Raw genomic sequence first — 57,069 nt, 5'->3', positions numbered from 1 at the left:
GCTGAGCCTCCGGGTCCTTGTTGGCCAGGCTTGCGGAGGTGTCTGGACTTCGCAAACGCGCCTGTGAGTCCCGGCCCTTGGCCTGTCTTCTCGTGGATGGTATGAGCATTCCGTCCGTCTGGCCTTGAGTCCAGGGCCCGCGCGGTTCGCGCATTGCCTTCGCCTCGTCGCTGTCAGGAATCACTTCCGCTCGGGGGAGGCGGTGGGGCGTGTCCCTGCGTGCTGCTCCCGGGTTCGTCCTTGGAGTCTGCCTGGATGTTGCCCCCGCGTGTTTCCCTCCCTTCCTCCTGGCGGCCCCGTGCCGCCGTCATGGCCCTGGCGCTGCTGCTGAGCGCGTGCGCCACGCTGCCGCAGCGTGGGCAAATCGTCATGCGCGACGTGGCCTTCCCGCTGCGCGACTTCCGCTTCCCCTCGGGGCTCCGTGTGGTGGTGGAGCAGGATGCTCGCTCCCCCGTGGTGGCGGTGGTCGCGGTGGTGGGCGCGGGGGGCTCCAGTGACCCGGGTGGCAAGGAGGGCCTGGCGCACGTCGTGGAGCACCTGGCCTTCCGTTCCCGTCACGCGGGTGGGCCCTCGGTGTGGCGGCGCCTGGAGGCGTCGGGCGCGGGCTTCTACAACGCCTCCACCAGCCTGGACTACACGTCCTACGAGACGCTGGGCCCCAAGGAGGCCCTGCCCATCCTCCTGAAGCTGGAGGGCCAGCGTCTGGCCGCGCCGCTCGCGGGCGTGAGCCCGGAGGTGTTCGCGGTGGAGCGCGAGGTGGTCCGCAACGAGCTCCGCCAGCGCAACGAGACGGGCTACGTCGGGCAGGTCTTCAGTTGGATGAACGCCGCGGCCTTCCCCGGTGACCACGCCTACGCGCGTCCGCTCGCCGGGACGCACGAGTCGCTGTCCGCGCTCAGCCTGTCGGACGCGCAGCGCTTCGCCCGGGCGCACTACCGGCCCGACAACGTCACGCTGGTCATCGCCGGTGACGTGGACCTGGCGGCCGTGGAGGCCACGCTCCGCACCCACCTGCCCGAGGCCTGGGTGGGCACGGGCGCGCCCCTGGCGCTGGAGGCGCGGCTGCCCGCGCAGCCCGCGGCCCCGGCCACCACGCCCGCCCAGAAGTCGGTGCCCGTCTTCACCGCCGCCGTGCCCACCCCGGAGGTGTATCTGTCCTGGGTGCTGCCGCGCGGCTTCGATGAGGCCAGCGCGGTCCAGGACTTCGTTCGCGCCAGCTTCAGCCAGAACCTCTGGGGCGCGGTGCGCAATGACGCCGACATCGCGGACATCTCCACCAACCTGATTCCGGGGACGCGCGCCTCGCTGCTGGTGGTGCGGGTGCGGCTCAGCCGGGGGGACAATCCGGCGCGCTCGGCGGGGAAGGTGTTGGACCAGGTGCAGAACGCGTGGGTGCAGGAGATTCAGCCCGGCTCCGTGCTGGGCCGCGAGTTCGACTTCCAGGCGATGCGCCGGCAGGTGGTGACGGGCATGGTGCTGGAGTCGGAGGACCTCATGTCCCGCACCGAGCGCCGGGCGCTGCTCACCCACTTCACGCAGGACGTTCGCTCCTACACCCGCTCGCAGGTGGCGCTGATGGGGCTCGTCGGCGGCAAGGTGACGGACTTCTCCTACCAGTGGCTGCAGCGGGACCGGGTGCGAATGATTGTCGTCCGTCCCGGTGAGGTGCCCGGCGCGGCGACGGCGGCCGCCACGCTGTCCGCGGACGAGGAGCCTTGGACTTCGCCCGCCGAGCAGGTGGCGTCGTCCATGACGGCGGCGCTCGATTCGCCCGTGCAGGTGCTCAAGCTGGACAATGGCATGGAGGTGCTGCTCGCTCCGCGGCCGGGCCTTCCGGTGGTCCGCATCGGCGCGGCGCTGGGCGGTGGTTCGTCCTACGGTGAGAAGCCGGGCGTGGCGGACCTGGCCAACTGGGGTTCTTTCCGGGAGTCCTGGTTCGAGGGACGCCCCAGTGACTGGGGCCTGCATTCGACCTCGTCGTTCCAGCGCGACCACCTGCGCGTCGGCCTCTCCGGCACGGCGGGCAACGTCGGCAACATGCTGGCGATGCTGGCCGAGCAGCTCGACTCCACGCGCACCTCCGAGGACGTGGTGCGCTACTACCGTGAGCAGGTGCTGCCCTGGCGCCAGGCGGTGGACTCGAATCCGGAGCTCCTGGCCGAGCGGCACCTCCTGAAGGCGCTGTACGGCACGCATCCCTATGCGCGCGAGGTGACCGGCGCGGACCTGGGCCAGGTGTCCTGGGCGGAAGCCGAGGCGTGGCTGAAGGACGTGTACCGCCCGGCCAACACGGTGGTCGTCATCGCCGGCGAGTTCGACGTGAAGGAAGTGGAGGGGCTGGCGCGCAAGTACCTCGGCGGTTGGAGCCGGGGGAAGGCGAAGCCCGTCGCCACGCCGCCTTCGCCTGAGCTGCCGGTGGCGGCTTCGGCCGCGAAGGCCCTGCTCACGCCGCGTCCCGGTGCGAGCCAGGCCCAGGTGCAGTTGGCCTGCCGGCTGCCCACGGCCACGCCCGAAGCAGAGGCGCGCTACGCCCTGATGGCGGAGCTGATCCACGGCCACGCCTCGGGGGAGATGCGCTCTCGCCGGGGCGCGACGTACGGGTTCTCCGCGCGGCCCTGGTTGGGGCGCGGCGGCGCGGCCCACCTGGTGCTGGAGGGCGCGGTGGATGCGCAGCGCATGGGTGAAGGCATCAGCACCGTCCGTCAGATTCTCGCGTCCTTCGCGAAGGAAGTGCCCGAGCCCACGCTGGAGCGGGCCCGCAGGGGCATGCTGGCGGCTCAGGCGGTCTCCTTCATCAGCTCGGAGGCCTGGGTGAACGCGCTGCTGACCGCGCGCGTCCGTGGCTTCGAGCCGGACACGGTGACGGGCCGGCCCGCGCTGCTCCAGGCGGTGACGGCCGAGTCCCTGCGGAAGGAGTTCGAGGGCTGCCAGCAGCGGCTCGTCGTCTCCATCACCGCCGACGAGGGCCAGGCGCGGTCCGCCATCCAGGCCATGTCCCAGCCGTAGCCCACCCCAGCCCCTGCCTGCTGGCCGCCTCGCCGGGGCAGGGGCTGGCGTCCACGGACTGGCGACTGCCTATGTTCTCCAAGAGGAGGACATCGCCATGCCAGATGTGGAAGCGCCGCGGCCGCTGTCCGAGCCGCCAGACGACGCGCGGGAACGACAGGGCCGCTACATGGAGGAAGAGCCGGGCCACACGCCGGGGAGCGCGGAGGGCGACGACGAGGACGCGCCGCACCGTGCCCACCCCTACCCGGACCCGGACCACACCCCGGGGCAGGCAGAGGGCTGAACCCCGGGCCGCCGGGAGGGCTGCCCTCCCCGTGGACGAGGTCGGTGCAGGACTTCGCGCCCTTCTGGCGGCATGGTGGCGCTCATGGGCTGTGAGCGAGCAGGTTCACCAGCCGTCCGAAGGGGTCGCGCACGAAGAACCTGCGCACACCCCAAGGCTCGTCAGCCGGGCCATACTCGATTGGGATTCCCGCCTTCTTCACCCGGGCGATGGCCGCATCGAGGTCGTCGACCTCGATGGACATGTCTGGCACTGGCGCGCCTGAGCCCCCTTGCGACATGAAGCTGACCTGCACAGTCATCGTTTCGCTTGAGCCGTAGGTGGCAATCCAACCCATATCCATCAACACGTCGAGCCCGAGGACGTCCCGATAGAAGCGGCTGGCGGTTGCTGGCGCAGACACGCCCACGTTGGTGACAATTCGCATGACCTTCACGACGGCCTCCCCCATGCAGCGCCGGAGTCCGAACGGTTGACGTTGATTGTGTCGTCTGTGCGCTCGGCGGCCCGGCGGGCTTGGACTTCGGTCAGGGCTTCATTTGGAGTCATTGGCGCAATGTGCCCGGGGGCGATGCGCGACGGTAACAGCGCCGGGGTGCATCGGGTGGGCTGATGCGGAGCCCACCTGCTGCCAGGAGCGGGCGGAAGGCGTCAGTTGAAGTGACGGCCCAGCACCGCGGCGACGTGCGGATGCTCCTCGGCCCGCCTGGCGGTCGCTACCAGGGTGGGGCAGTGCTGGGCGAACCAGTCCTTGCCCGGCCGCCAGTGCGTCATCACGGTGACGTAGAGGTCCAGCGCGCTGAAGCGCTCGCCGAGCACGTGGGGCTTGCCCACCTGGGCCTCGATTTCGCGCCAGAGGGTGGCGCGGCGCTCCATGACGGTGTCGTGCAGTCGGTCCGAGGCGGGGCCGGCCAGGGTCCACTTGGGTGGGTCGTCTGCGTACGTGAACGTCGGGTACACCGCGCCCACGAGGCGGAACAGGAGGTTGAGGAAGCGCACGCGCTCGGGGGCCGTGGGCGCTGGCGCCAGGCTGCTCTGGGGTGAGGCGTCGTGCAGGTGCAGGATGATGGCCGCGCTCTCCGTCATCACCGTGCCATCGGGGAGGACCAGGGTGGGCACCTGCCCCAGGGGGTTGAGCTTCAACAGCCGGTCGCGTCCGGGGCCCGGCTCCAGGTAGGGCAGGTCCGTGAGCCGGTGCGGAATGCCGGTGATTCGCAGCGCCATCTCCACGATGGCCGAACCACACCCTGGTGAGCCAATCAACTCGTAGTCGTTCATGGAGCGAGGGGATACCTCAGGGTACCCTCGCCGGCATGCGAAAGGAGTCGCTCCTCCCCCTCATGTAGAAGTTCGCTCAACTCGTCCGCGAGGTAGTCAACATTGGTTTTCCATCCCACGCGCGCATCCCCGCGGGAGGGAACGAGCATGAAGTACTACCAGTTGTCCGAGGACTACTTCCTCGACCATGGCATCACCTCCGGCCCGACGTTGCCGGATGAGAGCATCATGGCGGGAAAATGGGTTGAGGCGGACACCTTGCCCAGGCTGGTCTACGAAGTGGATACGCCTGATGACGAACCCTGCCAGCATTTCATGAGCGGCGGAGCTGTTCTCGCCAGTGAGCGTTTCATCCAGGTGCTGCGCGGCGCCGGCGTCAACAACTTCCAGTGCTTCCCTGTCATTCTCATGAATCCAGAGACCCAGAAACAGCGCTCTGGATACTTTCTATTCAACGTGCTCGGCCTGATAAAGGCTGTCGAAATGCAGCAGTCCTCGTTCGAGACCTTGATGGAGGCGGACGCGGAAGGTGTCGAGGTCTCGCTGGTGGCATTCAAGGACGTCGTGTTGGATGGCATGAAGTCGCGTGGCTTGCACATGTTCAGGCTGGCGGAGTCTCCCGATGTGCTGGTCATTGATGAGGCTGTGAAGACAGCCCTCAAGGAGAATCGCCCAGAAGGCGGATGGGGAGTTGTCTTTGAGGAGCTCGATTCAGTGTGACTGTCTGGAATGTGCTTGTGCGGAATGCCAGTGATTCGCAGCGCCAGCCCCACGCTGGCGCGAACCGCGCACTGGTGAGCCAAGCAAATCGTAATCGTTCCTGTGCCGTCCCGTCATTGCCCCGGAGAGGGCAGTGGCTGCCAGTTGGGAACCAACGTGTGAACGATTTCCCCGGAGGCCGGAATCATCAACTCCTCCCGGTAGAAATGGACGGGGACGTAGCCGCTCAGCAGGAAGACGGTGGCGGGACCTGGAGGCACATTGCGGAAGCGCGTCGTCCGACCAGCCGCTTCGTACGCTGCCAAGGGTGCGTCTTCCTCGTCGAAATGGATGAATCCCCGCTCTATTGCGAGGAACTCAGCGGCGGCCTCGGTGGTCGGCGCGGGAATCCGCCCGGGGTGCAAGGAGAGGTACACGCTCCTGATGCTGGGGTTGAGGAGGGTGACCGTCGCGCCTGTCGTCTGCTCGACGAAGTCAATCGCCAGCCGCCCGCCGTCGGGAACGTGGACGCGCTGGGGCGCGAACTGGGGTGCGGCGCCGTCCGCAGCCGAGGCCGCGCTGGCTCTGACGGTGTAGAAGCCGGGCTCCAGGCCGGGATGTACTGCTTTTCCATTCCGGGCGAGGAGCATGTCTGCCTGGTGGGCACCATCCCGCCAGAAATGGAGCGTCGCCTCGACAGGCGCGCCGTGATGGTCCCGTACTGTCACGTCGGCGACGACGCCAGGCTCCAGTCGAATCAGCGGAGTCTCTCCTCCTGTCACGGTGCCGGAGTAGCGATGGTAGCCCACGGCGTCGACGACGAGCTCCGAGGGCGCTTCACTCACATGCGTCAAGGCGAAGGTGCCATCGGGATTCGACACCACGCTGTCATGCAAGCTCTTGTGTCCTGCCGTGCCGGCCCTGAAATAGAGCGTCAGCCTCGCGCCCTCGATAGGCGCGGAGGTCGCGGCGTCCAGCAGTCGGCCTTGGACGGAGCGACCCGGACTCATGTGGAGGTCACCCAGGTCCACGTCGCCTTCAAGAGGGACTTCCACCGTGAAGGCGCGCGGCGCCACCCCTGCTGCGTCAAAGGCCAGCGTCAGTGTTCCGGAGCTCGCGGTCGACCACTCGAATGCGCCGTCCTCGGAGCGGACCCGCGTGCCGTTGAGGGTGAACTCTGGGATGGGACTTCCCTCGGCACTCAGGAGCGTTCCCCGGACCCGTGAGTCTCGTTGCATGACGAGACGGATGGGGTGCTCCCCCGGGCTCACGAGAAACGTATCGTGCGGGTCCGTGGTTCCTCCCAGGGATTGCGCTGGGACGAAGGTGTGGTCCGGTTTCGTGACCTCGATTTCGTGGGGGGCGGAGGACAGATGCCGCAGGACGAACCGGCCATCCGCGCCTGTGCGAGCGCCGCCGGGCCCGCCGTGATGGATGCTGCGGGCGGGCGGTTCCGTCTCCGCGACGGGCGACGCCCGGTACGCTCGGACAACCGCGCCCTCCAGCGGCTTGCCAGTCGCTGTCACCACGACGCCGGACACCGTCACGCCTCTGGGAAAGCGCAGCTCCACCTGGGACGGAGTTCCTTCACGCAGCTCGAGGTCCTGGGAGACCATCCGCACGACACCCAGAACCTCCTTTCGAGCCCGCACCACGTAGTGTCCAGGCTGGACGGCCCCGAGCTGGAAGCGGCCTTGGGCATCTGAAGATGCGTGACGGCTGGCCAGGTCCTCCTCGTTGCGCTCGGAGATGTCGACAACCGCCTCGGGCACGGGAGCGCCGTGTTCATCCGATACGGTGCCTCGCAGGGTCGGGCCTTGTCGCAACGAGAGGCGCAGCGCTTTGCCGGGCGCGTACACCGGAATGGCTTCGGGGAGGAACCGCTCGTCACGGGCTTGGATCTCCCACTCACCTGGGCGACATGCCTTCAGCTCGAAATGGCCCATCTCGTCAGTCGTCGCCTCATGACGATGGTACGGCGCCGCGGGATTGCATTCGCGCTTCAATGTGAGCGCGACACCTGGGGCGGGCGACCCGTGGGCGTCGACTGCCACGCCGGTGATGGTCATCGCGCGGAAGAGGGTGATGGTGGCCGAGGCCGTATTCACCGCGGAGCGCAGGTTGACGAGGGTGTCCAGGTACCCCGGCGCCGACACCATGAAGTCCTTCATGTCGGGGATCAAGGGGCCCAGACGGAAGCGGCCATCCAGGCGCGTCTTCACGTCTGGGTTGGAGCTGCCATGCCGCGTGATAAGGGCGGAGACGCTGGCGCCTGGGACGGGCTGACGCGCCTCGTCTTGGACGATGCCTCCGAAATAAGGGGCGGGCCGCAGCTCCAGGACGGTCTCCGCGCCGATTCGTTCGTTCAGGATGACTTGCTCATGCGCGCTCATTCCGTCATGCAATGCCGCCAGTTCGAGAATGCTCTTGGGGAGTCCCGAGAAGTGAAACTGTCCCGTCGCATCGGTCGTGGCGAACTGATGAGAGCTGTCATCGCGAGCATCCCTGAAGGTGAGCTCGACTCTCGCTCCCGAGACGGGATTCCCCAGGGCGAGGACTCGGCCCATGATTTTCAGGGGGCGCGTGAGGCGCACACCGTCCTCCGGCAGGATGTGCTCCTCATCCAAATGGATGAGGTCCGGCCGCCAGCCGTCCTGCGCCGCCAGGAGGACGTAGCGCCCGTATGGCAGCGGACCGATGCGAAACTCGCCCTCGGGACCCGCGACGCCGTCGAAGTAGCGGTCGGTTGCCACGGAGAGCACGGTGAGGCGTGTGCCCGGCAGCGGTGCATCCGCTCCCGAGGCAATTCCTTCCAGGAGCAAGCCGGGGGACAGCACCAGCCGTAGGTCATCGTGTGTCCCCAGGAGGCCTTGCTTCATGGCCGCGCCGGCCTCGTTCAAGGCCCAGACAGACAGGAGGCCGTCGGGGAGTCCTTCCAGGACGAAGGTGCCGTCTCCCGTGGTCACCGTTTCCGCGAGGATGGGGGCTTCCCCCGTGCGGGATGAGATCCACTCGACCAGGAGTTCCCGCCCCATCCACGTGCAATCCGAGAAGAGCCGGACAGGCCCCTCCCCGCGGCGAGGCTCCCAGGTTATCGGAGTTCCTTCAGGACATGGCAGTTCGGACACGGACGGCGGCTCCCTCAACACGGCGGAGACGCGCACACCTGCGCGAGGCAAGCCTCGCTCATCCACCACGGTGCCACGAAGGCTCCGGCCCGAGTCCGGCCGGGGGAGGGTGTCCAGGCCCATCAGGCTCCGGTGGGCATCACCCACGATGCGGTTCGTGGCTCGCGAAGATGCGGCGGCCCTCGCGCCACGGTCGACAGCCTTTGTCGTGGAGTGTGCTTCCCATACGAGGAGCGTGATGACTCCAATGGCCAGAATCGTGAATGCCCCGCCACGTCGCATGCGCCGCTCCCGCGTCTCCGTCCTTTTCCGACGGTAGGGAGCCGCGGCGGGGCAATCCTCACGGAACCATCATGATTGGCTCAGCAGTGGCGCAGCGGAGGCGCGACAGCAGGACGCAGCGGTTCGCGTGGGAGTGCATGCGCGCGGGGGGGCCGGAGTCACTCCCGTAGCTCGCTGTTCGGAAATGTCGGGGGTTTTGCGCCGCGAAATCTCCCGACATTTCCGAACAGCGAGCTGCCCAGGTGCGCCCCGGCCATCGGGGCGCCTCGCCTCATGGCGCAGCTCAAAAAGCTGAGCGACGGCGTCGCCGCGGTGGACGAACCCTCTGGCTGCATCGCGCGGAAGAATGGCCGCCAGGGCGGACGGGGTGGCCTGATGCAGCCAGGAGCGGGTCCGCAGCCGCCACTTGCGCAGCAGCGCCGTGACTTTGCTTCATGCCAGCGCAATGGGGCTGAAGTCGGGACGGCAGGGCGGCGGGAAGAGGACCCGGTCGCCGCGCGAAGAGACGGCACCTCGGCGAATGCAACGGCCCGCACGCCGCGCCGCCGCACCTGCGCAGCCCCTCATTTCTTCCGAGGCTTCGGGGCCGCGGGACGAGCCGGCGCGGCGGGGGGCTCCACGGTGTCCAGCGTGACGGGGCCCTCGCGGTACAGGGCGTTGACCTTGCCGCCGCGAAGCTCCAGGGCCGCGAGGTTCCGCCCGTACCCGGTGCTCAGCCCGGTGTCGATGAGCAGCGCCTTGCCGTTGAACCGCACCTTCACCTTGCCGTCGCGGTTCGTGGTGTGCCCCATGACCATGCGCCTGGCGCCATAACGCTTCAGCACCGCGTCCAGCGCGGACTCGGCGTCCCGCGGCTCGCCCAGCGCGTAGCCTCGGAACCACAAGGGGCCTTGGGGGTCCCGAGCGCCGCCGGGCGGATGGTCGGGGAAGAAGTCCTGGCGCACCCAGCGGTTGAGCTCGGCCAGGTTGCCGCCGGGGACGCCGGGCGCGACGCCGCCGTGCACGAAGAGCGTGTCATTGATGCGCACCACCGCGGCGTGCTTGCGCAGCCACTGGCCGTAGCGGCCCTGAAGGCTGTACGCGACGCGGTGCCCGTTGAGGCCGGGCGGGGCGTCGGCGCTGTCCTGTTCGGGGCTCAGGTCCGCGAACGACGCCATCTCCCCGGGGCTGACGTAGCGCACGTCGCCCAGCATGTTCATGGCCTCGTGGTTGCCGAGCAGGGCGTGGACCCGTCCGCCCGCGGCGAGCGCTTCCTGCTCCAGCCGCATGAGCAACTCGAACGCCGCTCGCGTCTGGTCGCCCCGGTCCGGCACGTCGCCCGTCTGGACCAGGTGCGTCTTGCCGCCAATCCACCGGTCCTTCGCGTCGATGAGGCCGGCGAGCCGCAGCACCTCCCTCAGGGCGTCCACGTCGCCGTGGACGTCGCCCACGGCCACCACGCGCGCCACGCCGGTGAAGGTGTCGGGGACCGCGTCCTCCAGCCGAGGCGGCGTCGGGGCCTTGGGCGGGGGCGCCGCCGCCAGGAGCAGCGGAACGAGCACCAGCAGGGGAGGCGTGCGGAGCAGGGAGGGGGCCATGGGGATGTCCTCCGGTGAGACGGCGCGCCTGGGCTGGCCGGCCCTGGCGCGCTGGAGGCCCTCAGCGTGTCACGCCCGAGCGGCCCGCGGTGCCTGAATCGCCTCCAGGCACCGAGGTCGCTCGTTCAGGCGACAGAGGGTTTAGCGGTGCTCCCACTTCTGGTTCGGGTAGCCCGTGCACTCGTAGATGATGAGCCGGGCGCCGCTGGCCGTGTTGTGGTTCACGATGTCCACGCACTTGTTGGCGTGCACGCTGACCAGGTCACCCGCGCCGCTCAGCACGAACTGCTGCGCCGGGTTGCCGCTGCAGTTGGCCAACTGGATGGCCGCGCCGTTGGCCGTGGAGGCCCAGGCCACGTCCATGCACTTGCCGCCCGCCTGCACGGTGCCGTTGACGAACGTCCACCGCTGCGCGTTCGTGCCATTGCAGTCCCACATCTGGAGCTGCACGCCGTCGGAGAAGTTGGAGTTGGGCACGTCGATGCACTTGCCGTTGAGGCGCGACACGAAGGCCCGTCCACTGCCGCCGCCACCGCCCGTCGTGCGGAGCGTCAGGCCGTAGGCGCCCAGGATGGGGTTGACGGGCTGGTAGAACGTCTGCGGGTTGCTATCGGAGCACGTGCCCGCCACGCCGGACGTCACGCCCTGGGCCTGGTTGCCGGAGATGACGGAGCCGCCGGAGTCACCGCCGGCCGCGCAGGCGTTCGTCCTGTGGAGGCCGTACACGGGCCCGACGGAGTAGTTGACGGTGATGTTCTTCGCCTGGAGCACGCCGCACCGCCAGCCGGTGGTGTAGCCGGAGCGGCAGATGGAGGCATTCACCGGCGCCTCCTGGGAGCCCGCCACGGTGACGTTGCCGCCGCTGTAGTTGTTGACCCACGGCTGCGGCGTCCACGAGCCATTGGTGGCCACCCAGCCGTAGTCGGCGCCGGGCCAGACGGAGCCACGGATGGTGCCCAGGGCCACGCCGTTGTGCCCCGTGGTGGGCGTGCCCGCGCCGCCGCAGTGGCCGGCGGTGACGAAGCCCCCCCCGTTGACGGGGAAGCCCACCGAACAGCGGTAGTTGCTGAAGTAGTACGGGTCACCGCCGCGCAAGTCGTAGGCGGGCTCGGGGGCATGGCTGGAAGCCACCACGCGGAGGCTGTCGTCCTTCAGGCCCGAGCTCCGCGCGATGAAGGCGTCCGCGCGCAGCTTCGTCTGGCTGGAGGCGTCCACGTAGACGACGACGCTGTTCGTCGGCAGGTCGACGTACCAGGAGTGGATGGCGGGCGAGAGCGCCTGGACGTTCTGGTCCAGCTCCGCCTTCACCTGCTCCAGCCGCGCCAGGCTGCGCGCCACGCGCACGGCCCGCACGCCGGCGACCCGGGCCTTGGCGAGGCGGGACTCGTCGGTGACGCCGACGATGAGCTGGCCGCCCTCCGAGTCGAGCCAGGCGCCACCGAAGGCGTCGCCCAGTTGTTCACGCATCGTCTGCTCCAGCCCGGGCGCCTTCGCCTCGAAGGACAGGCGCTGGTGCACCTGCTGCTCGGTGAGGCCGAGGTCCCGGCGCATCGCGGAGACGATCTCCGGCGAAACATCGTTCGAGGCCTCGGCGGCCATCGGCAGGCCCGTCAGGGTGGCAAGGCCGGCGAACATCGCCGCGGTGGAAAGCCAATCAGACATTCGGTTCATGGAAGTAGATGGGGTGTTCCCGCGGCAGAGCGAACGCCAGGGCAGGGGACAGCGCCTGCGCGTGGGAGTGAGAGGGATTCCCTGGCGTGATGTGGAGCCCGCATGAGCATGCGGCATGCCAGCGCGCGTGCAAGGACTTCCAGGGCGAAGGAGGTGATGGCGTATGTCCCTCTCGCAATTTTCTGACGGACAGGTGGTGACAGCCGTCCTCAGCTGGTGACAGGTGTTGCCACCTGTCCGTCAGGCGGAAGCGGTGGCTGGCCTCAGTTGCAGCAGTACCGGTGGGTGGGGCACACGCGGCCGTCGCTGCAGACGGAGACGCAGTAGCTCTGGTTGTAGTCACAAATCATGTCCCGGCGGTTGCGACAGGCCGAGTCATCTTCGAAGCTACAAGGGATGATGAGCTCCTGGCTCGTCTCGTCGAGCGCGGCCTCCGCTTCCGGCGCTTGCACGCCACCACAGCCCCACAGCCCACACGACAGCACCACCGCGAGTCCCGCGCTCCGCATCCAGGTCGGCATCGTTGTCTCCAGCGTTCGGTCCCGTTCATCGGGACGTGACCGCAGTCTAGTCCAGGAAGCTCCGACTGCACCGGTGACTCAAGCATCCGTTTGATAATGGATGTGTCACCGCCTGGGAATTTGGCAGCCACACCGGAAGGATATTCCAGGAGGTTTTGGGATTCTTGTGGGAGGACCGCGCTTCAGGGGGACCGGAGTCGCTGTCACCCCCACGTCATGGGCTGTCGGGTCATACATGACCGGGCAGGCGGTTCCGCGCAGGGCCAGTCAACGCAACGCGTCTTCATTGATGCGCTGAGACAGTCTCTTTCCAGAATGAGCTGTCTGATTGGCACGCGGAATAAAGCGAGGGCAGCGCGCTGTCTTGGCGTCTTGTGCTTGTGACAGGGGGCGTGGGTTGATAGCTTGAAGTTCCGAAATGCTGTTTATGCCGGGATGGCTGATTTTTGATGAGTCTGTCATCCGAGGAGAGAGCAGCGTGCGACAGATTGAGGTCATCCGGCAGCTCGACCATCGGTTCCAGCAACAGGTGCCGTTTGGAGATTCGTCGAAAATCGTGTTGCGTGTCATCGAGCGCTACAAGTTCGTCCTGGAGGTGTTGTCGCGCCAGGACGCGCGGCTGCGAGCGCTGGCGGAGCGCATCGAGGCGCTGGACACCGCGTCCGTGAATGTCTTGTTCGGTGACCTGCTCGTGCGCGCCGCGCTGGAGACGGCCATCAGCAAGCTGGAGACGACGGGGCCGGTGGGGGCGGTGCGTGACACCTTCCCGGCGCTGCTCGGCGAGGCGCTGGATTCGCTGGAGGAGGGCCGCGGCGTGTCCGTCGCACGCAAGGCGATGGGGCGTGACTTCGCGGTGGGGCCTTCGGGCCGCACGTGGGTCTGGGACCTCCCGGACACGCCGTCGCGGGTCGGGGACCTGCTGCGCGACAGCATCCGCACCGGGTTCATGCCTGGGGCCCAGAGCAGCGTCGAAATCATCCGTCCGACGCCGCGCATGGTGGAGGGCCTGGAGCGGGCCTGTGAGCTGCTACGGCGGCTGGTGCCGGAGATGGCGCAGAGCGTCTTCCTGCACCTGCACTGCATCGCCGTGGCGAACATCCGGGGCCCACGGGGCCGGATGCTCACCGGCTCCGGGGGCGACGGCACGCCGTGCATGATTTTCATCGACCCGGACGAGCTGGAGAACCCGTGGGACACGGCGGGCCACATCCTGCATGAGGCCATTCACCTCAAGCTCTCCGACCTGATTCGCACGGGCGCCATCGTGACGGATGACGACCCGGTGGAGCTGCCCTGGGGACGGCGGACGGCCCTGTCCAACAGCGTCTTCGCCTACCACGCGTACGCGCACATGCAGGTGTTCCGCGAGGCGGTGAAGCACCTGGGGCCAGACTGCTACGCGGAGTTCGGCGCCCCCCGTGACTACGACGCTCCGGCCCACGCGATGTCGGTGGTGAAGAACGACGTCAAGCCCTACTCCCGGGCCGAGGAGCGGCTGGCGTACCTGCACGCGCAGCTCTCCGGCCCGCTGTCGCCCCGGGTGACGCCCTACGGGCGCGAGCTCGTCGCGTGGCTCTGGGACACGGTTCGCCCCCTGGTGGACGGCGTCACTGGCAGCGACGTCGCTCCGCGCGCCGCGGCCTCCACGCCGGCGCCGATCCGCTCCAGCCGGGCACCGTCGTCGGTGCGTTACCGGCAGGGGCGGAACCTCTCGTTGCGCCGCTCCCCGGCCTCGGAGGTCCTGTTCGCGCTGGACCCGGCGTCGCGGAAGATTCTCACCCTGAACCTGTCGGCCTGGCTCGCCTTCGAGCTGTGCGACGGCAAGACGGAGGAGGAGGTGCTCTCCTCGTACACCTCGACGCTGGGGCTGGGGGCCGAGCGCGCCTGGGCGCAGCTGGCGCCCACGCTCAGGGGCCTGGAGTCGAGCGGGATGATTGAGCAGGTCGCCGAGGGAGGTGCGCCGTGACGAACGTCCTGGGCGTCATCCAGACGGCGGACCGGGCGTTGTCGAGCCACCCCGCGTTCGGGGACTCGCCGCGAATCCTGGCGAAGGTGCTGACCCGCTACCGCTTCGGCGTGGAGCTCTTCGCGGAGCGGCTGCCCTCGCTGTCGCGCGCGGTGGCCGCGGTGGAGGCGCTCAGTGATGCCGAGGCGCGCCGCGTCTTCTTCGACCCGCTCGTGCGCCTGGCGCTGGAGCAGGCCTTCTCCGACCTGGAGGCAGGGCGGCTGACGTCGCCCCACCCGGTGGAGGAGATGCTGCCGGGGGCGCTGGAGGCGCTGCCGCTGGGCCTGTGCGAGTCGCGCATGCCGTCGCGCTGGCAGGTGGGCTCGGCGGTTCCCAAGTGGCTGTGGGACGTGGCCCAGCCCACGGACGCGTACTCGCGGGCGCTGCATGCGGCGTTCGACGGTGTCTTCGGCGCGAAGTCCAAGAGCGGCGGGACGCTCCTGAGTCCGCAGGCCAAGGCGCAGCGGACGCTCAATGACTCCATCGAGCTGCTCTCCCTGCTGCTGCCGCACTCGGGCGCGAGCGCCCTGACGCACGTCGACGCCATCGCGCTGCTCAGCGCGAAGCTCGAAGGCGGCACCGTCCTGTCCGCCGCGGGCGGGGACCTGACGCCTTCCACCATCTTCCTGGCCTTGGAGGAGCTCGGGAACCCCTGGGACATCGCCGGGTGTCTGCTGCACGAGGGGCTTCACATGAAGCTCTTCGACGCGACCCGCTCGGTGGCGCTCATCGCGAAGCCGGAGGAGACGGTCCAGGTCCCCTGGCGTGACATCCGGTGGACGAGCGTGCGCGCGGTGTTCTCCTATCACGTGTACGTCCACCTGGCGCTCTTCAAGGCGGCCGCGCTCACGGCGGACCGCGCCCTGACGGAGCGCTTCGGAGACCCGTCGTCATACGTCTCGCGCCCGCACGCGACGTCGGTGGTGAACAACGACGGCGCTTCGCCCTACGGCCGCTCGGTGGACCGGGCCCGCTTCCTGGGAGAGATGTTGCTGACGGAGTGGGCGCATCTGCTCACGCCTCAGGGACGCGACTTCGTCCGGTGGCAGCGCGAGTCCCTGGCGCCCGTGGACCGCGAGCTCTTCCTCCAGGACGCCAGACCCCAAGCCCGTGAGCAGGCGCGGGCCGCCTACCGCAAGGTGGACGGGCTGCGGGTCCGCCCGTCGAAGCAGGGCGAGTGCTTGATGGTGTTCTCACCGGCCGCGCCGCGCATTCACTGGCTGGACCTGAATGCGTGGCTGATTTTCGAGCTCAGTGACGGCAGGACGTACTCCGACATGGAGCGGGCCTACCTCGAGGTTGTCGGCGCGAGAGTGGCCCCGGACGAAGCGCGCCGACAGTTGCGTTCGGGGCTCGACTCACTAGTACGCAGTACCCTCATAGAGCCAACACGGCAGCAAGGAGACGTGGCATGAACAACGGATCGCAGTGGCTGGAGACCGTGAAGAACCTGGTGGCCGAGAAGGACCTGCTCCAGGAGCCGAGCGTGACGTGTGGGTCCAGCGCGGAGCGCCAGTGGTGGCCGCCCTACATCGTCAACGACACGTCCAAGAAGGAGGACTGACCTGCCGTAGGGTCAGTCTGAAGTCCTGAGGGTCTGCCCGCCGTGTCCGCGCTCCCATCGAGCCGGATACGGCGGGCGTTGTGCCGTATCCCCATGCCGCCGAGGGCAGCGAGCGAATGGACACCTATGACATCGTGGTGGCGGGCAACGGCGCGCTGGGCCTGGCGACCGCGCGCGCCTTGACGCGGGTGGACCCCCGGCTGCGCATCGCAGTGGTCGGTCCTGTCAGCCGTCCCGCGGGCGCCTCTCCCGCCGCTGGGGCGATGCTGGGGTGCTACGGCGAGGTGACGGCGCCCTTGCTGCGCACCGCGCCCGGCCGCGCGAAGCATGCCAAGGGCGTGCTCGCCGCGCGCCTCTGGCCTTCGTGGCTGGAGCAGCTCAATGGCGAGCTGCCCGAGGACGCGCACGTCCACGTCCGCCCTGGCACCATCGTCTTCAGCAACGCCAAGTCCGGGACGATTGAGGACGAGAACTTCATCGCCATCCAGCAGGCGGTGAAGGACGAGGACGAGCCCCACGAGCTGCTGGACCCCAACCAGGTGCCGGGCCTGAATCCCGCGGAGGACTGCCGGCCCAAGCAGGCGCTGTTCCTGCCCCGCGAGGGCTCGGTGGATGCGAGCCGCCTGCTGCGGGCGCTCACCCTGTCCCTGGAGCAGTCGCCGCGGGTGACCGTCGTGGATGGCGCGGTCAAGGCGCTGGACCTCCAGGGGGGCCGCGTGACGGGCGTGCGGCTGGAGGATGGCCGCGCGCTGAGCGCCGCGCAGGTCGTGCTCGCCATGGGCGTGGGGACGCAGGCGGTGCTCGACGAGCTGCCGGAGCTGGCGCGGCGCATCCCCCGCATCTTCAGCGGCGGCGGGACGTCACTGCTGCTCCAGGTGCCCCGGCCGTCGCTCCAGCACGTGGTGCGCACGCCGAACCGGGCCTTCGCCTGTGGCCTTCATGGCATGCCCCGCGGGGAGGGCCAGCTCTACTTCGGCGCGACGAACATCCTGATGGCGCGGCCGATGCTGCGCACCACGCCGGCCGACATGTACTTCCTGCTGGAGTGCGTCCTGGAGCAGATTGACCAGGACCTCTGCGGCGCGCAGCTCGTCGCCTGGCAGGCGGGAAACCGGCCCGTCACCGTGGACACGTGTCCGCTCATCGGACCGACGTCCGTGGAGGGACTGTGGCTGCTCACGGGGACGTACCGCGACGGGCTGTTCCTCTCCCCGCTGCTGGGGCAGCACATGGCGCGGCGGGTGTGCGGGCAGAGCGGCCTGGTGGCCGAGGACTTCCCGCCGGAGCGCAAGCCCATCTCCCTCTACACGCTGAAGGAGGCGCGCGCGGAGGCGCTCAAGCACTACCTGGCCATGGGGTGGGAGCACGGCATCCGGCTGCCCAAGGTGGGCTGGCACCGCGCCTTCCCTCGCTTCTACCAGCAGATGCTGGACTCGCTCTACGACGCGCTGGGGGAGGAGGAGTTCGTCATGCCTCCGGAGCTCCTGGCCATCGTCGACAGCAACCGCGCGGCCATGGTGCCCTTCTTCCGCGACTACTACGCGGAGGTCCGCAAGGCCTGGGCGTGAGGCGGGCCCAGGCCCGGGGCGCTCAGCGGCTCTCCGCCACCGTCCGGTTCTGCCGGGCCGTCACGGCCTCGAGCACCGTCGCCGGAGGGACGACGCCCTCGCGCCCGAGCAGCACCGCGGTGGACTCGCCCTCCGCCACCACCTTCCCTCGCGAGAGGAACTGGTGGGTGGCATAGAAGTACTTCTCGTCCCAGCGGGTAATCGACATGGACACGGTGTACTTCTGGAACGGGCGAAGCGGCTTTTTGTAGTCCATGGTGTGGCGCACGATGATGGGCGCCCACTTCTGCTTGAGCATGAGGGCCAGCAGGCCCGTGCGGATGAACAGGTCGACCCGGCTCAAGTCGCAGACGGTGAGGAACCGTCCGTTGTTCATGTGCAGGTTCAGGTCCAGGTCATTGGGCAGGACGCGCTGCTCCAGCGTGCTCGTCAGCGCGTCCACGCGCATCTCCGGCTTCCAGAGCGAGGAGAGCATGACCCACAACATCCTGAGATAGAGATTCATGTGCTTCGGACGGCTCCTGCAGGAAGAACGAGATGAGCCGGGCCGGCGGGTAGTACCCCAGCCCGGAGGAACGCTGATACATGAAGCCCAGGTGCCCGCCATGCGGCGTCAGCTCCAGCCGCACGTGCTCCCGCAGCGCGCGCGCGTCGGGGAGCGTGTCCCGGGCGACGAGCGGGTCGTCCTCGGCGTTGAGGATGAGGAAGGGCACCTCGATGCCCGACAGGAACTGCTGGCTGCTGCACCGCGCGTAGTAGTCTGGCGCGTCCTTGAAGCCGTGGAGGGGCGCGGTGAAGACCTCGTCGAAGGCCTGGATGTTGCGCATCCCGTTCAGCGTCCCAACGCGTGAGGCGAACTCCGGCAGGTGGGCCTTGAGCCGCGCGACGCGCTTGTACGAGTTCAACACGCGGAGCTGGTAGAGCTGGTTGATGCCTTCGCAGGCCCGCCGGGCCGTGCTGCCCAGGGAGAACGTCAGGGACACGGCCGCCGCGGCGGACAGGTGGCTGGCGTGGCCCGTCTCCGCCAGGTAGCGAATCAACATGCTGCCGCCCAGGGAGAAGCCCACGCCATGGAGCGGCGTGTGGGGCTCCCGCTCACGGATGAAGCCCACCAGCCAGGCCAGGTGGTCGGTGAAGCCCGCGTGATAGAAGGGGGCCCGCCGGTTGGGCACGGCGCCGCCCCGGTGGCACAACACCGCCGCGCGCAGGCCGCGCAGGGACAGCTCCGACAGCAGGCTGCGGACGTAGGTGGAGTCCTGCGTGCCCTGCATGCCGGGCAGCAGGATGAACAAGGGCCCTGGCCGCGTCCGGTTCAGCCAGTACACGTCCACGAAGTCACCGTCCGCCAGCTCGTGGCGGACGTGCTCGGTGAGCACGTCGTGACGGCGCCGGTCCAGGTGCGGGACGACGGTCTGCACGTGGGAGAAGCGCAGCCACCAGGGGACGTGGAAGGCGTTCGTGGGCTCAGCCATGGACGGTCCGCGCGGGGGCCTCTTCGGGCAGCGGCATGCCCACCTCGGCCATGACGGCCAGGTCCTTCTCCGTCAGCGCGCGGGTGCGCCGCCGCACGATGTCCGCCCCCAGCACCAGGTTGAAGTTGGACACGCCGCCATAGCGGTGGTGCAGGAAGTGGTTGCGGTAGACGGCGCGCATGTAGCGGGTCCGCAGCAGCCACGCCAGCCACCGGGGCGCGGTGCGCTGTCCTTCCTCGAAGGGCAGGTGCAGGTACGGGTGGACGAAGTGGCTCATGAAGGGCGGCAGCAGCAGCGTCACGCAGCCGGCCAGGAAGGCAATGGGCTTGAGCGTGAAGTAGAACACCGGGAAGAAGATGACCAGCGGGGCCACGAAGACGAAGACGCCCTCGCCGTGCAGCCGGGTGGCGAAGGCGCCGTTGATGATGGTCCGGCCGTGCTTGCCCCGCTGAAGCAGCTCCTCGGTGAGCTTCTGCTTCTCCTCCTCGCTCCGGAACTGCGTCACGTGGCTGCTCCGGAAGGTCCTCACGTGGTGGATGGTGTGGTGGGAGAAGTGCGTGTTGATCATCGGCCGGAACAGCCGCGGCGCGCGGTTCCAGAAGCGCACCGCCTTCGGGCGCGCGTCGGACACGTACTCGTGCATGAAGGACTCGACGTACGAGGAGATGACGTACCCCAGCGCGAGTCCAAGGAGGACATGGACGTAATCAGGCATGTTCAGCGTTCCTCGCCGGGGAAGGTCAGCAGGCGGCCCAGCTGACCTGGCGGCTCGATGGAGGGCGGGGCGGCCAGCGGTGTCCTGGCCTGGCCCGCGTGGACAGGGGGAAAGCCCGTCATCCTGCCGGTGGCCTCGTCGTACACCTTGAGGCGGAAGGCGAGCACCGACTCACGCAGGCCAAGCCGCACGCCCTCTTCGACCAGGCCGTGCCGCTCCATGTAGCCGCGCAGCAGGTAGTTGGGGAGTTGGGGCTTCAGGTGATGGACGTGGTGCAGGTTGATGGCGCCGAAGAGCCACTCGAAGGCGCGCGGCAGCACCAAATGACTGCTGCCCTGGAGCGCCGAGCCCTTCAGGGACCACCGCGCCCGGGGAACCCAATAGGGCCGCTCCACCTGGTGCTGCACGAAGAAGAGCCAGATGCCCAGGCCCGCGGCCACCTGGGTGATGATGAGGTGCACCACCAGCCACCGGGGCCAGTCACCCAGCGCGAGGAACGCGAGGTGGACGGCCACCAGCGCCAGGTTCGTCACCAGGATGGAGCGGCGCTCGGGCCCGCGCTCCTTCGGGACGATGCCCGGCATGCGGAAGCGCAGCAGGAACTGGAAGATGGGCCCCACGCCCAGGAGGATGGCGGGGTGCCGGTACAGCCGGTAGCGCAGGCGCTGGGCGGGCTTGAGCGCCAGGTACTCCTGGGTCGTCATCGTCACGATGTCGCCCACGCCGCGCCGGTCCAGGTCGCCGCTGGTGCCATGGTGGACCAGGTGCATGGCCCGCCAGTACGCGTGCGGCGCCAGCGTCAGCATGCCCAGCACCACGCCCACCCGGTCATTCGTCACCGGACGCTGGAACAGCGAGCGGTGGGCGCAGTCGTGCTGGAGGATGAAGACCCGGACCAGCACGACGCCCGCGAGCACCGCCAGCGCCACGCCGCCCGCCAGGGATTGGGCGAGGACGACATAGCTGGCCCCCGCGAGCAGGACATAGGCGCCCACGCATCCCACGAGCTGGACCCCGCTCCGCCAGGGGCTGGGCCGCCAGGCCTGGCTGGCGGCGACGGACGTTGTGTCTGAAGTGGAATCAGGTGCCATGACTGTCACGAGGCAGCGCCCCTCCCCCAGGTGCGACTCTTTCGGAGATTTCGGACATAACGTGCGTTGATTCTGGAATCAAGAATCTCCGGGAGCATGTCCACTTGACGTCAAGAGCCGCCTTGAGGGGGGGCTTCACGTCAGGTCTTCGGCAGGGGACCTGGTGGGTGACACGGTTTCGCGTGGCATGCGCGGAGTACGGGCAACCATAGAATGCGAGCGACATGCACACGTCATTGCTCCAAGGGACTGTGTCTCCTCCTCTCTTCGTGGGGCGTGCGCACGAGCTCCGGCGTCTGGGGGAGATGCTGCGGCGGGTGCGGACGTGTGTCGTCTATGGCCTGCCGGGGGCAGGGAAGTCCGCGTTGGCCGCCGCGGTGGCGGCGCGGCACCCGGGGACGGTGGTCCACCGGCGCCTGCGTCCAGGTGACTCGCTGGGCACGGTGGTGGACGACCTGCGGCGCCTGCTGCGGGACGCCCCCGTGCAGCAGGCGCTGTCGGATGAAGCCCGCCTCGATGACCTGGCACGGCAGGCCGACGCGAGCGAGGCGCTGTGCGTGGTCGATGACCTCCAGGTGCTGCGGCCGGAGGAGCGCGCCGCGCTGCTGGAGGAGCTCGGCGGGCGGCTGACGCGGGGGGCGCTGCTGGCCACGTCGCGCGAGGCCGTTCCCCGGCGCGCCACCAGCCCGGACCGCTTCGAGCTGCGGCTGGATGGCCTGACAGAGGCGGCGGCGCGCACGCTCTGGCGTCAGCTCGACGCGCTGTATGGCGCGCATGAGGGGTTCGAGCACGCCTGGCGCCGCTCCCGGGGGCTGCCGTTCCACCTGCGGCGGGCCCACGCGGGTGACGTGGAGGGAGAGGAGCCGGTGCTCAAGGCGCTGCTTCAGTTGAGCGCGGATGAGCGGCGGCTCGCCTCCGTGCTGGCGCTGAGCGAGGCGCCCCTGTCGGCGGAGGTCCTGTCGGGCCTCTTCCCGGAAGGGCACCATGGCGAGCTGCTGCGGCGGCTGGGGGCCAGGCTGCTGGTGGAGCTGGACGCCCGCGGACGCCACGGCATGCACGACCTGGTGCGGGACGCCCTGGTGTCGCTGCTCGACACGGAGGAGGTGCGCGCGGCGCACGTGGCCCTGCTGGAGCTGCTGCCGCGCGAGGAGGTGCCCGTGGTGGTCCGGGTCCGCGCGATGAGCCGCCACCTCCAGGCGCTGGGGCGGCCCGCGGAGCGCGTGGCCTTTATCGTGGCCAGCGCGGAGCTGCTGGTGCGCCATGGGGCGGCGGGGGAGCTGCTGGCGTGGCTGGATGCGCTCTCCGGCGACGCGCTGACCCTGGACGCGCGGCTGGCGCGGGGAAGGGCCCTGGTGCGGCTGCTGGAGGTCCGCCGTGCCTACCCGGAGCTGCTCGCGCTCCAGGCTTCGTTGGAGGCACAGGGGGCGGATGCGGGCCTGCGCGAGGGGGTGGGCGCGGTGCTGGTGCGGGCGGCCCTCTTCGCCCTGGAGCTGGACGCGTGTGAGCGGACGTTGGAGGCCATGCCCGCCCCCGGCGGCGCGGAGGTGTTCTTCCAGCAACTGCTGGCGTGGGCGACGTTGCGCTACTTCCAGGGCCGCATCGACGAGGCGCTGGAGCTGTTGGACGGCGCCGCCGCGGCCTCGGAGGACCGGCGGGCGCGGGGATGGTGCGCCTACGCACGCGCGTTGATGCTCTGGCTCGACGGGCGCGACAGCGAGCTGGCCGAGCCGGTGGAGCGTGGCATCGTCCTGCTGGAGGACGCGCGCGCCGACTCGCGGGGGGCGCTGGTGACGGCCATGTCCGCGGGCATCTTCAGCCGGCTGGGTCGCTTCGCCGAGGCCGAGTCGGCGCTCACGGAGGCCTGGGCGCGCATGGAGGACCTGGGCGCTCCCAGGCTGGCGCTGGAGCTGGACTGCATCGCCGCGTGGGTGCTGGCGGAGCGAGGGCATCGCCGGGACGCGCTCGTGGCGCTGCGCAAGGTGGAGGCCCGCGCGGAGCGGGGGGGCTACCTGTTCATCGCCCTGCTGTGCCGCGCTGGCGCGGGCCGCGTGTTGCTGGAGCTGGGCCGGTGCGCCGAGGCCAGGGCGCTGCTGGAGACGCTGGAGGGAGACATTCGCCGCCTGCGGGTGCTGGGCATGTCGCGGGCCGTGGCGTCGGCCCGGCGCATGGATGTGCTGACGGTGGAGACGTGGCCCACCCGGGTGGAGCCGCGCGAGGTCCGGCCAGGGGTCGCGGCCCGGCAGCGGGCGCTGGTGGCCCTGGAGGCCGCGCGGCGCGGCGACGAGGTGCTGGCGCTGGGCCTGCTCGTGTCGATGGAGTCGCTGGTGGAGGGGACGGACTTCGCGCTGGAGCGCGCGCTGAGCCACCTGGCGCGCGCGTGTCTCCACCGGCTGCACGGGCGTGAGGTGGAGGCTCGCGACGCGCTGGCGTCCGCCAGCCGGAGCGCCGCGGAGGGTGGGGTGGACCCGGAGGTGGTCCCCACGCTGGCGAGCCACGTCTTCACGGACCGGGCGGCGCTCCGCGCCAGCGCGCCCGTGGACGACGGCGGGGCCGCTGGAGCGGCGGGCGTGGTGGTGCTGGATGGGCGGCGCCACGAGCTCCGGGGGGCGGGGCGGACCGTGTCCCTGGCGCGGCGGGTGCTGCCGCGCAGGCTGCTGTATGCGCTGGCCAGCCAGCCGGGCCGCGCCGTGTCGAAAGAGGACTGCGTCCGGGCGATGTGGGACGCGGACTACGACCCGCGGCTCCACGACAACGCGCTGCGCGTCCACGTCAGCCACGCGCGGGGCCTGCTGGAGGGAATGGAGGCCCGCATCGTGTTCGAGCCGCCTGGCTACCGGTTGGAGACCGCCGAGGGCTTTGTCTTCGTGACGGTTTAGCGCGATTTAATCCGGCTTAACTCGCCCAGGCGCCGCGGCCTCGCGACAATTCCAATCATCGCATGGGGGGGCTGCCTGTGTTTGACGGCGGCGTGCGATGCGACCAGTCAAATCAGAGATGGGAGAACTCACATGAAGTCGACGCTGATGAAGCTGTTTGTCGTTGCCGCGGCGGTCGTGGCGGTGGGCTGTGGGGGCGGCATGGAGGAGGAGGCGCCGTTGGACATGGCGCCGCAGGTCTCCGACGAGGGTGGGGTGGCGCAGCAGGACCTGCCGGTGTGCGGGTCTGGCCTGTACTGCAGCCTCAGCCCGGTCTCGGGCGCCTCGATGTGCGTCCAGACGCCCACCTCGACGCTGGCCATCTACTGCTGCCCGTCCGGTCGGCGCATCTATCACACCTCGGGCGGTGGTCAGTTCTGCGCCTGAGCGTGAGCCGCCGTTGAGGTGAGGAGCGGGGGGCACGAATGACGTGCCCCCCGCTCCGGACATTTGGGCGCAGTCTCATGCCTCGCCGTGGGCTCCGCGCGGTGTCGAACTCCGGTATTCCGCGCGCGAATCCAATGAATTCCAGGAACCCCTGGCGCTCGCGGCGGAGCACGTTGTGGCACCTTGTTTGATTCGCGTGAACCGGAAATAATCCCGCGGCACTTCATCGGGATGGTTTCAACGTTGTTGCGGATTCGCGATTCGCAGATGAGTTCGTTGCGCAGCGCCGCGATGGACAGCCGCGTCGCGCAGCTCGTCACGGCGCTCCTCGCGGAGCCCTCCGCGGTGGAGCCCGCGTGGACCCGCGAGCGGCTCGGGCCGGTGGTGCGCAGGGTGGTGGACCGGGGCATCTTCTCGCTCGACGACGTGCGCGTGTACGTGCAGCTCGCCGAGTCGCTGGGAGATGACTTCGAGTCGCAGCGTCCCCACGCGTGGATGCGTTCGTGGCTGGATGACGCCTCCGTTTCGGACCCTGTCGCGCGTCTGCACCGCGTGGTGCGTGAGCGCCGCCGCCGCGAGGACGTGGCGGCGCAGAACGAGCGGAAGGAGGCGGCCTTCCGCCTCCGCCACGCCACGGCCGGCGAGGGCCGCTGACCGTCCCACTCCCAGAGAGGCCTCATGTCCCCTTCCTCGACTTCACGGCAGGACCCTGCGGTTGCTCCATGCCCATTGCAGGCGGGCAAGGGGCAGGTGGAGGTGGTCGTCGTCGATGACCGCGAAACGCCGCTGTCCGGCGTGGCGGTGGAGCTGGCGCGGGGGACGGCGGACGAGGCGCTGCGCACGCGCACCGACGAGCACGGCGTCGCGCTGTTCGAGGGGCTCGAGGAGGGGCGCTACCGCTTCCGGTTGCTCGACGTGGAGCCCGCGCTGTGGCGGGTGCTCGGCCGGCTCCCCCTGCCTCCGCGCGCCGCGGGCGCCGCGCCTCGCTGGGGCGCCGCCTCGCAGCCCAGGCCGCTGTCCTGGACGTGCGAGGGGACGGAGTCGCTCGCGGTACTGGCGGCGAGGCTGGGGGTGCGTCCCTCGCGGCTCATCGACGCGAGCACGGGGCAGCCGCTCACCCCGGAGGTGGCCCCCGCGCCGGGGACGCGTGTGGAGGTGCGACCGTTCTCTCACGAGTGGACGACGGTGGAGACCGGCTTCCGGCATGTGATTCACCGCATCGGGCTGCCGCTGTCCCTGGTGGTGGTGCTGCGCGACGGCACGCACCACCCCCGCGCGCACCAGCCCTACCTGTTGAAGGTGTGGCTGGACGACGAGGAGGAACTGCCCGCGCGTGAGGGCATGACGGACGCGGAGGGCCGCATGGCGCAGGTGCTGCCCGCGCGCGCGGCGCGTGGAGAGGTGACGGTGTCTCCCGGCCGCGACGACGAGCGCAAGGTGACGCTGCGCTTCGCGGCGCTGCGCGCGACGAGCGCTCCGGAGGGCTTGCAGGAGCGGCTGGAGAACCTGGGGTTCTCCTGTGGCGGCGAGCGTGGCCAGGTCGGCCCGAAGACGCGCCTGGCCGTGGAGTGGTTCCAGTACGCGCTCGGGCTGCCTCCGAGCGGAGAGGCCGACGAGGCGACCTGCGCCGCGCTGGGCCTGTTGCACCGCTCGTAGCATCGGAGGTCTTTTCCCATGCAGTGCCCCAACTGCGCGCCCGGCACCATGCGCGACCTGTCCGTGACGCCACCTCGCTGCCTGGAGTGCGGCGCGGTGCTCGTTCCGGCGCCTTCCAGCACGCAGTCCTCCTTCGGCTCGATGGAGACCGATGTCGAGGAGGAGGACTTCGAGTTCGAGGAGTACGCGACGTATGAGGACCTGCTGGCCTCCCAGGAAGAGGTCGAGCGGCTGGAGAGCGGCGACTACGACGACGTCCTGGACGACTTCCTGGACGACGACGAGCCGTACCGGCTCTCCAGCGATGAGATGCGTGAGGAGACGCTCCGGGCCTCGCTGGCCACGGACGACCTGACGCCCCCAGAGCCGCCACCGTCCAACACGATGAGCGACGACGTCGCCGAGGAGCGCTGTGTCCCGCTGGGCGCGGAGACCACCGTCTCCGACAAGCCCGTGGTTCCGCCGAGCTTCCCGCTGCGGATGCTCCTGTGGAACATCGCCGACCTGGGCGGAGGCCCGAGCGGGACGCTCCCGGTGCGCGAACAGTGGACCATTGACGCCCTGGCCCATGTCATCCGCACGGCGAACGCCGACATCGTCACCATCCTGGAGTTGAAGAAGAAGGGCGGCATTCGCCTGGTGGAGCCCAAGCCGCCCACCGAGATGAAGCAAAACACCGGCCGCGGGAGCAGCGGAAAGAAGCTGCCGGTGTTGATGCAACTGGCGACCGCTTTCGTCGAGCCCACGGGCTACCAAATCAAGAAGGCCTCGGGCACCGAGGTCGGTCAGATCGCGGCGCGGGAGGCGGCGCTCCTCAACGACCTGGCGAAGCACTTCTCGGAGCTCGTGCGGCGAACCCTCTGGCCACGAGACGAGGAGGGCTCGGACTCCGAGGCGTGGGACCCCTCCGATATCGAATGGAGCAAGACCTCGAAGGAGCTGGGCACCGACACGCTGGACATCATCGAGGGCAGGCTCGAGGCGGCCTGGGGGGCATGTGAGCCAGACCTGGTGAAGCGCTTCGGCAGGCCTCCGGCGAAGACGGCGAAGGACGCGGACGACGAAGAAGACGAAGAAGAAGACGAGGAGCCGCCCGAGGCGCTCGTCGCGACGTCAATCGACGTGTTTGGCAAGCAGCAGGCGAAGCTGGATGCCTACTGTCTGCTCTGCGTGCGGCTGCTCGTGGAGGAGGGCTACTACGATTGGCTCCAGCCCTACGCGAGCCGTTACTCGTCGCAGGAGAAGGACGCGAAGAAGGGAGGGCCGGAGGCGGCGGAGCTGCGGAAACGGGACGAACTGGCGAAGCTGGGCGTGGCGCTGCTGCGCGAGCACTGCGGCATCCTGTTTCACCGCTACCTGGCGGTCATCGCGGGCATGAAGGCCAACAAGGTCCCGGCCAGGCGGGAGCTCGTCCTCGAGAACAGCCTGCACCGCTCCAACGACGCGCATCTGCAGCGCGTCTACGAGAAGAAGCTCGCGCAATATCAAGAGCGCAAGAACGGGGTGAAGGACGCGCCGACGTCGCACGCGGGCCTGAGCGAGTTCATCCGCATCCGAATTGCGCTGAACGACCAGTGCAAGGCGCGTGGTGAGGAGGTCTATGCGTCGTGGCCCGCGGAGGTGCCCGACCAGCCCGTCAAGGGGCTCTACACCCAGGATGAGGCGTACGGCGTCTTGTGGCGCAAGTCCAAGCTGGACGTGGACGAAGCGGCCATCTCGTACCTCAGCGCCTACGTGGCGAAGCGCTCGCAGGGGGGCGAATCCCCGTCAATGGATGTCGACACCGTCAAGAGCCTCTACAGCAAGCGGGAGCCCATCCGGATTCCGGTGCGGCTGGCGCAGGTGCAGAGCGCGCCCGAGGTGAGCGTGGTGGCGTGGCATCCCCCCGCGCCGGGAAACCACAACAAGAACGCGCGCGGCACGGACTTCCGCGCCTTCCTCCAGTACTGCAAGGACGAGCGCCAGGAGAAGGTGCTCGGCGTGGTGCTCTCGGACCTGAACATCGACACCGCCCGGCCCAAGGCCGAGCTCGCGAAGGATGGCACGCCGTACATCGAAACCTGCGTGGAGCGCTTGTCGTTCCACCAGTTCTTCCAGACGCTGCTGGGGCCCGAGGCGGACGCGAGCCACCTGTACGCCATGGCGCCGCAGCGCTCGACCATCGCCAAGAGCAAGTTCGGGAGCTGGGCCGTGGACAGCGAGAAGGCGTTTGGAGACGGCTCGCTCAAGACGCTCCGGAGCTTCGTCAACAGCAAGGTGAAGCCGGAGCAGTTCGCCCCTCTCAAGACGTCAAAGGGCCGCGAGCTGCGGCCAGTGCTCTCCGCCGCGGAGGACGTGCTGGCCCACATCGAGTCGTTCATCACCCCGCCGCAGCAGCGCTACGGGGCGAGCGGCTTCGACAAGATTCTCGTGTACTCGCGGCGGACGGATGGCTGGCTGCTGGAGCAGTCGTCGGTCTACGTCATCCCGTTTCCCATGGTGCTCGCGGACGAGCAGGAGAAGGGCCTCTTCTTCATCCACGGCAACCTGCTGCCCAAGCACCTCCAGCCGTTCTGGCGGCTCATCCAGTTGGAGGACGCGAAGCTGCCCGAGAAGGAGCGGATTTTCGACAACCTGCGCGCCCCGGGAGTGAAGCTCACGGGCTCGGAGGACGTGCGCTGGGAAGCGGTCATGGCCGCCGCGAAGAAGCTGAGCGACCACATGCCGCTCGTCTCCGACCTGCGGCTCGTCTACAGCGGCGAGGAGGCGCTGGTCGTGGAGGAGGTGGAGGTCGCCACCGAGACGGTGTCCACCGAGCTGGGTGCGCTGGAGGCGCTGTGTGCCGCCTATCAGAAGTCCCACGCCGCGGATGACGAGGCCACGGAGGCGCTGAGCGCGATTCTGGACGCCGCGGAGAGGGTCCCCGCTTCGGACCATGCCCGCTCCAACGCGCTGGTGGCGGAGGCCATGCAGTGGCGGGAGACGTTCGCCGCGCTGCGGAGCGCGGGCTTCGACCCGGAGGAGTACTGGGACAGGCGGCCCGAGCTGAAGTCGGAGAAGGGGAAGGACAAGGGGGGCGGCAACGGCATCTCGCTGGACACCCACCTGGCCTCCATCCACCAGGGGCGGGTTCCCAACGCGGGCGGAGGGGACTGTCTGTTCCGCGCGCTGTCCCAGTTGTTCTTCGGCACGGAGGAGCACCACCGCGAGGTGCGCCAGGCGGTGGTCAATCACCTGGAGGACCTGCTCGCCGGGCAGTCGCTGGACGGTGGAGGGCTGGTGGGGCCGGCGACGGCGGCGACGTTCCGACAGGACATGGGGTTGCTGCTCGACTGGCACCGCGTGGCCTGGCCCCACGAGCCCGCGTACCGCCGCGTCGCGGGCGTGGACCCCTGGCGCCAGTACCTGCGGGCCATGAGCCGGGACCGGGCTTGGGGCGACCACGTGGCGCTGGCGGCGGCGTCCCACCTGTTCCAGGTGCGCTTCGAGATGTTTGCCCGGACGGGGGCGACTTCGTACTGGACGGACCTGGTGGACTTCGTGCCGCGCACCGAGGGACACGCGGCGCGGCCTCTGCTGCGGCTGGCCAACCTGGGCAACGCGCACTACGAGGCGGTGGGGCCCACGGATGCGCCGCTTCCCGCGGCCTCGGCCTTCCCCGCCGAACTGGAAGCGCTCAGCGCGCGCCGCCGCCGCGACGAGGGGCAGGCGCCTCCCTCCGGCTCGATGAAGGTCGAATCCCCGCAGTCCGCGACCGCGCCCACGAAGACGGCCACGTCGGATCCGTCCACCGTGGGGCCCGTGTGCAAGTGGACGCACACGCACTACTTCAAGTCCGACACGCCCGCCCACCACCCGCACGCGCTCTTCCTCTTCGGGGAGAACGACGTCGCGAAGAAGAACAAATACTTCCAGAAGAGTACGCAGGCCGTCATCCGGATGAACCCGAACGCGCTGGGGATTCGCACGTGCTGGGTCGCGGGCGTGGGCATGCAGGACACGGACCTCGCGAAGAACCAGGTGGCGATTGATCAGGACTGTGACGAGGCCGTCCAGCTCCTGCAGAGCGGCAAGTACACCACCCTGGTGGTGCCGTGGAACCACGCGCTGGACAGCGTGGACATCGGGACGGGGGTTGCCGCGCTGCCCACGAACGCGCCCAAGACGTGGGCGCACCTGACGAAGCGCATCGACGCGCTCATCACCTGGGCAGGCAAGCACCTGGGCACGGTGCTGGTCGTCCCGCAGGTGAACGCGCTCGTGCCCACCGGGGTGCGGCAGCAGCCGTCGGACCTCCACCTGCAGGAGGTCTCGGACGTGATGCACCGGGCCGCCACCATGGGAGAGGACTCCAGCACGAGCGTGCTGGGGCAGCCGAACGTCGTGTCCTTGAGGACGCTGCTCTTCTCCGGAGCGACTTCGCCTGAGACGGGGCTGCTGTCGGACAAGGACTACGAGAAGAACAAGGCGATGCTCGACGAGGACCTGGCCGTGCTCACCCAGAAGGTGGAGAGCGGCCAGTACCGCAGGCTCGTGCTCGAACGAGACGAGGAGGGGGACATCGTCCTGGGCACGGCCTTGGGGAAGCTCGACGAGCACGCGCCCCGGACGCTGGACTACCTGCGCGAGCGCCTGGAGGCGTTGTGCAGGCGCTGTGCGGAGGTCCACGTCGAGGACGAGGACTCGATGCAGGGCATCGAGGCGTCGCAGTCCCTGGACTTCCTGTCCGCCGACGATGGCGGTACTCCTTCCGGGGGAGTCAAGCGCAAGAAGCCCAGCCTCGCCGACGAGGACGACGACGCCACCCAGGAGATGGACCCGGCGGAACGGATTGCGCCGTCGAGCCATAAGAAGCGCAAGTTCATGGGGTCGCCCGCGGACGCCGAGGAGGATGAAGAAGTGCACCTTTTCGATGACGACGTGCCGCCACCGCCTCCCATCGTGGAGGAGGGGGATGAGGCCAACCCCAAGAAGCGGAAGAAGGGGCCGACCGAGTAGGGCCTCGGCATGGGGCCGTCATCTTCGGGGCGGAAGCCCACGCCTGGCCTGAGCGCCGCTTCCACGACGGCTTCATCACCGCGCGACCCAGGGGCGGGTGGCCTTTTCATCGCGGGCGGTGTTCACCAGGCGATTGAAGTGCCCATCATTGAACCTGAGGACGGAGTTCCCGTGGCCGACCGCCTGCTCCCCCAGGTCCACTGTCAGCCGCCACGCCCAACGCCGCCCTGGAAGACGCCCTCATGGCAAACCCAAGAGCACGCGCCCTCGATGAGTACACCGCCCTTGTGGGGCAGCAGCAGTCGCAGGCCCTGAGGAGCTGCTGGTGAAGGACGCCTCGCTGCTCACCACGTCGTGGAGCGGCTGCTCGCGGTCTCGCCAGGACAGTCGGCCCGGGGTTCGGGCAAGTAGGAGTAGGCTCACCCGTGATGGGGCACGGGTTGAAAGTCTCGTCTCAGCTCGAGGCGCGGGGTGACTGGAGCTCTCAGTCGAAGCGCAGGGCCGGCACGTCTCCACATCCTTTTCTGAGGTGCCGCCCGATTCGCTCAGAAGCTTGGTGGAGTCGCTCACGCTCGGGGTGCGGCGCATCCTGGCGGAGCTGGATGACTCGGTGCCGCTGGCCAACGTCCAGACGATGGAGCGGGTGGTCGCGAAGTCGCCGTCCGTGGCGCGGGCGTCCTTCACCTTGTTCCTGCCTGGCATCGCGGGAGGGATGGCGCTGCTGCTCAGCGCGGTGGGGCTCTACGGCGTCATCTCCGTCATCGTCGGGCAGCGGCGTGGAGAGCTGGGCATCCGCCTGGCGTTGGGCGCGAGGGCGGCGCAGGTGGCTGGCATGGTGGTGCTCCAGTCGCTGCGCATTACCGCGCTGGCGCCGAACTGGCTGCCCCCTCGCTCGAATAGCCGCCCGTAAGGACGACTTGAGTGCTTTCTCGCGGTGGGGGAGGCCGGTATCGTCATTCACCGATGAGACGCCTTCTCCTCTTCCTCGCCGTGGGCTTGCCCGTGGCCACCGGCTGCCGTCATGCCGGTGTGCCCTCGTTGCCCGCGAGTCATGGCCAGCTCTCCTATTCCATGGGGCTCTACCAGGACCGCGCACAAACGCCTGGGGAGACCGACAAGGTCCCCGTTCTTCGAGATGTCGATGAGTCCACTCCTGCCCTGGAGCTCGCCGCGGAAGAAGCACCTGTGGCCTTCCAGGACGCAGTGCAGGTGCTGTCGGGGACACCCTCCCCGGAGCAGGTCCGGACCGCATGGCTCAATCTCGTCGCCGCGTGTGATGCGGAGCTCTCCGCGGCCTGCACGTACCTCCGAGAGCAGATTCAGATGCCGAAACGGGTGTCAGGCGGGCTGCCCACGCTGACGAGAAGCGCGGATAACGCCAGGACGCTGTTCGTGTTGACCGTTCGTGCCCGGCTTGGGACGGACGGCCGGATGCGAAGGTTCACCGTGGTGGAAGCGGCGCCCTACGGAATGACCGAGGCATTCATCAAGACGCTGAGCACGCACGTCTATGCGCCCGCGAAGCTGGCGGGGCATCCCATTGAAATTCCGATGACATTCAATCTCAGGGCGACGCACCTGATGAGGCTCCTGTCCAAGGAAGAGGAGTTACGGTGGCTTCGTGAACGCGCCGCGAGGTTCCCCGGCAGCGAGGGCGCCTGGCTTGATCTTGCGCGATTCCTGGCGATCCATGCACCCGAGGAGCCGGAGTACGAAAAGGCTCTTCACTCCCTGAACCGTCTGTCGCCCAGGTATTGGTGGCCCGCGACGGAGCTTGCGTGGCTGCGAGCGGAGGACGGGAATTACGAGGAAGCAGAGCCCCTGGCGAAGGTGGGGCGGCGCTTCGCGCCTCAGAATCCCTACGCGCTCGAGACGTCGGCGCGAGTGGCCTTCCATCGAGGCCAGTGCCGCGAAGCCATCGCGGACCAACAACAAGCGGTGGCGACGTTTCCCAAGGAATGGCCCGAGGAAGAGCGGGGGCGCTTGAAGCAGGCGCTGGCGACATATCAGCGTGGGTGCTCGTCCGAGGCCGCTTCGGCTGCGCCTTTGAACGGGGATGACTGAGTCGCGAGCCCCCCGGACCCACTCCACACGATTCGGGACTTGACCCGCGGAAACCACCGACCCCGCAACGCGTCACGCAGGGCCCGCGGACAAAGAAGCGAAGTGCCCCTCCCAGCACTTCGCCCCGGCTACCGCTGGGCCTTGCTGCCAAGAGCCTTGCGCGCCGCAGTCAGCACCACGTCGGCCACATCCCGCAGCACCGGGCAGTGCGCCAGCTCCTTGAACCACTGGGGCTATTACGACGAGGCCCCTTGGACCTGCGCGCAGGCGCGGCTGGAAAGAGGGCGGCGCCTACTTCGTCGCGCGTGCGCCTTCCACCACGGCCTTCGCGATGGCGTGGCTGATGCGGTGGCCCAGCTTCACCTCGACGTCCAGGTAGATGGGCGAGCTGTTGAGCTCGAGGAAGACGTAGTCGTCTCCGTGGTGCTTGATGTCGATGCCGGCGAAGGTGAGGCCGCACGCGCGCGCCGCCTGACGGCAGAACCGCTTCACCGGCTCGGGCAGCGGCACCTCGCGATAGCTCGCCTCGCCCCCGCTGTAGACAGGGTCCGCCCGGAAGTCGAGGTGCTGCTCGGGCGTTTCAATCGCCACGCAGGACACCACCTCGTCTCCCACGAGCATGATGCGCAGGTCGTCCCCTCGCACGCGCTCCTGGAAGATGACGGGGGAGGCGGTGACGTCCTCCAGCCGCTCCAGTGCCTCGGCGTCGAGGCCGCGCGTGACGGCACCGCCCATGATGGGTTTGTAGATGACGTCCTTCACCTCCGCGTGGAAGGCGCGGATGGCGGCGGGGTCATTGGAGATGAGCGTGCGCGGCACGCGTGCGCCCAGGCTGCGCAGCGCGTGGAGCTGGAAGGGCTTGTACTGCATGACGCTGGCGGCGTGCGGCCCGTTGACGAGCGTGGCGCCCTGGTGGGCCAGCTTCAGCAGCCACGCCACGAAGTACGAGGCACGCTCGCGCGTCTGCATGAAGTGGTGGTGCCAGTCCTCGTAGAGCACCAGCTCGCCGTCCTGCTCCAGGGCCGGGACGAAGGGTGCGGGGACGAAGCGCAGGTAGAAGCCCCGCACGTCGTCCACGCGCTGCCCGAGGTAGTACGTCTCGTCGTCCTTCATGGACAGCGGCCAGCCATGCTCCAGGGCCTCGCTGTCGATGATGACTGCTTCCGCGCCCAGGACCCCTGCCTCGTGCGCCACCGCCGCGCACTGCGGGTCATTGCCGTCACCGAAGATGCCGATTCTCAAGGACCGCCCCTGTCGCCCGGAGTTTCCGGAGGTTTCGCTATTTTTTGCAGGCAACTACAAAGGCCGGCGGTCGACAATCCGGGTATCCACGCAGGGAGAATGTCGTGACCAAGATTCCGAAGGGGCCGTCGTTCATCCGGTACGAAACGCCCCGTCCGCCGGCGAAGCCGGGCGGTGTCATCACCACGAAGGCGCTCGGTGAGGAGGGTGGCTCCAAGCCCAAGCCTCCTGACACCAACACGACGCTGGCCATGGGGGAAGAGGGTGGCATGAAGCCGCCGCCGAAGACCACCATGGCCGTGGGCGAGGAGGGTGGCATCAAGCCTCCCGGTGGCGGCACCAAGCCTCCGCCGACGACCACGCTGGCGGTGGGTGAGGAGGGTGGCATCAAGCCTCCCGGTGGCGGCACCAAGCCTCCGCCGACGACCACGCTGGCGGTGGGTGAGGAGGGTGGCATCAAGCCTCCTGGTGGCGGCACCAAGCCTCCGCCGACGACCACGCTGGCGGTGGGTGAGGAGGGTGGCATCAAGCCTCCTGGTGGCGGCACCAAGCCTCCGCCGATGACCACCATGGCCGTGGGTGAGGAGGGTGGCATCAAGCCTCCCGGTGGCGGCACCAATCCTCCGCCGATGACCACCATGGCCGTGGGTGAGGAGGGCGGTATCAAGCCTCCCGGCGGTAGCATCAAGCCGCCGCCGATGACCACGCTGGCGGTGGGTGAAGAGGGCGGCTCGAAGTAGCGCCAACAGGTCCCCGGCTCAAGGCCGGGGAGCCGCCATGCAAGTCCAGGGGCCAGGTGCGAGAGCATCCGGCCCCTTCCTTTTCTCCGAGGCTCAGCCCCGGATGATGGGCGGACGCATGGGGGCGCCGTGAATCTGCGCCTCCAGCTTCCGGGCCTGCTCCACCATGCCCGCATCGCCGCTGGCCTTGACGCGTTCGAGGAACGACAGCGCATCCGGCTTGCGGCCCTGCTTGAAGAGGGCCAGTGCGAGGTTGAGGCTCACCCGGGGCTCCTCCGGGTAAGCCTCTGTCAACCCGCGGAGCACACCTTCCGCCTCGGTCGACCGCTCCTCGGCCAGGTACAGGCGGGACAGGTCGAGCACGGGCTCAAGGGCTCGCGGCTCGGCGCGGTGGACCTCCTCCAGCAACGCGAGTGCCTCCGCGTGCTGGCCCTCCAGCGTCCGCACCTGGGCGAGCGCGTGCTTGGGGTCGATGGCCTCGGGCTGCCGCCGGCTGGCCTCCTGGAAGGCCTGCGCCGCGCCTCGGGCAGCTTCTCCATCGTGAGCAGGGCCACCCCCTTCCGGTACACGGGATTGGCATCTTCGCAAGAGTTCGCCGTCCCCCGTCGTGACCCGCGCGACCGAGTCGTGAGACGTCCTGTCGCCACACACGAGGAGGTGGACATGGACGCGGAGTTGGAGCGGTTCCGGCAAGAGGTGACGAGGCTGCAGGGAGCTGGCCATTGGCAAGGGCCATCCCCAGGTTGAGGGGCATGGTTCGCGAACTCGTCCCGGACGCCTTCTGGCGGCGTGTGGCCCTCTTGCTTCCACCACTGCGTCCCAAGAAGAAGCAAGCGGCCTGTCCACCGGCCGGGAGCATCGCGCGGGCGGACCCGTCAGCGGCCCTCCTCGGCCCCTCTGCATCTTCCCTCCCCCTCAACAGGGCCCCCATCCCTCCTATTCGCGAACAGGCCGCACAAGAGCAGCAGCGCGCCCGCTGCCAACACCCCCGAGCGGCGTGAGAGGCGAAGCCCCTGGCTCATCCTGGCACCAGCTTGCGAATCTCCTGGGGCAACGTCATGGGGTCGAAGGGCTTCCCGATGACGCCCAGCGCGCCCAGCTCCAGGTAGCGGGCGACCTCCTGCTTCTGGATTTTCGCCGTCATGAAGATGATGGGCGTATGCGCCGTGGCCTCCTGCGCGCGCAGCTTGCCGAAGGTGGTGGGCCCATCCATGCCGGGCATCATCACGTCCAGCAGGGTGAGGTCTGGCTTCTCCGCGCGGGCCTTCTCCAGGGCCTCCGCGCCGGAGGCGGCCAGCACCGTCTGCCAGCCGCCCACCCGGCCGAGGCTGAGGTTGCCGATGGTGCGGATGTCATCTTCGTCGTCGACGAGCATCACCTTGCGAAGGGTCGTCATGGACAGGCTCTCCAGCGGGGCCTCCGTGGAGGGAGGAGTGTACCAGCCCGGACGCCGCCGACAGCGGGCGCAACAGCGGCGGGGATTGGTACGCCTCTTGGAACAGTCGGTTACCCGCCACCCAGCTAGTGCGTGCCCCTGCCTGGCCGCATAGTGCCTTTCATCGCGGCGGCCACAGCGCACCGCGGTCCCCAGCGGAAGCGCTCGCCTGGGTGCCATTTCCACAAGCCCGCAGTTCTTCCACTCGCATCTGGCGAGGCCGCGTGCCGGCCCGCGCTGGCTGCCCATGTCCTGGAGTCGCCCATGTTCGCGTTGAATCCCCGCAGTGTGTTGCTCGCTGGTGTGCTGCTGTCGGCCGTGGCCGTCGCGCAATCGAAGCAAGGTGCCCAGCCCAGCAAGCGGCTGCTGACGCCGCAGAACTCGGCGGTCCTCTTCATCGACCATCAGCCGCAGATGTCCTTCGCCGTGGGCAACATCGACCGCGGGGTGCTGCTCAACAACACGGTGGGGCTGGCGAAGGCGGCCAAGGCCTTCAAGGTGCCCACGGTGCTCACCACGGTGGCGGCGAAGAGCTTCAGCGGCCCCATCTTCCCGGAGCTCCAGGCCGTCTTCCCGGAGCAGAAGCCCATTGACCGCACCACGATGAATTCGTGGGAGGACGTGAACTTCCACGCCGCGGTGAAGAAGACGAACCGCAAGAAGCTGGTGATGGCGGGCCTGTGGACCGAGGTGTGCGTGGTGATGCCGGCCCTGAGCGCCATTGACGAAGGCTACGAGGTGTACGTGGTGACGGACGCCTCCGGCGGCACGACGAAGGAGGCGCATGACATGGCGGTGCAGCGAATGGTGCAGGCCGGCGCGATTCCCGTCACCTGGATGCAGGTGCTGCTCGAGTACCAGCGCGACTGGGCCCGCGGCGCCACCTACGAGGCCACCACCGGCATCGCGAAGCAGCACGGCGGCGCGTACGGCACCGGTATCTTCTACGCCAAGGAGATGTTCAACGCGCAGGAGGGTGGCAAGGCGGCGAACGCGCACTGAAGCCTGTCCCCTGTCGTCCCCTGCCCCTGCCGCCCACGACTCGCAGCACCTCGTGGGCGCCAGGGGCTTCGCGTCTCCCCTCCTCGTGACTCCCGAGCGTCTTCCATGTCCTTCCCGAAGGTCCGTCGCCTGCTGTCCCTGACCGCCGCCGTCCTCCTCACCCTCTCCGCGTGTTCACCCCGCGCCGTCCGTCCGCCCGGGGACGCCGCGACCGCGGACCTCGTCGTCCTGGATGCCCGCGTCACCACGCTGGATTCGCAGCGCCCGGAGGCGCGGGCGCTGGCGGTGAAGGACGGGCGCGTGCTCGCCGTGGGCACCACCGAGGCCATCCGCGCCCACGTGGGGCCGGACACCCGCGTGCTGGACGCGGCCGGACGCCGGCTCATCCCCGGCCTCAATGACAGCCACAACCACGTCATCCGCGGCGGCCTCAACTACGCGCTGGAGTTGCGCTGGGACGGCGTGAAGCGGCTGGACCAGGCGCTGGACATGCTGCGCGAGCAGGCCCGCGTGACGCCGCCGGGCGAGTGGGTGCGCGTGGTGGGCGGCTGGAGCGAGTTCCAGTTCGCCGAGCGGCGCATGCCCACGCTGGAGGAAATCAACGCCGCCACCGGCGACACGCCCACCTTCGTGCTGCACCTCTACGCCCGGGCCCTGCTCAACCGCGCGGCGGTGAAGGCGCTGGGCTGGGACGCGGCCACGGCCAACCCGCCCGGCGGGGAAATCGTCCGTGGCCCGGACGGCCAGCCCACCGGCCTCATCCTGGCGAAGCCCGACGCGCTCATCCTCTACAGCACCCTGGCCCGCGCGCCGAAGCTGACGCGCGCGCAGCAGCTCCTCTCCACGCGGCACTTCCTGCGCGAGTACAACCGCTTCGGCCTCACCAGCGTCATCGACGCTGGCGGCGGCGGGCAGAACTTCCCGGACGACTACTCCGTCATCGAGGAGCTGGCGGACCAGGACGGGCTGACGCTGCGCATCGCCTACTACCTCTTCGCGCAGCAACGCGGCCGGGAGCTTTCGGACTATCAGCGCTGGGTGGGCATGACGGTGCCCGGCACGAAGAAGGGCCTGCTCACGCCCAACGGATACCTGATGGCGGGCGGCGGGGAGAACCTCGTCTGGGAGGCGGGCGACTTCGAGAACTTCCTGGAGGAGCGACCGGAGCTGGGCCACGGCATGGAGGCGGCGCTGGAGCCCGTCATCCAACTGCTCGTCCAGCACCGCTGGCCCTTCCGCATCCACGGCACCTATGACGAGTCCATCCGCCGCTTCCTGGACGTCATCGAGAAGGTCGACCGCGCCGCGCCGCTGGACGGCCTGCGCTGGACGGTGGACCACGCGGAGACGGCGTCCCCGGAGACGCTGAAGCGCATCCAGGCGCTGGGCGGCGGGGTGGCGGTGCAGAGCCGCATGGCGATGCAGGGGGAGTACTTCACGGAGCGCTACGGCGCCCCCGCCGCCGCGGACGCGCCGCCGCTGCGCACGATGCTGGAGCTGGGCGTGCCCGTGGGCCTGGGGACGGACGCGACGCGCGTGGACACCTACAACCCATGGGTGGCCCTGGCCTGGGCCGTGTCCGGCCGCACCGTGGGCGGGCTGGAGGTGGTGCCCCCCGAGCGCCGCCTCACGCGTGAAGAGGCCCTGCGCCTGTACACGGTGGGCAGCGCCTGGTTCAGCGGGGAGGAGGACACCAAGGGGCGCCTGTCACCGGGGCAGCTGGCCGACTTCGCGCTCCTGGACGCGGACTACTTCGCCGTGCCGGAGGCGCGCATCCCGGACCTCCGCGCGGTGCTGACGGTGGTCGCGGGACGGGTGGTGTGGGGTGCGGAGGAGTACGCGCCGCTGATGGCGCCCCTGCCCGCGCTGGAGCCGGCGTGGAGCCCGGTCAACCGCTTCGGCGGGTATGGGGCGGAGGGCGCTCCGACGTCGGCCGCCAGGCACTCGCCTGGTCGTTGACCGCGGGAGGTGTCAGGCCGCGTGGTGTTGAGGCTCAAGACAGCCAACAGGCCCAGGCTCCTGCCACGCACCTGATGGGAGCGCGGCCTGGGCAGGCGTGTGCCCCATGGGGGCTCAAGCGGCCTGTCCACCGGCCGGGAGCATCGCTCGGGCGGCCCCGTCAGCGGCCCTCCTCGGCCCCTCTGCATCCTCCCTCCCCCTCAACAGGGCCCCCATCCCTCCTATTCGCCGCTGTTGAAGGCTTACTTGTAGATTTCCTGGGCATGTCTGGGCACGTTGTCGCGGACGCTGTCGGGCAGTTCGCTGAGGCGGTCGTAGGGCATGATCTTGCTCCACGCGGGCCTGCGACCCTACGCGCGGCGCAGTGACCATGCGGTGACGTCGCAGCGGATGTGGCGCACAGCGTGGTGGGGAGGTGATGCGCCGCGGACTGGGCGAATTGCTCAGGCGGCTTCGGTATCCGCCGTCGGTGCCGGCGCATCCAGCCGCAGCGCACGCCGGCCGCGTGCTCCGGCGAAGGCCTGACGGCCCATCCGCCGCAGCAGGCTCGCGCGATCGAGCAGGCCGACGAGTTGCGTGGCCGGGATCTCGCCGCGACGTCCGGCGACCAGCAGCGCGGACTTGGCGCGTTCGTAGGCCTGTTCGAGCGCGGTTTCGTCGAGGCCGGTCGCGTCCATCGTTTCGTCCGGCGCAGGTGCCAGCACGCGTTCGACGCAGGCATCGAAGGCGTCGTAATCATGTTGCGCGGATGCCGCCGGTTCCGCCGGCCGGTCGGCGAGTTCCAGCGCCAGTGCCGCCAGCGACTTGCAGGCATGCACCACGCGCACGGCTTCGGGCAGGCCATCCTCGACCACGGGGTCGCCGCCGCTGTCGAGCCTGGAGACGAACTCGATGGCGGTCTGGCCCAGTCGTTCGACGGCGGCGGCCTGCCGCGCCAGGCGTGCGTGGCGTTCCGGCGTCGCCTTGCCGTTGCGCGCATCGAGCGCGGCCTCGCTGGCCAGCGCAGCCAGACGCCCGAGTTCCATCGCCAGCGCATCGATCGCCAGCCGCGGCGTGGCCGCGGCACTCCGGTCCAGGTAGCGCGGCATCGCCGGGTCAGCGGCTTCGCGCGCGCCGAAGCGATGTTCCAGCATCGCCACCAGCCGCGTGGTGAACGGCAGCACCAACGCGATCCCAAGCAGGTTGGACAGCGTATGGAACACGGCCAGGGTGGTCGACAGGCGTCCGCCGGTGTCGCCGGTGATCGCCATCGACGCCTGCAGCAGCCACGGCAGCGCGAGCAGGGCGGCGATGCCGGCGACGACGTTGAACACCACGTGCGCGATGGCCGTGCGCCGTGCGGCTGCAGTCGCGCCAAGCGTGGCGAACACCGCGGTCGAAGTGGTGCCGATGTTGGCGCCAACCACCATCGCCGCGGCGGCACTGGCCGGCAGCATGCCACTGGCCGCGGCGGTCAGCGTCACCGCCAGCGCGGCGCTGGACGATTGCATCAGCAGCGTGAGTACGATGCCGACCACGGTGAACACCAGCAGCCGCAGGGGCCCGCTGCCCGCGGCATCGGCCAGGGCCATCACGCCTGCGGGATCGACGTCCGCGAACGCGCCCTTGAGCACATCCAGCCCCAGGAAGAACACGCCGAAACCCACCAGCGCCTGTCCCAGCGCCGGCCCGCGCCTGCGTCCGGCCAGCCACAGCGCCATGCCGACGGCCACCGCCGGCATCGCCAGCACCTTGAGGTCGATGTCGAAGCCGACCAGCGCCACGATCCACGAGGTCAGCGTGGTGCCGAGGTTGGCGCCGAACACCACGCCGACCGCCTGTCCAAGGTTCAGCAATCCGGCGTTGACGAAGCCGATCGTGGCGAAGATCACCGCGCTGGACGACTGCACCAGCGCAGTCACCAGCACACCGGTCGCCAGTGCGCGCAGGCGCGAACCGGTGGCGCGTGCCAGCAGTTCGCGCAGCGCGCCGCCGGCGGCGACCTTCAGGCCGTCGCTCATCAGCCGCATGCCTAGCAGGAACAGGGCGATGCCGCCGACGAAGTTGATCAGCGAGGTCAGCAGCATGGCGGTTCCGGGGGGCGTGCGGCGTTATCGCGCGAACGCGCGGCGGCCGCAAGCGTTGCCGGCGCGCGGCATCGCGTCAGCCGCCGGGCGCCAGCGCGATCAGCAGCCCGCGCGCGGCCGTACGCGGCCACCGCGCTCGCGCTCCAGGCGCCGCTCGACGTGGACACCGCGCTCAGCGGGGAGTCGCTCCGCGTGGAGGCGGTGACCGACCCCGCCGGCGTCCGCCTCACCGACGGCACGGGCGCCACCGGGAGGGTGGTGGTGACGGACCTCTTCACCGCCAACGGCGTCATCCTCGTGGTGGACAAGGTGCTGCTGCCGGCGCCGTAGCTGCGGACGTTGGTGTCTTCGTCTGCGTCTGCAGCGGGAGGATCCACCTCTTCGGCGCGAACCCGTCGTGCTGCCGTGCGAGATCCACCGCCGGATCGATGAGCCGCTGCGCTGGCCGCCCGTTCATCGAGGCCCAGGCGTCCGCGCGCACCTCGACGGGGCTCCCGAGCTCCGCTTCGTAGCGGCGCGCGAGGACTTGCGCGTACTGGAGGATCAGATCCGGCTGTGTGGAGAGCGCCTTCACCTGCAGCGGGGTGAGCTCCTCCCGCGGGCTGACCGTCCACCGACGCCCGGTCGAGGGCTCGGTCACGTCGTAGAGAACGAGCCCGGTCTTCTCGATCAGCATCACCCGCCAGGCGAAGCGGAAGCCCTCCTCCGTCCAGCGGGTGTTTCCCGGGTAGAGCACGAACCGCAGCGGGAGCCCCACCTGCACGAGAAGCCACACCGCCAAGAGCGCCCTGCCCCAGCGCGGGAGGGCGCCTCTGCCCGCCGGCTGCAGCGCCGTGCGTCCGAACCCCGAGAGGAAGCCGCGCAGCCTGGGGAGCCCGAGCGCACGGGCGCCGCGGGCCGGCCACCGCGGAGAGAAGAACAGCGTCGCGCTGATCATCATCACCCACGGGAACATGCCGATGGGGAAGAGGACCCCCGTCACGAGGTGGAACGCGACGACGGCGGTGTACGCGAGCGCGCGGGTCCGCCGGAGGAGAAGCAGCGGCACCACCGACAGGTCGAAGAGGGCACCTGCCCAGCTCGCCAGGTAGGCGGCGAGCTGCGTCTCCAACAGCGGCCCCACCACCGGGAGGCCCGAGCGCCCGGGCAGCCAGATGGTCAACGGCTGCGCGTGCAGGAGCCAGTCGGCGTCGAGCTTCGCCAGGCCGGCGAAAACGTAGACACAGCCGACCTGGAAGCGCAGCAGATTCAGGCACCACGCGGGGAGGCGCGCGCGCCGGCGCTTCGGGAAGAGCCATGCGTCGACGGATCCGGCGCTCCCCAGCGGCATGAAGACGAGCAGCAGGCTGAGCAGGCTGAGCAGGTAGTAGTGGTTGAGGTAGGTGGAGACGTCCAGCAGCTCCAGCCAGGTGAAGGAGACGAACAGGGCCGCGGCGCAGACGCGGTAGAGCGCGCCCGCCGCCACCCCGAGCGCCGCCACGGCCATGACCGCGAACAGCGCGTTGAGCCCCTCACGCGAAGGCTCGGGCACCCACGCGAAGAACGGGTAGTGGAAGCGGAACGGCGGCGCGGCGTAGAGCTCGTCGACCCAGCCCCTGGCGACGAAGCGCACGCTGGCCACGAACAGCGCCCCGCCGAAGAGGATCCGGAAGGCGATCAGAGATCCCGGCGGGATCGTTCCTTCAGTCGCCGTCCGTATCATTGAACGCCACCGTCACCCAGAGCGCCTGCGAGATCTCGATCGCGAGAAAGCGCTGCAGCGCGAGCACGGCCTCGTAGGCGGCTTCGACCTCCGCCGGATGCGCGGAGAGCGCGGTCCGCAGCGGCGGAGGAACCGCTTCGAGGGCGGCGCGCGTGGCCGCGAGCTGCTCGAAGAACCGGGCGTCGAGGTCCGGCCGCCGCACGAGGATGCCCGCCCGCAGGCCGGCCGCCTTCGGCGTCTCCTCCAGCGCGCCCCGGTACACCGCCTCGATGCCCGCGAGCGTGTCGATCATGTCCTGCAGCGAGCGGTCGCTGAAGCGCGACTCCACCAGCGCCGGCCGCGGACCGGAGCCGGTGGCGCGGCCCTGCGGCTTGCTCAACTTCATCTCGCGTGCGTTCTCCACCGTGAACACCGTCCGGTTCACCAGCTCGGAGAAAGCCACGTCCTCGTCCCGGAACGCGCCGCCGCTCTCCCCCGACCGTGCGAACGCGCCCGCGTAGTCGTCCCCTTCCGGAGCCCACGCGCGCCAGAGCCGGTCCGCGTCGTCCGCCACGTTCGCCGCCACCGCCGCGAGGTACTCGCACCGCCGCGTACTCTGCGCGTCGCCACCGAGTCCCGCCAGGAGCGCCGCCTCGTCCGCGGGCGAGAACAGCAGGTACTCCAGGACCGGCATGCCGGTGAGGTGGGCGCCGAGCCCGGCCACCGCCTCGCGCGTCAACGGTGCCGTCCCCCCGAGGAGCCTCTCCACGTCCTCGGTGCGCACCGGCCAGAAGTCGAGCCGCGGTCCCAGCCGCCACGGCTGCTCCGTCACCGGACCGAAGGCGAAGACCTCCATCCGCTTCTGCGCGGCGCGCGCCGCGTCCCACTTCGCCCGGACCTCTCCGAGTGCTTCGGGGCCTGGCGCCGCGCACAGCGCCGCCGCCGCGTCGCGCACGGGGCCCGCGGCCTCGGCGAAGGCGCGGTACCCGGGGACCGCTACCTGGTCGGCGACGGAGCGCAGCACCGCCCGCCGGTCGAACGCGCCGGTCGCGCCCCCGCCGCCGGAGCACGCGGGGGCCGCGACGAGAAAGGAGGCGACGAGCGCCGCGGGCAACGCCAGCGGGAAGAGCAACGGCGTGGGAACGGGCAGCCTCACAGGGACTCCAGGAACGCGAGCAGCCGCGCGCGGTCCGCCCGCGACAGGTGCCGGAAGGCCTCCCGCGCGGCCTCGGCCTCGCCGCCGTGCCAGAGGATGGCCTCCGCGAAGCCGCGCGCGCGGCCGTCGTGCAGCAGGCGCGCGTGGCCGTTGACGGTGGGGACGAGCCCCAGCCCCCACAGCGGCGGCGTTCGCCACTCCTGCCCGCTGGCGCCGAAGATGGCGCGTCCGTCCGCGAGCCCCGGTCCCATGTCGTGGAGCATGAGGTCGGTGTAGGGCCAGATGCGCTGGTGCTCGACCTCGTCCACCCCGGGCAGCGTCTCCGTCTGGTGCGATGGGACGTGGCAGCGGTCGCAGCCGGCCTCGCGGAAGAGCGTCTTGCCCTCCAGCACCCGCGGGTCGTCCGCGCCCCGCCGCGCCGGCACCCCCAGCGTCTGCGAATAGAACGTCATCCGGTCCAGGGTGCCGTCCTCCGCCTCCGGCTCGCCGCCGCCGATCGCCGCCAGGCACGCCTCCTGCGCCGGTGGGCAGTTCTGCCGCGGAAAGAGCGACGAGGTGACCCCCAGATCGCCCAGCAGCGCCCCCGCCGTCTGCTGCCTCACCGAAGGCTGCTCGGCCTTCCAGCCGAAGCGCCCGGCCCGGTGCGTCCCCGCGCCCACGTCCCATACCCACTGCACCCGGCCGGAGATGCCGTCGCCGTCCCGGTCCTCCGGATCCGCGAGCTCCCGCAGCCTCGACTCGGGGATGGCCTCGAGCAGCCCGAGCCCGATCATCTGCGGCGCCACCCGCGCGGAGAGCTGCGCGTCCGGCGACAGGGGCCCGAAGGCGAGGTCGACCACCGCCGGACGCGGCACGACGAGCGTGTAGGGCTCGCCGTCCGCGTACCGCCCTCCCACCTCCTCCCACTCGATCCGCATCCGGCCCTCGGCGGGCACCTTCCCCGTCGCGCGCGGCTGGAGCTGATCGCCGTACACGGGATCGGGCACTACGCCGTCCACCGGATCGGCCCCGAGTCCGATCCGCAGCAGCAGCGACACCGACGGGGCCTCCGGATCCGCGCCCGGCTCGCCGCGGCCGTCCTTGAAGTGACAGGCCGAGCAGGAGTTCGCGTTGAACGTGGGCCCAAGCCCGTCCCGCGCCGTGGTGGAGGCCGGCGCGGTGACCCACGCCTGGTTGAAGAAGCTGTTGCCGGAGAAGAAGGCCGCCTTGCGCTCCGAGGTCATGTTCGCCGCGGGGAAGGTGAACGCGTTGCTGCCCAGGAGGAGCTCCACCGTGGTGGCGCCGCCGGGCAGGTGCTCGCCCGGCTCGAGCGCCGCCGGCTCCGGCCCACATCCAAGGTTGCAGAGCGCGAGGCCCGCGGTGACGATCCGGTGCAGGGGCGGCATGGCGTGCGTGTCCCTCTCCGCCTACTCGGGGATGGAGACGGTGAGCCCGAACCGCTTGAAGACGTCGAAGAGGAGCTCCTCTTGCTTCCTCAGCGAGTCGATCATCGCCTGCACCCGCGCGCGGCCCGCGGCGTTTCCGGTGGCGATCTCCCGGTCGAACGGCGCCTGGATCGCCTCGCCCAGGGTCACCGAGCGGTCGATCTGCGCGGTGAGCGCGTCCGCCAGCGCCGCGTCCTCGTCCGCCACCACCGCCTTGAGGCCGGTGCCTTCGATCACGGTGCCGTCCGTCCGCACGTACCGGCCGTGCCACACGTTCTGCACGCCCTTCGCGTTGAGGACCATGTCCCGGTGGGTGTTGTCGCTGAAGCACGAGTGCTCGTCCTCCTGGTCGCCCGAGTCGAGCGCGGTCTGCAGCCGCTCCCCCGCGAGCTCGAAGCCGGAAAGGACGATCATCCCGGTGAGCATCTTCTCCAGCGAGGCGCGGCCCTTCGCACCCACGAACTGCGCGCGGTAGTTGTCGCCGCCGTCTGTCCAGGCCGCGTGGACCTCCTCGAGGTGCTGCACCATCAGCGCGGAGAGGATACCGAGGTACTGCCTGCGCCGGTCCGCGTTCGCCGCGCTGACGAAGTCCGTGTGCGGGCGGGTGCCGGCGGAGGTCTCGCTGAGATCCTGGCCCCAGAGCATGAACTCGATCGCGTGGTAGCCGGTGGCGATGTTCTCCTCGCCCTCCTTCTCGTTGAGCGCCATCACAGCCTCCGCCGTCAGCGCGACAGAAGGATCGTTGATGAAGCCCGCGCCGGGCGCGCCCTGCACCGAGTCGATGTACGCCTCGTCCAGCGGCCACGCGTTGATCAGCCCCTCCGGTCCGTTTTCCGGATCGTCGATGGGGCCGTCATAGAAGCGGAACACCTCCGTCTGGCCGTACGGCTCGCGCGCCGCCTTCCACGCCGTCTGCGCCGCCGTCAGCCCTGCCGCATCCGGCGCCGCCACGAAGGCGTCCACCGCCGTCTGCAGCCGCTTCGCTTCCGCGAGCGAATCCGCGTACGACGCCTCCGCGATGCGCGCGTAGGTCTCCGCCGCCTCCCGCTCCAGCTTCCCGCCGCACGCCGTCAGCCCGAGCAGCGTCAGCGCAACCAGCCACCTCGTCGCCATCTTCTTCGACATCGCCTTCACCTCTTCACCTTCGATTCTTCGCGGTTGAGTTCGAGAGTTCAGTGCCCTGCATGGCCCGCCGGCTCACGGCATCTGGACGAGGATCGGCGTCCGGTAGGGCCAGGTGTGAATCGCGGAGGTGCCGGCCCCCAGCGAGCCGTGGAAGCTCCAGCCCCACGCGAACACCTGGTTCCCGCGCATCGCGAACCCCTGCAGCGCGCCGATGCCCACGTCGAGCACGTCTTGAATGCCGAACACCGGGAGGGTGGGCACCGGCTGATCCGCGTTCTCGGGGATCCCAAGGTTCCCGCTGCCGTTCTGCCCCCACCCGAAGAGCCGGCCCTGGGCGTCCTCGTAGAAGCCCTGGTTGCCATTCGCGTAGACGGCGCGCGCGTCGGTGATGGTCTGGATGCGGACGGGCGAGAGCACGTTGCCGCCGCTGCCGTCGACCTGGTTGCTGGCGTTGAGTCCCCAGGCCCAGAGCGTGCCGTCGCGCTTCGCCGCCAGCACGTGGTCGCGGCCGTTGGCGATCATCACCACCTCGGTGAGCCCGGGCACCTGCGCGGGGAGCGGATGCGCCGCCGACGCAGCGGACGCCTGCCCGTTACCGAGGTTTCCGTACTGGTTGCGTCCCCATGCCCACACCACGCCGTCCGCGGTCAGTGCGTAGGAGGTGGCGGAGCCGGCGGACACCTGGACGACGTTCGCGGGGAGGCCCTGGACGGGGGTGGGCGCGCTGCGGTTGTTGGCGGATCCGGAGGTGCCGTCGCCGAGCTGGCCGATGGCGTTGGCGCCGCACGACCAGACCGTGCCGTCGGAGCGGAGCGCGAGCAGATGCTCGTAGCCCCGCGCGATCGCCACTACCTGCGTGTCGGCGGCGCCGAAGTCCGCCACCTGGGCCGGGGCGATGCGCCCGTTCGTGTCGCCGAGGCAAAGCTGGCCCGAGCCGTTGTCGCCCCACGACCAGATTCGCCCGGCGGCATCGAGCGCGCTGGACGCGTTCTGGTTGAAGGCGAGCGACACGAAGGTCGTGCCCGGCACGCTCACCGCCGTGGGCGAGTGCGGCGTGGCGGGCGCGGGAAAGGTGAGCGGCACCCCGTCGACGAGCGAGACGCAGTGGGCGTGCGCGGGGCTGCCGGCCGGGTACGCGGGGTCGCACAGCAGTCCCTGCTTGCAGGCGGCGCCGGCGGAGGTGCCGGTCCCGTAGGCAGCATCGCACGCCGCGAACAGGTTCGCCGAGGCGCTCGTGGCGCAGTTGTTGGGTGCCCCGACACCGGCGGCGGCGCACACCTGGGCGCGCAGGTTGGTCACCGCCGAGCGGCAGGCCTGCGCATCCGGCGAGTCCGGCGGCTTGGGCACGAGGAAGGACGGGTTGTCACAGACGGCATGGATCGCCGTCAGCGTCGTCGCCTTGCACAGCGTGATGTCGCCGGTGCTGGTCAGGGTGCGGTCGCACCAGGCGGCGCGGCTCTCGTGGGAGACGTAGTCGAGGCCCGTCTGGCCGAGGTTGTTCCGCCCCCAGGTCGCGATGCCTCCCTGGGAGGTGACAGCGCCGCCGTGCGCCCCGCCCGAGGCGAGCCGCTGGCCGAAGTAGATTTGCCGCGTGGTCTGCACCGCGTTGCCGGCGTCGTCGGTGGCCGTCACCGTGACCTCGTTCATCGCCGGCGCCAGCATGAGCAGCGCCGTCCACGTCCCGTCGGCCGCGACCGTCGCCGCCACCTGCTGCGTGCCGAGCGCGACCTTCACCGAGGCCGCCCCGGCGTCGTCGCTCGTCGTGCCGCGCATCTGCACCTGGCGCGTCCGCACCGCCTGCCCTTCGCGCGGGAAGGTCACCGCGAGCGCCGGGGCCGCCGTGTCCTGTGCGCGCTGCACCGTCACGGTGTGCGCCGCCGCGCCGCCGCGCTCGTCCGCCACCTCGAAGCGCAGCGTGTTCTCGCCCACGTTCAGCGCCACCGAGCCGGTGAAGGTGAAGCCGCCCACGGCGGGAGCGAGGTTCAGCGCTTCGGCCTGCCCGCCCGCGGGGGTGACGGAGGCCTGCGTGATCGGGCGGGAGGAGACGATGCGGCCCGCGACCTCGACGCGGCTGCGGAGCGTCGTCTCGCCCATCAGCGGAGAGAGCACCTCGAGCAGCGGCACGGTGGTCTCCTGGATGAAGACGACGACCACCGCGTCATCGACCTTCTCGCCGCCGGAAAGCAGCTCGAGGTGGATGCGGTTGACCCCCAGCGCCAGGGTCAGCGGGATGGAGCGCGTGGCGTCCTGCGCCAAGCCCTCTTCGATGAGGAGGGGCGTGGCCTCGTCCACCTGCACCCGCAGACCGTCCGCGTCGCCGTCTCGCACCCGGACCTCGAGGGTCAGCGCCGGATCGAAGGACACGGTGCCGGTGACCGGCGAGAGGACCTCCAGGCGCGCCCTCGCGGCGACGCCGGCGTCCACCTGCCCCTCGCCGCCCGCATCCACCGCTCCCGGCCCCTCCGGAGGCACCGGGTCGGGCAGGGGCTCCACGGGAACAGGGCACGCGAGCAGGAACAGGGCGCCAAGAAGCGCGAGGGGCCGAAGCGAGGCTCTCATGGTGGCGCGGTGTAGTCGATAATGAATTTGCAAGTCAATATCATATTTTATAGAAGCTCGGGCATGAGGGTCGCGCAACGGCTGCTGTGGGTGTCGGTGATCTGGGTCGCAGGGTGTGGAGGCCCGGGCGGCTCGCAGCCGGACGCGTCGGTGCTCCCAGCGCCGGATGCGGGGAGCGGCGCGGACGCATCGGTGGAGCTGCCGGACGCTTCGGTGGAGCCGTCACCGGACGCGGGCATCCCCGCGCCGAGCGAGCCGATGCCGGATGCGAACGCGGTGGGCGGGCCCCTCACCCTCGGGAGCCACGGCACGCGGCCATTTCTCAGCCCGGCCCCGATCGACGAGGTCCTGCAGTCGGGCTTCTCGCTCGGCCGCGAGTTCTTCGTGGCGGACTGGGTGCCGGCGCCGAGCGGTGCCCGCCCCAACCTCGACGGACTCGGGCCACTGCTGAACGCGGCCTCCTGCGTGGCGTGTCATCCCGCGTCTGGACGGCCCCGCGCACTGCGCCCGGACGGGGAGGTCGACATCGGCATCCTCTTCCGGCTCGCGGGACCTTCGGGGCCGGACCCGGTCTACGGCGGCCAGCTCCAGCCGTTCGGCATCGCCGGCGTCCCGGGCGAAGGACGGGTGACGTGGCAGAGCGACGGCGGGTCACTCGCCTTCCAACTCGCCCCCGAGGCCACATGGGGTCCGCTCGCGCCCACCACGCACGCGCTGCCGCGGCTCTCGCCTCACCTGGCGGGAATGGGCCTGCTGGAGGCGGTGAGCGACGAGACCCTGCTCGCGCTCGAAGACCCGCAGGACCTCGACGGCGACGGGATCTCCGGCCGCGCGGCGCGACTTCCGAACGACGGCGGAATCGGTCGGTTCGGGTGGAAGGCGGTGCACGCCACGCTCGACGACCAGACCGCCGCGGCGTTCGCGGGAGACCTGGGGATCACCTCTCCGGGTCACCCCGACGACTGCACCGCGCTCCAGCCGTCGTGCCGGGCGATGCCCAACGGCGGCTCGCCGGAGATCGCCCGCGGGGACCTCGAAACGGTGAGCGTGTTCATGCGCCTGCTCGGCGTCCCCGCCGCACGCCGGAGCGAGGATGATCCGGTCGTTCGCCGGGGACATGCCCTCTTCGAGCACGTGGGGTGCGCATCCTGTCACCGGCAGACGCTGGTGACGGCCGCGGACGCCGCCACGCCCCGGCTGCGGAGCGTGACCTTCCAGCCCTACACCGACCTGCTCCTGCACGACATGGGGCCGGGCCTCGCCGACCCCTTCGGAGAGGGCGTCGCCGGACCCGCGGAGTGGCGGACGCCGCCCCTGTGGGGCCTGGGGCTCGTGGAGGAGAGCCCGGATGCGCGCTTCCTTCACGACGGACGGGCGCGGACGCTGCTCGAGGCCATCCGGTGGCACGGCGGCGAGGCGGAGAGCGCCCGCGTGCGCTTCGACGCGCTGTCGGCAGAGGACGCCGCCGCGCTGATGGCGTTTCTCCGCTCCCTCTGAGCCGGACGCCGACGGGCGTCGCGCACGTCGCGCCACCACGAACGCGCCGGCGGGTCAGGCCCTGCCCAGGCCGCGTGGTGTTGAGGCTCAAGACAGCCAACAGGCCCAGGCTCCTGCCACGCACCTGATGGGAGCGCGGCCTGGGCAGGCGTGTGCCCCAAGGGGGCTCAAGCGGCCTGTCCACCGGCCGGGAGCATCGCTCGGGCGGCCCCGTCAGCGGCCCTCCTCGGCCCCTCTGCATCCTCCCTCCCCCTCAACAGGGCCCCCATCCCTCCTATTCGCCGGTTCACGAAGAGCAGGTTTCTTCTTCCTCAGCTCGGCGGCACGTCGATCCGCAGCACGTCGCGAGGTGACGGCGCTCGACCAGGACCACGTTGCGGCCGAGCTTGGAGGCGTAGAGCGCGGTCTCCACGTACTCCTCGTCCTTGTAGCCGTTGCAGATGATGAGGCCGTCCTCGTCCTCGAAGAGCGCCATCACCGCCAGAAGCTCCGGCTTGGAGCCCGCCTCCAGCGCGTAGCCGTACTGCTCACCGGCGGAGACGATGGTCTCCACCACGTACCGGTGCTGGTTCACCTTGGCGGTGAGGAGCTCGGACAGGGGAGGGTGCCGTCCCGGTCTCCTCCACCTCGCGCCACCACGGGTCGATAAGCTCGACGTGACGAGGTTCAACGGGTTGCCCGAGTCTCGGCATGATCAGCGGGGCGTCGGACGGCCGCAGCTTCAAGAGGTCTTCTGCCGGTTCGTTCCACGCGTGCAGGCCGAGGTTGAACGTTCCCCAATGCACCGGGAGGAACGCGCCGCCGCCAAGCATTGCGTGCGCGTGTAGCGCGTTCGCAGGGCCGAGGTGGATGTCGTCCCAGGCAGGGTCCCAGGCGCCGACCTCGAGCATGATGAGGTCGAACGAACCGAAGCGCTCCCGGATCTCGCGGTACTCCTCCGTCAGTCCTGTGTCGCCGCTGAAGAACACGGTGTGGCGTGGTCCGCACAGCACGAAGGAGGACCAGGATGTCGCGTTGCGATCGCCGAGGCCGCGCCCGGAGAAGTGCTGGGCGGGGGCAGCGGTGATGGTCAGCCCGCGCAATTCGATCGACTCCCACCAGTCGAGTTCGAAGATTCGCTCCGCCGGCACGCCCCAAGCCTCCAGGTGCGCGCCGACACCCAGCGACGTCACGAACGGCACACCGAGTGCCAAGAGCCGCGTGATGCTCGGACGGTCGAGGTGATCATAGTGGTCGTGGGAGATGACGATCGCGTCGAGCTGCGGGAGTTGCTCGATCGAGACAGGCGCGGGGTGGAATCGCTTCGGTCCTGCGAAGGCGACAGGCGAGGCGCGCTCGCCCCACACGGGATCCGTCAGCACTCTGAAGCCGTCGATCTCGACCAGCGTCGTCGAGTGGCCGAGCCAGGTCACGCGTAGGCCGCTTTGAGTCGGCCGTTGCCAGGGCTCGCGCGGGTCGACGAGCGGAAAGGTCGCCTTCGGGACGCGCCGCTGCCGCCCGAAGACGAACTCCCGGGTCGTGGAGAGGTGTGTCCCCTTTTTGAGGCCCTGGTCGACCGGGGCGGTGTTGTGAAACTGGCCGCCGGCGAAACGCGGCGACGCCTGCACCCTCTTGAGGCGGGCCTCCTGCGCCCTGCTACGAAGCCGACGCATGGGGTTCTCCCTTCGTCGCTGCCGGAAGCGGAGCGCCCCGCGCGATTGCCTTGAGTTCCGAGCTCTCGAGTGTGTGGCTTCCGTCCCAGGCGTTGTCCAGGCCAAGCCGGAGCATCGCCCTCCCCAGTTCGACCCGATCGATGGTCAGCGAAGGGAAGACCCTGGCGAGGGGCGCCAGGAGCCAACGCTCCGCGCCCTCGGGGTGCATGGGCAGAACGCCGGTGGGGCGCACGTTGGCGTGGCGCAGAAAGCCCAGAGTCGCGAGCGCGTCCTCTGCTTCAGCCTTCACCCGAGCCCACATCATCCACGACCCCCGCTTCGTCAAGAAGCCGGAGAGGTAGACGAAGGCCGCCGAGGGGCTCTCCGCCAGAAGTGCGCGCGCAGCAGCGAGCGGATATGCGACGTGGATCTCGCGGTACGCGTCCTCACCCGCGACATTGCGCGCCGAGGTCCCAAGGCAGAAGAGGCAGCAGTCCACACCTCTGAACTCCTCTGCGATTCCTTCAAAGTGAGCGAAGTCCTTCCAGATCACCTCGCGCAATTTGGGATGCGAAGCGCCCAATGGCCGCCGGGTGATGGCGCGCACCTCCGATACCGTTGGATCCTCGAGGCACGCCTGGAGGACGCCGCTGCCCGCCGTACCCGTTGCACCGAAGAGGAGGACGAACCGGCCCTGACTCCGCCGTTGTTCCGTCATGGGGTCACGTCCTTTGAGTTCGAGAGAGTCATGTCTGGGGCTGAGCCGTGCCGGCGACGACCGTGGCGACGCATGAGGAGGCGACCCACGGCGACGGCGAGGACGGCCGCGGCGAGTCCCGCCCATGCGGACAGTGGCGCCCCTCGCAAGAGCTCGAAGGCCTCGTCCCCGTAGTAGCTGATCACGAACAGCGGAACGACGTATCCGACGGCTGATGCTCCGAGGTGCGTCCAGAAGCCCACCCTTGAGATGCCGAAGAGCGCGTGCAGCATCGGCATCATCAGGAACACGAGCCGGAGAGCGGCAACCGTCGCAAACCCCCGTCGTGCCAGGGGGCCCTCGTACGTGCGGAAGCGCGCAGGGATGCGCTTTGTCATCCAGTCGCGCGCGACGAACCTGGCCAACGAGAATCCGACGACACTCGCCGCGAGCGTTCCTGACATCGAGACAGCGAAGGCGATGGGCCAGGGCCAGATGAGTGGCGCGGCGAGAACGAAGGCCACTCCGGAGACGCCGAGAGGCTGCAGGAACGCGTACGCGACGACGAAGGCCACAAGTCCCAACGCACCGAGGCCGAGGATGGCCTGCCTGGCTTGTTCTGGCTCGGAGACGAGCTGCAACAGCCCGAAGTGATGCGCCGCGATCAGCAAGAGCGGGGCGGCAAGGACCGTCGTACCGCGGGTGAGCGTCCTCGCGGGGATCATGCTGGCCCGCTGGCTCATGTGGTCTTCGCCTCGAGCCCGGTGAGCATGATCGACACGGTTCGCGCGAGCGCTCGCTCAGCGTCAACCTCGAGCGCGCACAGTTCGGGGTGCGCGCAGGCCTGTCTTGCCGCCCTGGATGGGTGCGCGGCGGGCCACATCCCGGAGACGTAGAAGCACAAGGTCGTCACGAGCCAGAGACCGTCTTCAACGGACAGCCAGGGCAGCGACTGTCGGAGCGCGTCGATGGCGCGCGAAACGTCAAGGGCCGACCTGAGCTTGAGGGCAACCTGCGCCCGAGCCTTGCCGCGCGGCCGCCGCGGCGGCGGGACCGCTTCTTCCGCCGCGGAAGGCCGCACGCAGGCAACTTCCGAGGCGACCGTGGCGGCGTCCCCGCGGCCCTGCACGGGCGCCTCCGCGAGCACGGGGTCCGGCGCCGGAGGGAGGACGGGCGCGTCGAGTACCGCACGAGGAAGGGGCAGGTCCTGGTCTTCACCGCAGAGGCGCTGATGAAGCGGCTGTTGGCGGTGATGCCTCCGCGGGGCGTGCACCTGACCAGGTTTCACGGGGCCTTCGCGCCGAACGCGGCCCTGCGTTCGCGGGTGGTGCGGCCCGTGCCGTCGTCTCCGGAGACGGGAGGCCAGGTCGGGTCCACCGTCGGGGCAGGGGCGTGGTGGAGCGGGAGGAGGCGCGCGCTCGGCGGCCGAGACTGGACTGGGCGACGCTGCAGCGGCGGACCTTCGACGCAGACGTGAACCTTCGGGAAGGAGAAGCAGAACGAGCCGGGCCGCATATTCACCTTCGGGGCGTTCGTCCCGCGCTTCATTACGTACAGCGAGAACAACAACAAGCACTCCAGCGTCGTCACCAAGCGGCAGATCCTTGATGACCACCTACTCCCCGTATTCGCGAACACGCCTCTTGATGCCATCGGTCCAGCGGAAATCGAGGACTTCAAGGCCGCGATGCGGAAGAAGCCAGCGGGCATTCCCGGTAGGAAGGACGCCCCCTCACAGGATGCCCTGCGCAAACGCAAGGGAGCCGGGGGGAAGCTCCTGAGTCTCAAGTCCGTCAACAACGTCCTGACCGTGCTGCACAAGTTGCTCGCACTGGCCCAGGAACAGGGCGTGCTCCAACACGTCCCGCGCGTGAAGCGTTCAAGACGGCGAAGCCCGCTTTCGACTTCCTCTCTTTCGAGGAAGCCGAGCGATTGATCGACGCGGCGGAACCAGAGTGGCGGACGCTGCTCCTGTTGGCGCTCAAGACGGGACTTCGCCACGGAGAGCTGATCGGGCTCCAGTGGGGAGACCTCGACTTGCCGCGCGGCAAGCTCCAGGTGCGCCGTTCCATCTGGCAGGGGGTGACGGGACTGCCCAAGGGAGGCCGGGGCCGGACGGTGGACCTGCCCGCATCGGCCGCTACCTTGCGATGCGGGGCATCCCCCTCAAGGTCATCCAGGAACTGATGGGGCACGCCACCATCGACATGACGATGCGGTACGCGCACCTGTCACCCGAAGCGCGGGAGAGCGCGGTGCAGGCGCTTGACCGGCCCATGCCGCAGGCACACGCCGTTCCGGGCTAGCAACGCCGGAGGGGCACATGGGGGGCGCACGACGGGACGGAGGAAAAACAAAAGCCCAGCAACCCCGTAGGATTGCTGGGCTTCGTCGAGCGAGGAGTACGGGACTTGAACCCGTGGCCTCCGGCGTGACAGGCCGGCGTTCTAACCAACTGAACTAACTCCCCAGACGGTTACCGCGAGCGGCAGGGCCGAAAACCGAACCTCTCACTAAAAGGCGAAGAGCCCGGAACCTTGCGATTCCGGGCCCTTCTTATTGGCGAGGAGTACGGGACTTGAACCCGTGGCCTCCGGCGTGACAGGCCGGCGTTCTAACCAACTGAACTAACTCCCCACATCGGCACAACTGTGGGCGGAACAGGGATTGAACCTGTGACCATCGCCTTGTAAGGGCGCCGCTCTACCGCTGAGCTATCCGCCCGTCAGGCGTCCGCCGCGCTTCGGTGAGGCGGGCTTTTATCGGCCTCATCCAACACTGTCAAGCATACGCTTCGGCAGCCCCGATCATTCCAGGAGGCCGCCCGGGCCCTGGTGGGCATCCGGGCGGCCAGCCTGAAAGCCGCCTGGCTACGGGATGACCGTGCCGATGTCCCCACCGCTGAAGCCGTTGGTGCTGCCACCCCGGTCGTTCCGGTCGCCGTAGCAGAACGGCCCGCCGTTGAGCGAGTAGCGGTACGTGTAGGACGTCCCGGCCGGCACGCCCGTGGGCAGGCTCACGGCGTACTGGTCATTGTCGCCCGCGTCGCTGAGGTACGTCGCCGCCACCCACGTCCAGCCGGAGACGCCCGGGTCGCTGCTCGCGGGGCCATGGCCGAGCTCCGCGACGACGCCCGCGCCCTGGCCTCCTCCGGGCGTGACGCCTTCCGCCCACAACTGGCCGTAGACGATACGCGGGTCTCCTTCGGCGCCCGCCGCGATTTCAAAGGGCCACTGGAGGTTGCAGTAGCCAATCCCCGCGTGGTTGCCCACCGTGAGGGCGTGCTGCTGGCCCAGCGTGTAGCCGCCCACGTCGCTGCCGTCCTTGTCGCAGTACGTCCACGTGGTGCCGTCGGTGGAGTAGCGCAGGCTGACGGCGCGGTCGCCGGTGTAGGCCGGCGTCACGGTGGTGGAGAACTCATCCGTGTCCGCCTCGCCGTCGGCCTCGCTGGCGTACTCCGCGGCCTTCCAGGTGAACGTGGCCGCCTGGGTGGACGCGTTGGCGTCCGCCGCGCCCACGCCGACCTGCACCTGGACGTTCGCGCCCGGGCCCTCGCCCGCGGTGACGCCCGGGATGTGCACCCGGCCCACCACGGTGACGGTGTCGCCGCTGCCCACCGTCGTGCCGCTCACGCTCTGGAGGCGGCAGTAGGCATCCGTGGGCTCGGGGTCCGGGTCTTCGCTCACCGCCAGGCTGCCCGTCAGCGCCGCGTCGAAGCCGTCCGGGCCGGTGCTGTTGCCGTCCGCGTCGCAGTAGAGGAACTCGCCGCCGTTCACCTGGAAGCGGTAGGCGAACCGGTAGCCGCCCACCACGCCCGGGTTGGGCAGCGTGGCCTGGTACCGGTCGTTGCCGAAGAAGTCCTCCGCGAACTGGCCCGTCGTGCTCCAGTCCCACCCACCGGACGTGGCCGGGTCCTCACCGGCGGGGCCCCAGCCGAGCTGGCCCACGATGCCCGCGCCCTCGCCCGTGGTGGTGTCGGTGATGCCCGCCACG

44 protein-coding genes, 3 tRNA genes and 2 pseudogenes (2 of these 49 only partly in view) are annotated in these 57,069 nt (G+C 69.7%); 21 read left to right on the top strand and 28 right to left on the bottom strand.

All coding sequences use genetic code 11. The features are described from left to right. The 3 genes from KGD87_RS16710 to KGD87_RS16700 all read left to right on the top strand — a co-directional run. Positions 1 to 5, top strand: partial view of a spermidine synthase gene (locus KGD87_RS16710; protein ID WP_350102385.1) — the 3' portion only. The gene continues 910 nt to the left of window position 1, outside the view; the window shows 5 of its 915 coding nt (coding positions 911–915); the start codon falls outside the window, past its left edge; the stop codon is at positions 3 to 5. 250 nt (positions 6 to 255) lie between these two features. Further along, on the top strand, positions 256 to 3,006 hold the full coding sequence (locus KGD87_RS16705; RefSeq protein ID WP_284668392.1) for a M16 family metallopeptidase: 2,751 nt from the start codon (positions 256 to 258) through the stop codon (positions 3,004 to 3,006). A gap of 97 nt (positions 3,007 to 3,103) precedes the next feature. Then, positions 3,104 to 3,292 carry a hypothetical protein gene (locus KGD87_RS16700; protein ID WP_176420735.1) on the top strand — a complete coding sequence of 63 codons (189 nt, stop codon included), beginning with the start codon at positions 3,104 to 3,106 and terminating at the stop codon, positions 3,290 to 3,292. 82 nt (positions 3,293 to 3,374) lie between these two features. Here the strand turns inward: KGD87_RS16700 and KGD87_RS16695 are convergent, their stop codons facing one another. Together KGD87_RS16695 and KGD87_RS16690 are read right to left on the bottom strand one after the other, a co-directional pair. Beyond that, positions 3,375 to 3,719: a VOC family protein gene (locus KGD87_RS16695; protein WP_284668646.1), complete on the bottom strand. Its 345-nt coding sequence runs from the start codon at positions 3,717 to 3,719 to the stop codon at positions 3,375 to 3,377. A gap of 224 nt (positions 3,720 to 3,943) precedes the next feature. Then, entirely contained in the window at positions 3,944 to 4,570 is a 627-nt protein-coding gene (locus KGD87_RS16690; protein ID WP_284668391.1) for a glutathione S-transferase family protein, read from the bottom strand. A gap of 147 nt (positions 4,571 to 4,717) precedes the next feature. Here KGD87_RS16690 and KGD87_RS16685 point away from each other — a divergent pair, with 147 nt between their 5' ends. After that, positions 4,718 to 5,290 carry an imm11 family protein gene (locus KGD87_RS16685; RefSeq protein WP_284668390.1) on the top strand — a complete coding sequence of 191 codons (573 nt, stop codon included), beginning with the start codon at positions 4,718 to 4,720 and terminating at the stop codon, positions 5,288 to 5,290. Positions 5,291 to 5,403: 113 nt separating this feature from the next. On the opposite strand, the gene KGD87_RS16680 is transcribed toward KGD87_RS16685, so the two are convergent. The 4 genes from KGD87_RS16680 to KGD87_RS16665 all read right to left on the bottom strand — a co-directional run bounded on the left by KGD87_RS16680 (position 5,404) and on the right by KGD87_RS16665 (position 12,448). Continuing rightward, positions 5,404 to 8,304, bottom strand: coding sequence for a carboxypeptidase-like regulatory domain-containing protein (locus KGD87_RS16680; protein ID WP_284668389.1), 2,901 nt, complete (start codon positions 8,302 to 8,304; stop codon positions 5,404 to 5,406). Positions 8,305 to 9,242: 938 nt separating this feature from the next. Then, positions 9,243 to 10,256, bottom strand: a complete 1,014-nt coding sequence (locus KGD87_RS16675; protein ID WP_284668388.1) for a metallophosphoesterase — start codon at positions 10,254 to 10,256, stop codon at positions 9,243 to 9,245. 141 nt (positions 10,257 to 10,397) lie between these two features. Further along, entirely contained in the window at positions 10,398 to 11,918 is a 1,521-nt protein-coding gene (locus KGD87_RS16670) for an RICIN domain-containing protein (RefSeq protein ID WP_284668387.1), read from the bottom strand. A 272-nt stretch (positions 11,919 to 12,190) separates the two neighbouring features. Next, positions 12,191 to 12,448: a hypothetical protein gene (locus KGD87_RS16665; protein WP_284668386.1), complete on the bottom strand. Its 258-nt coding sequence runs from the start codon at positions 12,446 to 12,448 to the stop codon at positions 12,191 to 12,193. A gap of 478 nt (positions 12,449 to 12,926) precedes the next feature. Here KGD87_RS16665 and KGD87_RS16660 point away from each other — a divergent pair, with 478 nt between their 5' ends. The 4 genes from KGD87_RS16660 to KGD87_RS16645 all read left to right on the top strand — a co-directional run bounded on the left by KGD87_RS16660 (position 12,927) and on the right by KGD87_RS16645 (position 17,585). Next, entirely contained in the window at positions 12,927 to 14,414 is a 1,488-nt protein-coding gene (locus KGD87_RS16660; protein ID WP_284668385.1) for an aKG-HExxH-type peptide beta-hydroxylase, read from the top strand. Further along, entirely contained in the window at positions 14,411 to 15,868 is a 1,458-nt protein-coding gene (locus KGD87_RS16655) for an aKG-HExxH-type peptide beta-hydroxylase (protein WP_284668384.1), read from the top strand. Before KGD87_RS16660 ends, KGD87_RS16655 begins: the two co-directional genes overlap by 4 nt. Further along, positions 15,865 to 16,017 (top strand): hypothetical protein, encoded by a 153-nt coding sequence (locus tag KGD87_RS16650; protein ID WP_176410444.1) that lies wholly within the window; start codon positions 15,865 to 15,867, stop codon positions 16,015 to 16,017. Before KGD87_RS16655 ends, KGD87_RS16650 begins: the two co-directional genes overlap by 4 nt. A gap of 116 nt (positions 16,018 to 16,133) precedes the next feature. Then, positions 16,134 to 17,585, top strand: coding sequence for an NAD(P)/FAD-dependent oxidoreductase (locus KGD87_RS16645; protein ID WP_284668383.1), 1,452 nt, complete (start codon positions 16,134 to 16,136; stop codon positions 17,583 to 17,585). Between the two features lie 22 nt (positions 17,586 to 17,607). Here KGD87_RS16645 and KGD87_RS16640 read toward each other — a convergent pair whose 3' ends face one another. From KGD87_RS16640 to KGD87_RS16625, 4 genes are read right to left on the bottom strand one after another with little or no spacing between them, the layout of a single operon-like run. After that, complete coding sequence (locus KGD87_RS16640; protein WP_255208159.1) at positions 17,608 to 18,060, bottom strand: acyl-CoA thioesterase; 453 nt, start codon at positions 18,058 to 18,060, stop codon at positions 17,608 to 17,610. Further along, complete coding sequence (locus KGD87_RS16635) at positions 17,981 to 19,057, bottom strand: YheT family hydrolase (protein WP_284668382.1); 1,077 nt, start codon at positions 19,055 to 19,057, stop codon at positions 17,981 to 17,983. The genes KGD87_RS16640 and KGD87_RS16635 overlap by 80 nt, the downstream gene beginning before the upstream one ends. Next, positions 19,050 to 19,772 carry a hypothetical protein gene (locus KGD87_RS16630; RefSeq protein ID WP_284668381.1) on the bottom strand — a complete coding sequence of 241 codons (723 nt, stop codon included), beginning with the start codon at positions 19,770 to 19,772 and terminating at the stop codon, positions 19,050 to 19,052. The genes KGD87_RS16635 and KGD87_RS16630 overlap by 8 nt, the downstream gene beginning before the upstream one ends. Positions 19,773 to 19,774: 2 nt before the next feature. Next, a complete protein-coding gene (locus tag KGD87_RS16625; protein WP_284668380.1) occupies positions 19,775 to 20,767 on the bottom strand; it encodes a fatty acid desaturase in 993 nt (330 codons plus the stop codon). Positions 20,768 to 21,087: 320 nt separating this feature from the next. Here KGD87_RS16625 and KGD87_RS16620 point away from each other — a divergent pair, with 320 nt between their 5' ends. From KGD87_RS16620 to KGD87_RS16590, 7 genes are all read left to right on the top strand, one after another. Beyond that, complete coding sequence (locus tag KGD87_RS16620; RefSeq protein ID WP_284668379.1) at positions 21,088 to 23,739, top strand: winged helix-turn-helix domain-containing protein; 2,652 nt, start codon at positions 21,088 to 21,090, stop codon at positions 23,737 to 23,739. Positions 23,740 to 23,871: 132 nt separating this feature from the next. Next, positions 23,872 to 24,165, top strand: a complete 294-nt coding sequence (locus KGD87_RS16615; RefSeq protein ID WP_284668378.1) for a hypothetical protein — start codon at positions 23,872 to 23,874, stop codon at positions 24,163 to 24,165. A gap of 267 nt (positions 24,166 to 24,432) precedes the next feature. Further along, a complete protein-coding gene (locus KGD87_RS16610) occupies positions 24,433 to 24,819 on the top strand; it encodes a hypothetical protein (protein WP_284668377.1) in 387 nt (128 codons plus the stop codon). A 75-nt stretch (positions 24,820 to 24,894) separates the two neighbouring features. Continuing rightward, the gene (locus KGD87_RS16605; RefSeq protein ID WP_284668376.1) at positions 24,895 to 25,821 is read left to right on the top strand and encodes a peptidoglycan-binding protein; all 927 of its coding nucleotides are present in this window, start codon (positions 24,895 to 24,897) and stop codon (positions 25,819 to 25,821) included. Between the two features lie 18 nt (positions 25,822 to 25,839). Next, positions 25,840 to 30,798: an OTU domain-containing protein gene (locus KGD87_RS16600; RefSeq protein WP_284668375.1), complete on the top strand. Its 4,959-nt coding sequence runs from the start codon at positions 25,840 to 25,842 to the stop codon at positions 30,796 to 30,798. A 556-nt stretch (positions 30,799 to 31,354) separates the two neighbouring features. Further along, positions 31,355 to 31,708: an FtsX-like permease family protein gene (locus tag KGD87_RS16595; protein WP_284668374.1), complete on the top strand. Its 354-nt coding sequence runs from the start codon at positions 31,355 to 31,357 to the stop codon at positions 31,706 to 31,708. 92 nt (positions 31,709 to 31,800) lie between these two features. Beyond that, positions 31,801 to 32,862 carry a tetratricopeptide repeat protein gene (locus tag KGD87_RS16590; protein ID WP_284668373.1) on the top strand — a complete coding sequence of 354 codons (1,062 nt, stop codon included), beginning with the start codon at positions 31,801 to 31,803 and terminating at the stop codon, positions 32,860 to 32,862. Between the two features lie 291 nt (positions 32,863 to 33,153). Here the strand turns inward: KGD87_RS16590 and KGD87_RS16585 are convergent, their stop codons facing one another. Further along, positions 33,154 to 34,104 carry an ATP-grasp domain-containing protein gene (locus tag KGD87_RS16585; protein WP_284668372.1) on the bottom strand — a complete coding sequence of 317 codons (951 nt, stop codon included), beginning with the start codon at positions 34,102 to 34,104 and terminating at the stop codon, positions 33,154 to 33,156. A gap of 104 nt (positions 34,105 to 34,208) precedes the next feature. Between KGD87_RS16585 and KGD87_RS16580 the strand changes: the two genes are divergently transcribed. Next, a complete protein-coding gene (locus tag KGD87_RS16580; protein ID WP_284668371.1) occupies positions 34,209 to 34,844 on the top strand; it encodes a hypothetical protein in 636 nt (211 codons plus the stop codon). 93 nt (positions 34,845 to 34,937) lie between these two features. On the opposite strand, the gene KGD87_RS16575 is transcribed toward KGD87_RS16580, so the two are convergent. Then, positions 34,938 to 35,432, bottom strand: a complete 495-nt coding sequence (locus tag KGD87_RS16575) for a tetratricopeptide repeat protein (RefSeq protein ID WP_284668370.1) — start codon at positions 35,430 to 35,432, stop codon at positions 34,938 to 34,940. Positions 35,433 to 35,862: 430 nt separating this feature from the next. Further along, positions 35,863 to 36,240, bottom strand: coding sequence for a response regulator (locus tag KGD87_RS16570; protein WP_284668369.1), 378 nt, complete (start codon positions 36,238 to 36,240; stop codon positions 35,863 to 35,865). Between the two features lie 303 nt (positions 36,241 to 36,543). On the opposite strand from KGD87_RS16570, the gene KGD87_RS16565 reads away from it, so the two are divergent. Beyond that, entirely contained in the window at positions 36,544 to 37,281 is a 738-nt protein-coding gene (locus KGD87_RS16565; RefSeq protein WP_284668368.1) for a hydrolase, read from the top strand. A 105-nt stretch (positions 37,282 to 37,386) separates the two neighbouring features. Then, entirely contained in the window at positions 37,387 to 39,240 is a 1,854-nt protein-coding gene (locus KGD87_RS16560; RefSeq protein WP_284668367.1) for an amidohydrolase, read from the top strand. A gap of 443 nt (positions 39,241 to 39,683) precedes the next feature. Here the strand turns inward: KGD87_RS16560 and KGD87_RS16555 are convergent, their stop codons facing one another. After that, positions 39,684 to 41,306, bottom strand: a complete 1,623-nt coding sequence (locus tag KGD87_RS16555) for a Na/Pi cotransporter family protein (protein ID WP_284668366.1) — start codon at positions 41,304 to 41,306, stop codon at positions 39,684 to 39,686. Between the two features lie 159 nt (positions 41,307 to 41,465). Here KGD87_RS16555 and KGD87_RS16550 point away from each other — a divergent pair, with 159 nt between their 5' ends. Next, positions 41,466 to 41,636: a fasciclin domain-containing protein gene (locus KGD87_RS16550; protein WP_284668365.1), complete on the top strand. Its 171-nt coding sequence runs from the start codon at positions 41,466 to 41,468 to the stop codon at positions 41,634 to 41,636. Here the strand turns inward: KGD87_RS16550 and KGD87_RS16545 are convergent. From KGD87_RS16545 to KGD87_RS16525, 5 genes are all read right to left on the bottom strand, one after another. Then, entirely contained in the window at positions 41,596 to 43,008 is a 1,413-nt protein-coding gene (locus KGD87_RS16545; protein ID WP_284668364.1) for an HTTM domain-containing protein, read from the bottom strand. The two genes, KGD87_RS16550 and KGD87_RS16545, sit on opposite strands and share 41 nt — an antisense overlap. After that, positions 42,989 to 44,143 (bottom strand): imelysin family protein, encoded by a 1,155-nt coding sequence (locus KGD87_RS16540; protein WP_284668363.1) that lies wholly within the window; start codon positions 44,141 to 44,143, stop codon positions 42,989 to 42,991. The genes KGD87_RS16545 and KGD87_RS16540 overlap by 20 nt, the downstream gene beginning before the upstream one ends. Further along, on the bottom strand, positions 44,140 to 45,528 hold the full coding sequence (locus KGD87_RS16535; RefSeq protein WP_284668362.1) for a di-heme oxidoreductase family protein: 1,389 nt from the start codon (positions 45,526 to 45,528) through the stop codon (positions 44,140 to 44,142). Before KGD87_RS16535 ends, KGD87_RS16540 begins: the two co-directional genes overlap by 4 nt. Positions 45,529 to 45,549: 21 nt before the next feature. Beyond that, a complete protein-coding gene (locus KGD87_RS16530; RefSeq protein WP_284668361.1) occupies positions 45,550 to 46,692 on the bottom strand; it encodes an imelysin family protein in 1,143 nt (380 codons plus the stop codon). Between the two features lie 72 nt (positions 46,693 to 46,764). Next, on the bottom strand, positions 46,765 to 49,251 hold the full coding sequence (locus tag KGD87_RS16525) for a hypothetical protein (RefSeq protein WP_284668360.1): 2,487 nt from the start codon (positions 49,249 to 49,251) through the stop codon (positions 46,765 to 46,767). A gap of 63 nt (positions 49,252 to 49,314) precedes the next feature. On the opposite strand from KGD87_RS16525, the gene KGD87_RS16520 reads away from it, so the two are divergent. Continuing rightward, positions 49,315 to 50,748 (top strand): di-heme oxidoredictase family protein, encoded by a 1,434-nt coding sequence (locus KGD87_RS16520; RefSeq protein ID WP_284668359.1) that lies wholly within the window; start codon positions 49,315 to 49,317, stop codon positions 50,746 to 50,748. A gap of 361 nt (positions 50,749 to 51,109) precedes the next feature. Here KGD87_RS16520 and KGD87_RS16515 read toward each other — a convergent pair. The 5 genes and pseudogenes from KGD87_RS16515 to KGD87_RS16495 form a co-directional block, all read right to left on the bottom strand. Then, positions 51,110 to 51,325 (bottom strand): annotated as a pseudogene (locus KGD87_RS16515) (biosynthetic arginine decarboxylase); the annotation flags it as partial. Then, the gene (locus tag KGD87_RS16510) at positions 51,276 to 52,400 is read right to left on the bottom strand and encodes an MBL fold metallo-hydrolase (RefSeq protein WP_284668358.1); all 1,125 of its coding nucleotides are present in this window, start codon (positions 52,398 to 52,400) and stop codon (positions 51,276 to 51,278) included. The pseudogene KGD87_RS16515 and the gene KGD87_RS16510, both read right to left, overlap by 50 nt. Next, the gene (locus KGD87_RS16505; protein ID WP_284668357.1) at positions 52,384 to 53,097 is read right to left on the bottom strand and encodes a Rossmann-fold NAD(P)-binding domain-containing protein; all 714 of its coding nucleotides are present in this window, start codon (positions 53,095 to 53,097) and stop codon (positions 52,384 to 52,386) included. Before KGD87_RS16505 ends, KGD87_RS16510 begins: the two co-directional genes overlap by 17 nt. Continuing rightward, on the bottom strand, positions 53,094 to 53,819 hold the full coding sequence (locus KGD87_RS16500; RefSeq protein WP_284668356.1) for a TVP38/TMEM64 family protein: 726 nt from the start codon (positions 53,817 to 53,819) through the stop codon (positions 53,094 to 53,096). The genes KGD87_RS16505 and KGD87_RS16500 overlap by 4 nt, the downstream gene beginning before the upstream one ends. Next, on the bottom strand, positions 53,816 to 54,223 hold the full coding sequence (locus tag KGD87_RS16495) for a hypothetical protein (RefSeq protein WP_284668355.1): 408 nt from the start codon (positions 54,221 to 54,223) through the stop codon (positions 53,816 to 53,818). Before KGD87_RS16495 ends, KGD87_RS16500 begins: the two co-directional genes overlap by 4 nt. Positions 54,224 to 54,553: 330 nt before the next feature. On the opposite strand from KGD87_RS16495, the pseudogene KGD87_RS37070 reads away from it, so the two are divergent. Then, positions 54,554 to 55,382: pseudogene (locus tag KGD87_RS37070) on the top strand (tyrosine-type recombinase/integrase); the annotation flags it as partial. Between the two features lie 90 nt (positions 55,383 to 55,472). Here KGD87_RS37070 and KGD87_RS16485 read toward each other — a convergent pair. The 4 genes from KGD87_RS16485 to KGD87_RS16470 all read right to left on the bottom strand — a co-directional run. Further along, positions 55,473 to 55,546, bottom strand: a tRNA-Asp gene (locus tag KGD87_RS16485). Between the two features lie 90 nt (positions 55,547 to 55,636). Further along, positions 55,637 to 55,713 (bottom strand) — tRNA-Asp (locus tag KGD87_RS16480). Positions 55,714 to 55,728: 15 nt separating this feature from the next. Beyond that, positions 55,729 to 55,800: transfer RNA gene (locus KGD87_RS16475), tRNA-Val, on the bottom strand. 146 nt (positions 55,801 to 55,946) lie between these two features. Then, a protein-coding gene (locus KGD87_RS16470; protein WP_284668354.1) for an IPT/TIG domain-containing protein crosses the window boundary here: on the bottom strand, positions 55,947 to 57,069 show its final stretch. The gene runs 2,192 nt beyond the window's last position; 1,123 of the gene's 3,315 nt are visible here — the last part of the coding sequence; the start codon falls outside the window, past its right edge; its stop codon occupies positions 55,947 to 55,949.

The organism is Myxococcus sp. SDU36, from assembly GCF_030168875.1.
In the GTDB taxonomy this organism is placed as follows: domain Bacteria; phylum Myxococcota; class Myxococcia; order Myxococcales; family Myxococcaceae; genus Myxococcus; species Myxococcus vastator.
The sequence above is the reverse complement of the archived record's forward strand: the minus strand, read 5'-3'. Positions and strand labels throughout refer to the sequence as shown.

What these genes read in the sequence shown, in the direction of transcription:
- KGD87_RS16705 (WP_284668392.1), top strand. Translation starts at nt 256, where the DNA reads ATGTTGCCCCCGCGTGTTTCCCTCCCTTCCTCCTGGCGGCCCCGTGCC.
- KGD87_RS16700 (WP_176420735.1), top strand. Translation starts at nt 3,104, where the DNA reads ATGCCAGATGTGGAAGCGCCGCGGCCGCTGTCCGAGCCGCCAGACGAC.
- KGD87_RS16695 (WP_284668646.1), bottom strand. Translation starts at nt 3,719, where the DNA reads ATGCGAATTGTCACCAACGTGGGCGTGTCTGCGCCAGCAACCGCCAGC.
- KGD87_RS16690 (WP_284668391.1), bottom strand. Translation starts at nt 4,570, where the DNA reads ATGAACGACTACGAGTTGATTGGCTCACCAGGGTGTGGTTCGGCCATC.
- KGD87_RS16685 (WP_284668390.1), top strand. Translation starts at nt 4,718, where the DNA reads ATGAAGTACTACCAGTTGTCCGAGGACTACTTCCTCGACCATGGCATC.
- KGD87_RS16680 (WP_284668389.1), bottom strand. Translation starts at nt 8,304, where the DNA reads ATGGGGCGGGAACTCCTGGTCGAGTGGATCTCATCCCGCACGGGGGAA.
- KGD87_RS16675 (WP_284668388.1), bottom strand. Translation starts at nt 10,256, where the DNA reads ATGGCCCCCTCCCTGCTCCGCACGCCTCCCCTGCTGGTGCTCGTTCCG.
- KGD87_RS16670 (WP_284668387.1), bottom strand. Translation starts at nt 11,918, where the DNA reads ATGTCTGATTGGCTTTCCACCGCGGCGATGTTCGCCGGCCTTGCCACC.
- KGD87_RS16665 (WP_284668386.1), bottom strand. Translation starts at nt 12,448, where the DNA reads ATGCCGACCTGGATGCGGAGCGCGGGACTCGCGGTGGTGCTGTCGTGT.
- KGD87_RS16650 (WP_176410444.1), top strand. Translation starts at nt 15,865, where the DNA reads ATGAACAACGGATCGCAGTGGCTGGAGACCGTGAAGAACCTGGTGGCC.
- KGD87_RS16645 (WP_284668383.1), top strand. Translation starts at nt 16,134, where the DNA reads ATGGACACCTATGACATCGTGGTGGCGGGCAACGGCGCGCTGGGCCTG.
- KGD87_RS16640 (WP_255208159.1), bottom strand. Translation starts at nt 18,060, where the DNA reads ATGCTCTCCTCGCTCTGGAAGCCGGAGATGCGCGTGGACGCGCTGACG.
- KGD87_RS16635 (WP_284668382.1), bottom strand. Translation starts at nt 19,057, where the DNA reads ATGGCTGAGCCCACGAACGCCTTCCACGTCCCCTGGTGGCTGCGCTTC.
- KGD87_RS16630 (WP_284668381.1), bottom strand. Translation starts at nt 19,772, where the DNA reads ATGCCTGATTACGTCCATGTCCTCCTTGGACTCGCGCTGGGGTACGTC.
- KGD87_RS16620 (WP_284668379.1), top strand. Translation starts at nt 21,088, where the DNA reads ATGCACACGTCATTGCTCCAAGGGACTGTGTCTCCTCCTCTCTTCGTG.
- KGD87_RS16615 (WP_284668378.1), top strand. Translation starts at nt 23,872, where the DNA reads ATGAAGTCGACGCTGATGAAGCTGTTTGTCGTTGCCGCGGCGGTCGTG.
- KGD87_RS16610 (WP_284668377.1), top strand. Translation starts at nt 24,433, where the DNA reads ATGAGTTCGTTGCGCAGCGCCGCGATGGACAGCCGCGTCGCGCAGCTC.
- KGD87_RS16600 (WP_284668375.1), top strand. Translation starts at nt 25,840, where the DNA reads ATGCAGTGCCCCAACTGCGCGCCCGGCACCATGCGCGACCTGTCCGTG.
- KGD87_RS16570 (WP_284668369.1), bottom strand. Translation starts at nt 36,240, where the DNA reads ATGACGACCCTTCGCAAGGTGATGCTCGTCGACGACGAAGATGACATC.
- KGD87_RS16565 (WP_284668368.1), top strand. Translation starts at nt 36,544, where the DNA reads ATGTTCGCGTTGAATCCCCGCAGTGTGTTGCTCGCTGGTGTGCTGCTG.
- KGD87_RS16560 (WP_284668367.1), top strand. Translation starts at nt 37,387, where the DNA reads ATGTCCTTCCCGAAGGTCCGTCGCCTGCTGTCCCTGACCGCCGCCGTC.
- KGD87_RS16555 (WP_284668366.1), bottom strand. Translation starts at nt 41,306, where the DNA reads ATGCTGCTGACCTCGCTGATCAACTTCGTCGGCGGCATCGCCCTGTTC.
- KGD87_RS16545 (WP_284668364.1), bottom strand. Translation starts at nt 43,008, where the DNA reads ATGATACGGACGGCGACTGAAGGAACGATCCCGCCGGGATCTCTGATC.
- KGD87_RS16535 (WP_284668362.1), bottom strand. Translation starts at nt 45,528, where the DNA reads ATGCCGCCCCTGCACCGGATCGTCACCGCGGGCCTCGCGCTCTGCAAC.
- KGD87_RS16530 (WP_284668361.1), bottom strand. Translation starts at nt 46,692, where the DNA reads ATGTCGAAGAAGATGGCGACGAGGTGGCTGGTTGCGCTGACGCTGCTC.
- KGD87_RS16525 (WP_284668360.1), bottom strand. Translation starts at nt 49,251, where the DNA reads ATGAGAGCCTCGCTTCGGCCCCTCGCGCTTCTTGGCGCCCTGTTCCTG.
- KGD87_RS16520 (WP_284668359.1), top strand. Translation starts at nt 49,315, where the DNA reads ATGAGGGTCGCGCAACGGCTGCTGTGGGTGTCGGTGATCTGGGTCGCA.
- KGD87_RS16510 (WP_284668358.1), bottom strand. Translation starts at nt 52,400, where the DNA reads ATGCGTCGGCTTCGTAGCAGGGCGCAGGAGGCCCGCCTCAAGAGGGTG.
- KGD87_RS16505 (WP_284668357.1), bottom strand. Translation starts at nt 53,097, where the DNA reads ATGACGGAACAACGGCGGAGTCAGGGCCGGTTCGTCCTCCTCTTCGGT.
- KGD87_RS16500 (WP_284668356.1), bottom strand. Translation starts at nt 53,819, where the DNA reads ATGAGCCAGCGGGCCAGCATGATCCCCGCGAGGACGCTCACCCGCGGT.